This is a genomic window from Citrobacter sp. S46_ASV_140, assembly GCF_018919545.1.
GTDB lineage: Bacteria > Pseudomonadota > Gammaproteobacteria > Enterobacterales > Enterobacteriaceae > Citrobacter > Citrobacter braakii.
Map to the genome: position 1 here is coordinate 1 of NZ_JAHLRC010000002.1, position 57,500 is coordinate 57,500.

55 protein-coding genes (1 of these 55 running past the window's edge) are annotated in these 57,500 nt (G+C 53.8%); 15 read left to right on the forward strand and 40 right to left on the reverse strand.

Annotated features, from left to right (window positions below):
* Positions 1-159: 159 nt before the first annotated feature.
* From cysK to crr, 4 genes are all read left to right on the forward strand, one after another.
* Positions 160-1,131, forward strand: coding sequence for a cysteine synthase A (cysK, locus tag KQJ19_RS01150; RefSeq protein ID WP_005121957.1), 972 nt, complete (start codon positions 160-162; stop codon positions 1,129-1,131).
* 383 nt (positions 1,132-1,514) lie between these two features.
* Complete coding sequence (gene ptsH / locus KQJ19_RS01155; RefSeq protein ID WP_002913505.1) at positions 1,515-1,772, forward strand: phosphocarrier protein Hpr; 258 nt, start codon at positions 1,515-1,517, stop codon at positions 1,770-1,772.
* A gap of 45 nt (positions 1,773-1,817) precedes the next feature.
* Positions 1,818-3,545 (forward strand): phosphoenolpyruvate-protein phosphotransferase PtsI, encoded by a 1,728-nt coding sequence (gene ptsI / locus KQJ19_RS01160; protein ID WP_016153925.1) that lies wholly within the window; start codon positions 1,818-1,820, stop codon positions 3,543-3,545.
* 40 nt (positions 3,546-3,585) lie between these two features.
* Positions 3,586-4,095 (forward strand): PTS glucose transporter subunit IIA, encoded by a 510-nt coding sequence (gene crr / locus KQJ19_RS01165; RefSeq protein ID WP_000522253.1) that lies wholly within the window; start codon positions 3,586-3,588, stop codon positions 4,093-4,095.
* Between the two features lie 76 nt (positions 4,096-4,171).
* Here crr and KQJ19_RS01170 read toward each other — a convergent pair whose 3' ends face one another.
* Both KQJ19_RS01170 and pdxK read right to left on the reverse strand, forming a co-directional pair.
* Positions 4,172-4,411 carry a cytoplasmic protein gene (locus KQJ19_RS01170; protein ID WP_216403260.1) on the reverse strand — a complete coding sequence of 80 codons (240 nt, stop codon included), beginning with the start codon at positions 4,409-4,411 and terminating at the stop codon, positions 4,172-4,174.
* Positions 4,408-5,274 (reverse strand): pyridoxine/pyridoxal/pyridoxamine kinase, encoded by an 867-nt coding sequence (gene pdxK / locus KQJ19_RS01175; protein ID WP_016153927.1) that lies wholly within the window; start codon positions 5,272-5,274, stop codon positions 4,408-4,410. Before pdxK ends, KQJ19_RS01170 begins: the two co-directional genes overlap by 4 nt.
* A gap of 82 nt (positions 5,275-5,356) precedes the next feature.
* Here pdxK and ptsJ point away from each other — a divergent pair, with 82 nt between their 5' ends.
* The gene (gene ptsJ / locus KQJ19_RS01180; protein WP_216403262.1) at positions 5,357-6,649 is read left to right on the forward strand and encodes a transcriptional regulator PtsJ; all 1,293 of its coding nucleotides are present in this window, start codon (positions 5,357-5,359) and stop codon (positions 6,647-6,649) included.
* A 13-nt stretch (positions 6,650-6,662) separates the two neighbouring features.
* Positions 6,663-7,379, forward strand: coding sequence for a type 1 glutamine amidotransferase (locus KQJ19_RS01185; protein ID WP_216403264.1), 717 nt, complete (start codon positions 6,663-6,665; stop codon positions 7,377-7,379).
* Positions 7,380-7,470: 91 nt separating this feature from the next.
* Here the strand turns inward: KQJ19_RS01185 and cysM are convergent, their stop codons facing one another.
* The 7 genes from cysM to KQJ19_RS01220 all read right to left on the reverse strand — a co-directional run bounded on the left by cysM (position 7,471) and on the right by KQJ19_RS01220 (position 14,092).
* On the reverse strand, positions 7,471-8,382 hold the full coding sequence (gene cysM, locus KQJ19_RS01190) for a cysteine synthase CysM (protein WP_016153930.1): 912 nt from the start codon (positions 8,380-8,382) through the stop codon (positions 7,471-7,473).
* Positions 8,383-8,500: 118 nt separating this feature from the next.
* Positions 8,501-9,598: a sulfate/thiosulfate ABC transporter ATP-binding protein CysA gene (gene cysA, locus KQJ19_RS01195; RefSeq protein WP_016153931.1), complete on the reverse strand. Its 1,098-nt coding sequence runs from the start codon at positions 9,596-9,598 to the stop codon at positions 8,501-8,503.
* The gene (cysW, locus tag KQJ19_RS01200) at positions 9,588-10,463 is read right to left on the reverse strand and encodes a sulfate/thiosulfate ABC transporter permease CysW (protein ID WP_216403266.1); all 876 of its coding nucleotides are present in this window, start codon (positions 10,461-10,463) and stop codon (positions 9,588-9,590) included. The genes cysA and cysW overlap by 11 nt, the downstream gene beginning before the upstream one ends.
* Positions 10,463-11,296 (reverse strand): sulfate/thiosulfate ABC transporter permease CysT, encoded by an 834-nt coding sequence (cysT, locus tag KQJ19_RS01205; RefSeq protein WP_003038061.1) that lies wholly within the window; start codon positions 11,294-11,296, stop codon positions 10,463-10,465. The genes cysW and cysT overlap by 1 nt, the downstream gene beginning before the upstream one ends.
* Positions 11,297-12,313 carry a sulfate ABC transporter substrate-binding protein gene (locus KQJ19_RS01210; RefSeq protein ID WP_216403268.1) on the reverse strand — a complete coding sequence of 339 codons (1,017 nt, stop codon included), beginning with the start codon at positions 12,311-12,313 and terminating at the stop codon, positions 11,297-11,299.
* Between the two features lie 156 nt (positions 12,314-12,469).
* The gene (gene ucpA / locus KQJ19_RS01215; RefSeq protein WP_016153934.1) at positions 12,470-13,261 is read right to left on the reverse strand and encodes an SDR family oxidoreductase UcpA; all 792 of its coding nucleotides are present in this window, start codon (positions 13,259-13,261) and stop codon (positions 12,470-12,472) included.
* Positions 13,262-13,435: 174 nt separating this feature from the next.
* Positions 13,436-14,092 (reverse strand): FCD domain-containing protein, encoded by a 657-nt coding sequence (locus KQJ19_RS01220; RefSeq protein WP_016153935.1) that lies wholly within the window; start codon positions 14,090-14,092, stop codon positions 13,436-13,438.
* Between the two features lie 144 nt (positions 14,093-14,236).
* Here KQJ19_RS01220 and KQJ19_RS01225 point away from each other — a divergent pair, with 144 nt between their 5' ends.
* Positions 14,237-15,553, forward strand: a complete 1,317-nt coding sequence (locus tag KQJ19_RS01225; RefSeq protein ID WP_016153936.1) for an anaerobic C4-dicarboxylate transporter family protein — start codon at positions 14,237-14,239, stop codon at positions 15,551-15,553.
* Between the two features lie 121 nt (positions 15,554-15,674).
* Here KQJ19_RS01225 and KQJ19_RS01230 read toward each other — a convergent pair whose 3' ends face one another.
* From KQJ19_RS01230 to KQJ19_RS01255, 6 genes are all read right to left on the reverse strand, one after another.
* A complete protein-coding gene (locus tag KQJ19_RS01230; RefSeq protein ID WP_016153937.1) occupies positions 15,675-16,991 on the reverse strand; it encodes an anaerobic C4-dicarboxylate transporter family protein in 1,317 nt (438 codons plus the stop codon).
* 62 nt (positions 16,992-17,053) lie between these two features.
* Positions 17,054-18,430: an argininosuccinate lyase gene (gene argH / locus KQJ19_RS01235; protein ID WP_141875476.1), complete on the reverse strand. Its 1,377-nt coding sequence runs from the start codon at positions 18,428-18,430 to the stop codon at positions 17,054-17,056.
* 456 nt (positions 18,431-18,886) lie between these two features.
* Positions 18,887-19,786: a porphyrinogen peroxidase gene (gene yfeX, locus KQJ19_RS01240; protein ID WP_016153939.1), complete on the reverse strand. Its 900-nt coding sequence runs from the start codon at positions 19,784-19,786 to the stop codon at positions 18,887-18,889.
* A gap of 94 nt (positions 19,787-19,880) precedes the next feature.
* Positions 19,881-20,456: an RpoE-regulated lipoprotein gene (locus tag KQJ19_RS01245; RefSeq protein WP_016153940.1), complete on the reverse strand. Its 576-nt coding sequence runs from the start codon at positions 20,454-20,456 to the stop codon at positions 19,881-19,883.
* A gap of 59 nt (positions 20,457-20,515) precedes the next feature.
* Positions 20,516-20,965, reverse strand: coding sequence for a DUF2919 domain-containing protein (locus tag KQJ19_RS01250; protein WP_216403269.1), 450 nt, complete (start codon positions 20,963-20,965; stop codon positions 20,516-20,518).
* Positions 20,952-21,377 carry a GNAT family acetyltransferase gene (locus KQJ19_RS01255; protein WP_047501622.1) on the reverse strand — a complete coding sequence of 142 codons (426 nt, stop codon included), beginning with the start codon at positions 21,375-21,377 and terminating at the stop codon, positions 20,952-20,954. The genes KQJ19_RS01250 and KQJ19_RS01255 overlap by 14 nt, the downstream gene beginning before the upstream one ends.
* A gap of 211 nt (positions 21,378-21,588) precedes the next feature.
* Here KQJ19_RS01255 and amiA point away from each other — a divergent pair, with 211 nt between their 5' ends.
* Both amiA and hemF read left to right on the forward strand, forming a co-directional pair.
* Positions 21,589-22,458: an N-acetylmuramoyl-L-alanine amidase AmiA gene (amiA, locus tag KQJ19_RS01260; RefSeq protein WP_016153942.1), complete on the forward strand. Its 870-nt coding sequence runs from the start codon at positions 21,589-21,591 to the stop codon at positions 22,456-22,458.
* A 2-nt stretch (positions 22,459-22,460) separates the two neighbouring features.
* Positions 22,461-23,360, forward strand: a complete 900-nt coding sequence (hemF, locus tag KQJ19_RS01265) for an oxygen-dependent coproporphyrinogen oxidase (protein WP_216403270.1) — start codon at positions 22,461-22,463, stop codon at positions 23,358-23,360.
* A 67-nt stretch (positions 23,361-23,427) separates the two neighbouring features.
* Here hemF and eutR read toward each other — a convergent pair whose 3' ends face one another.
* From eutR to maeB, 18 genes are all read right to left on the reverse strand, one after another.
* Positions 23,428-24,480: an HTH-type transcriptional regulator EutR gene (gene eutR / locus KQJ19_RS01270; protein ID WP_019077354.1), complete on the reverse strand. Its 1,053-nt coding sequence runs from the start codon at positions 24,478-24,480 to the stop codon at positions 23,428-23,430.
* Positions 24,481-24,528: 48 nt separating this feature from the next.
* A complete protein-coding gene (eutK, locus tag KQJ19_RS01275) occupies positions 24,529-25,059 on the reverse strand; it encodes an ethanolamine utilization microcompartment protein EutK (protein ID WP_016157100.1) in 531 nt (176 codons plus the stop codon).
* A gap of 11 nt (positions 25,060-25,070) precedes the next feature.
* Positions 25,071-25,730 (reverse strand): ethanolamine utilization microcompartment protein EutL, encoded by a 660-nt coding sequence (gene eutL / locus KQJ19_RS01280; protein ID WP_016153946.1) that lies wholly within the window; start codon positions 25,728-25,730, stop codon positions 25,071-25,073.
* 9 nt (positions 25,731-25,739) lie between these two features.
* Positions 25,740-26,636, reverse strand: a complete 897-nt coding sequence (gene eutC / locus KQJ19_RS01285) for an ethanolamine ammonia-lyase subunit EutC (RefSeq protein WP_016153947.1) — start codon at positions 26,634-26,636, stop codon at positions 25,740-25,742.
* Between the two features lie 20 nt (positions 26,637-26,656).
* The gene (gene eutB / locus KQJ19_RS01290) at positions 26,657-28,018 is read right to left on the reverse strand and encodes an ethanolamine ammonia-lyase subunit alpha (RefSeq protein WP_003038029.1); all 1,362 of its coding nucleotides are present in this window, start codon (positions 28,016-28,018) and stop codon (positions 26,657-26,659) included.
* 11 nt (positions 28,019-28,029) lie between these two features.
* Positions 28,030-29,433, reverse strand: a complete 1,404-nt coding sequence (gene eutA / locus KQJ19_RS01295; RefSeq protein ID WP_016153949.1) for an ethanolamine ammonia-lyase reactivating factor EutA — start codon at positions 29,431-29,433, stop codon at positions 28,030-28,032.
* A complete protein-coding gene (gene eutH, locus KQJ19_RS01300) occupies positions 29,430-30,662 on the reverse strand; it encodes an ethanolamine utilization protein EutH (RefSeq protein ID WP_016153950.1) in 1,233 nt (410 codons plus the stop codon). Before eutH ends, eutA begins: the two co-directional genes overlap by 4 nt.
* A gap of 27 nt (positions 30,663-30,689) precedes the next feature.
* Positions 30,690-31,877: an ethanolamine utilization ethanol dehydrogenase EutG gene (gene eutG, locus KQJ19_RS01305; protein WP_016153951.1), complete on the reverse strand. Its 1,188-nt coding sequence runs from the start codon at positions 31,875-31,877 to the stop codon at positions 30,690-30,692.
* Complete coding sequence (eutJ, locus tag KQJ19_RS01310; protein ID WP_016153952.1) at positions 31,867-32,706, reverse strand: ethanolamine utilization protein EutJ; 840 nt, start codon at positions 32,704-32,706, stop codon at positions 31,867-31,869. The genes eutG and eutJ overlap by 11 nt, the downstream gene beginning before the upstream one ends.
* Before the next feature lie 12 nt (positions 32,707-32,718).
* Positions 32,719-34,122 carry an aldehyde dehydrogenase family protein gene (locus tag KQJ19_RS01315; RefSeq protein ID WP_016153953.1) on the reverse strand — a complete coding sequence of 468 codons (1,404 nt, stop codon included), beginning with the start codon at positions 34,120-34,122 and terminating at the stop codon, positions 32,719-32,721.
* An 11-nt stretch (positions 34,123-34,133) separates the two neighbouring features.
* Positions 34,134-34,421 (reverse strand): ethanolamine utilization microcompartment protein EutN, encoded by a 288-nt coding sequence (gene eutN / locus KQJ19_RS01320; protein ID WP_016153954.1) that lies wholly within the window; start codon positions 34,419-34,421, stop codon positions 34,134-34,136.
* Between the two features lie 114 nt (positions 34,422-34,535).
* Entirely contained in the window at positions 34,536-34,829 is a 294-nt protein-coding gene (gene eutM, locus KQJ19_RS01325; protein ID WP_003835054.1) for an ethanolamine utilization microcompartment protein EutM, read from the reverse strand.
* Between the two features lie 36 nt (positions 34,830-34,865).
* Positions 34,866-35,882, reverse strand: a complete 1,017-nt coding sequence (pta, locus tag KQJ19_RS01330; RefSeq protein ID WP_016153955.1) for a phosphate acetyltransferase — start codon at positions 35,880-35,882, stop codon at positions 34,866-34,868.
* A complete protein-coding gene (gene eutT, locus KQJ19_RS01335) occupies positions 35,879-36,682 on the reverse strand; it encodes an ethanolamine utilization cob(I)yrinic acid a,c-diamide adenosyltransferase EutT (protein ID WP_019077358.1) in 804 nt (267 codons plus the stop codon). Before eutT ends, pta begins: the two co-directional genes overlap by 4 nt.
* Before the next feature lie 9 nt (positions 36,683-36,691).
* The gene (eutQ, locus tag KQJ19_RS01340; RefSeq protein WP_181221344.1) at positions 36,692-37,396 is read right to left on the reverse strand and encodes an ethanolamine utilization acetate kinase EutQ; all 705 of its coding nucleotides are present in this window, start codon (positions 37,394-37,396) and stop codon (positions 36,692-36,694) included.
* Positions 37,374-37,853, reverse strand: a complete 480-nt coding sequence (gene eutP / locus KQJ19_RS01345; RefSeq protein WP_016153958.1) for an ethanolamine utilization acetate kinase EutP — start codon at positions 37,851-37,853, stop codon at positions 37,374-37,376. The genes eutQ and eutP overlap by 23 nt, the downstream gene beginning before the upstream one ends.
* Positions 37,854-37,865: 12 nt before the next feature.
* Positions 37,866-38,201, reverse strand: a complete 336-nt coding sequence (eutS, locus tag KQJ19_RS01350) for an ethanolamine utilization microcompartment protein EutS (RefSeq protein WP_003037995.1) — start codon at positions 38,199-38,201, stop codon at positions 37,866-37,868.
* A 160-nt stretch (positions 38,202-38,361) separates the two neighbouring features.
* Positions 38,362-40,641 (reverse strand): NADP-dependent oxaloacetate-decarboxylating malate dehydrogenase, encoded by a 2,280-nt coding sequence (gene maeB, locus KQJ19_RS01355; protein WP_016153959.1) that lies wholly within the window; start codon positions 40,639-40,641, stop codon positions 38,362-38,364.
* Positions 40,642-40,921: 280 nt separating this feature from the next.
* Here maeB and tkt point away from each other — a divergent pair, with 280 nt between their 5' ends.
* Complete coding sequence (gene tkt / locus KQJ19_RS01360) at positions 40,922-42,916, forward strand: transketolase (protein WP_216403271.1); 1,995 nt, start codon at positions 40,922-40,924, stop codon at positions 42,914-42,916.
* Here tkt and KQJ19_RS01365 read toward each other — a convergent pair.
* The 3 genes from KQJ19_RS01365 to aegA all read right to left on the reverse strand — a co-directional run bounded on the left by KQJ19_RS01365 (position 42,906) and on the right by aegA (position 46,785).
* Positions 42,906-43,949, reverse strand: coding sequence for a DUF1176 domain-containing protein (locus KQJ19_RS01365; RefSeq protein WP_141875481.1), 1,044 nt, complete (start codon positions 43,947-43,949; stop codon positions 42,906-42,908). The genes tkt and KQJ19_RS01365 overlap by 11 nt on opposite strands.
* A 123-nt stretch (positions 43,950-44,072) precedes the next feature.
* On the reverse strand, positions 44,073-44,648 hold the full coding sequence (gene nudK / locus KQJ19_RS01370) for a GDP-mannose pyrophosphatase NudK (RefSeq protein ID WP_049282280.1): 576 nt from the start codon (positions 44,646-44,648) through the stop codon (positions 44,073-44,075).
* Between the two features lie 157 nt (positions 44,649-44,805).
* Complete coding sequence (gene aegA / locus KQJ19_RS01375) at positions 44,806-46,785, reverse strand: formate-dependent uric acid utilization protein AegA (RefSeq protein ID WP_049282281.1); 1,980 nt, start codon at positions 46,783-46,785, stop codon at positions 44,806-44,808.
* A 263-nt stretch (positions 46,786-47,048) separates the two neighbouring features.
* Between aegA and narQ the strand changes: the two genes are divergently transcribed.
* Both narQ and acrD read left to right on the forward strand, forming a co-directional pair.
* Positions 47,049-48,746 (forward strand): nitrate/nitrite two-component system sensor histidine kinase NarQ, encoded by a 1,698-nt coding sequence (gene narQ, locus KQJ19_RS01380; protein ID WP_016157109.1) that lies wholly within the window; start codon positions 47,049-47,051, stop codon positions 48,744-48,746.
* Positions 48,747-48,930: 184 nt separating this feature from the next.
* The gene (gene acrD / locus KQJ19_RS01385) at positions 48,931-52,044 is read left to right on the forward strand and encodes a multidrug efflux RND transporter permease AcrD (RefSeq protein WP_047501604.1); all 3,114 of its coding nucleotides are present in this window, start codon (positions 48,931-48,933) and stop codon (positions 52,042-52,044) included.
* Between the two features lie 75 nt (positions 52,045-52,119).
* On the opposite strand, the gene ypfM is transcribed toward acrD, so the two are convergent.
* A complete protein-coding gene (gene ypfM, locus KQJ19_RS01390) occupies positions 52,120-52,179 on the reverse strand; it encodes a protein YpfM (RefSeq protein WP_001386977.1) in 60 nt (19 codons plus the stop codon).
* A gap of 390 nt (positions 52,180-52,569) precedes the next feature.
* On the opposite strand from ypfM, the gene KQJ19_RS01395 reads away from it, so the two are divergent.
* Genes KQJ19_RS01395 through KQJ19_RS01405 form a run of 3 tightly spaced genes read left to right on the forward strand, consistent with a single transcriptional unit; the run spans position 52,570 to position 54,285 of the window.
* On the forward strand, positions 52,570-52,926 hold the full coding sequence (locus KQJ19_RS01395) for an ArsC family reductase (RefSeq protein WP_016153966.1): 357 nt from the start codon (positions 52,570-52,572) through the stop codon (positions 52,924-52,926).
* A gap of 3 nt (positions 52,927-52,929) precedes the next feature.
* Positions 52,930-54,057: a succinyl-diaminopimelate desuccinylase gene (gene dapE, locus KQJ19_RS01400; RefSeq protein ID WP_016153967.1), complete on the forward strand. Its 1,128-nt coding sequence runs from the start codon at positions 52,930-52,932 to the stop codon at positions 54,055-54,057.
* Between the two features lie 27 nt (positions 54,058-54,084).
* Positions 54,085-54,285, forward strand: a complete 201-nt coding sequence (locus tag KQJ19_RS01405; protein WP_003835080.1) for a YpfN family protein — start codon at positions 54,085-54,087, stop codon at positions 54,283-54,285.
* A gap of 48 nt (positions 54,286-54,333) precedes the next feature.
* Here the strand turns inward: KQJ19_RS01405 and ypfH are convergent, their stop codons facing one another.
* From ypfH to KQJ19_RS01420, 3 genes are all read right to left on the reverse strand, one after another.
* Positions 54,334-55,032 carry an esterase gene (gene ypfH / locus KQJ19_RS01410; RefSeq protein WP_016153968.1) on the reverse strand — a complete coding sequence of 233 codons (699 nt, stop codon included), beginning with the start codon at positions 55,030-55,032 and terminating at the stop codon, positions 54,334-54,336.
* 73 nt (positions 55,033-55,105) lie between these two features.
* Positions 55,106-57,121, reverse strand: coding sequence for a GNAT family N-acetyltransferase (locus tag KQJ19_RS01415; RefSeq protein WP_216403272.1), 2,016 nt, complete (start codon positions 57,119-57,121; stop codon positions 55,106-55,108).
* Between the two features lie 15 nt (positions 57,122-57,136).
* On the reverse strand, positions 57,137-57,500 hold the final stretch of the coding sequence (locus KQJ19_RS01420; RefSeq protein ID WP_016153970.1) for a neutral zinc metallopeptidase. It continues 503 nt past the right edge of the window; the window shows 364 of its 867 coding nt (coding positions 504-867); its start codon lies beyond the right edge, outside the window; its stop codon occupies positions 57,137-57,139.

Below are 57,500 nucleotides of genomic sequence, written 5' to 3' on the forward strand. Positions count from 1 at the left end.
AAAATGTGTAAAAGCGGGCTGGCTTATACCCGCTCTTATTCCATACTGCTACGCATTATTTCTCATCAGCATATAGATATGCGAATTCCTTACTTCCCCATACTTTCTCAACAGGTATGCTGAAGCGGTATCCCAATTTCATACAGTTAAGGACAGGCCATGAGTAAGATTTTTGAAGATAACTCGCTGACTATCGGTCATACGCCGCTGGTTCGACTGAACCGTATCGGTAACGGACGCATTCTGGCGAAGGTGGAATCACGCAACCCAAGCTTTAGCGTCAAATGCCGTATCGGTGCCAATATGATTTGGGATGCCGAAAAACGTGGTGTACTGAAACCTGGCGTTGAGCTGGTAGAACCGACCAGCGGCAACACGGGGATTGCGCTGGCCTACGTTGCCGCCGCCCGTGGTTACAAACTGACTCTGACCATGCCGGAAACCATGAGCATTGAGCGCCGCAAGCTCTTAAAAGCCCTGGGCGCGAACCTGGTGCTGACTGAAGGCGCAAAAGGTATGAAGGGCGCAATTCAGAAAGCGGAAGAAATCGTAGCCAGCGATCCGGAAAAATTCCTGCTGCTGCAGCAGTTCAGCAACCCGGCGAACCCGGAAATTCACGAAAAAACCACCGGCCCGGAAATCTGGGAAGATACCGATGGCCAGGTTGATGTCTTTATTTCCGGTGTCGGCACCGGCGGTACGCTAACTGGCGTGACCCGTTACATTAAAGGCACTAAAGGCAAAACCGATCTGATTACCGTCGCGGTAGAACCTACTGACTCCCCTGTTATCGCCCAGGCATTGGCGGGTGAAGAACTCAAACCTGGCCCGCATAAAATTCAGGGTATTGGCGCGGGCTTCATTCCTGGCAACCTTGATCTGAAGCTTATCGATAAAGTCGTTGCCATCACCAATGATGAAGCTATTTCTACCGCGCGCCGCCTGATGGAAGAAGAAGGTATTCTGGCAGGGATCTCTTCTGGCGCAGCCGTGGCTGCCGCGCTTAAGCTCCAGGAAGATGAATCCTTTACCAATAAGAATATTGTGGTTATCCTACCGTCATCGGGTGAGCGTTATCTGAGCACTGCACTGTTTGCCGATCTCTTCACAGAGAAAGAACTGCAACAGTAATGCCAGCATGTTAAAAACGCGTAAAAAAGCACCCTTTGGGGTGCTTTTTTGTGGCCTGCTTCAAATTTTCAACTCTCCTGGCATTGATTCAACCCGCCGGAACTGGTATTTAACCAAACTAATTATTTTGATGCGCGAAATTAATCGTTACAGGAAAAGCGCTAGCTGAATCGATTTTATGATTTGGTTCAACTCTTCCTTTCGCGGCATAATGTTTAATGACGAACGAAACGTCAGCGGCAAGAAGTTGCCAGCAACGGATTGCACCGAACTCCTTTTGTGTCGCGTCCAGTTTACGCCGATGCTAACAATACAGGCTAAAGTTGAACCGCCAGGCTAGACTTTAGTTCCACAACACTAAACCTATAAGTTGGGGAAATATAATGTTCCAGCAAGAAGTTACCATTACCGCTCCGAACGGTCTGCATACTCGCCCTGCTGCTCAGTTTGTTAAAGAAGCAAAAGGCTTTACTTCTGAAATTACTGTGACTTCCAACGGCAAAAGCGCTAGCGCCAAAAGCCTGTTTAAACTGCAGACTCTGGGCCTGACTCAGGGTACCGTTGTCACCCTGTCCGCAGAAGGTGAAGACGAGCAGAAAGCAGTTGAGCATCTGGTTAAACTGATGGCTGAACTCGAGTAAGTTCAACGAGTTCTTTTAAATATCAGTCACAAGTAAGGTAGGGTTATGATTTCAGGCATTTTAGCATCCCCGGGTATCGCTTTCGGTAAAGCATTGCTGCTGAAAGAAGACGAGATCGTCATTGACCGGAAAAAAATTTCTGCCGACAAGGTTGATCAGGAAGTTGAACGTTTTCTGAGCGGTCGTGCCAAGGCATCTGCGCAACTGGAAGCGATCAAAACCAAAGCTGGTGAAACGTTCGGTGAAGAAAAAGAAGCCATCTTTGAAGGGCATATCATGCTGCTCGAAGATGAGGAGCTGGAGCAGGAAATCATAGCCCTGATTAAAGATAAGCACATGACGGCTGATGCAGCTGCGCATGAAGTTATCGAAGGTCAGGCCACAGCCCTTGAAGAGCTGGATGATGAATACCTGAAAGAACGTGCGGCTGACGTACGTGACATCGGTAAACGCCTGCTGCGTAACATCCTGGGTCTGGCTATTATCGACCTGAGCGCTATTCAGGAAGAAGTTATCCTGGTAGCCGCAGACCTGACCCCGTCAGAAACCGCACAGCTGAACCTGAACAAGGTGCTGGGTTTCATCACCGACGCGGGCGGACGGACTTCCCATACTTCTATCATGGCGCGTTCTCTGGAACTGCCAGCCATCGTAGGTACGGGTAGCGTCACCTCTCAGGTTAAAAACGACGACTATCTGATTCTGGATGCCGTAAACAACCAGGTTTACGTCAATCCGACCAATGAAGTTATTGAGCAACTGCGCGCCGTTCAGGAGCAGGTTGCTACCGAAAAAGCGGAACTCGCTAAGCTGAAAGATCTCCCGGCTATCACGCTGGACGGACATCAGGTAGAAGTTTGCGCCAACATCGGTACCGTTCGTGACGTTGAAGGCGCTGAGCGTAATGGCGCCGAGGGTGTTGGTCTGTACCGCACCGAATTCCTGTTCATGGACCGTGAATCGCTGCCGACTGAAGAAGAACAGTTTGCTGCGTATAAAGCCGTTGCTGAAGCCTGTGGCTCTCAGGCGGTGATCGTCCGTACCATGGACATCGGCGGCGATAAAGAGCTGCCGTACATGAACTTCCCGAAAGAAGAGAACCCGTTCCTGGGCTGGCGTGCCGTACGTATCGCCATGGATCGTAAAGAGATCCTGCGGGATCAGGTTCGCGCTATCCTGCGCGCCTCTGCTTTCGGCAAACTGCGCATCATGTTCCCAATGATCATCTCTGTTGAAGAAGTGCGCGCACTACGCAAAGAGATCGAAATCTACAAACAGGAACTGCGCGACGAAGGTAAAGCATTTGACGAAAGCATTGAGATTGGCGTGATGGTGGAAACACCGGCAGCGGCAACAATTGCGCGTCATTTAGCCAAAGAAGTTGATTTCTTTAGTATCGGCACCAATGATTTAACGCAGTACACCCTGGCAGTTGACCGTGGTAATGATATGATTTCACACCTTTACCAACCGATGTCGCCATCTGTGCTGACGCTGATCAAGCAAGTTATTGATGCTTCTCATGCGGAAGGCAAATGGACTGGCATGTGTGGTGAGCTTGCAGGCGACGAACGTGCTACACTTCTGTTGCTGGGGATGGGTCTGGACGAATTCTCTATGAGCGCCATTTCTATCCCGCGCATTAAGAAGATTATCCGTAACACGAACTTCGAAGATGCGAAGGTGTTAGCAGAGCAGGCTCTTGCTCAACCGACAACGGACGAGTTAATGACGCTGGTTAACAAGTTCATTGAAGAAAAAACAATCTGCTAATCCACGAGATGCGGCCCAATTTACTGCTTAGGAGAAGATCATGGGTTTGTTCGATAAACTGAAATCTCTGGTTTCTGATGATAAGAAAGACACCGGAACTATTGAGATTGTTGCTCCGCTCTCTGGCGAGATCGTCAACATCGAAGACGTGCCGGATGTAGTTTTTGCTGAAAAAATCGTTGGTGATGGCATCGCTATCAAACCAACCGGTAACAAAATGGTCGCCCCTGTTGATGGCACCATCGGCAAAATCTTTGAAACCAACCACGCTTTCTCTATCGAATCCGACAGCGGCATTGAGCTGTTTGTTCACTTCGGTATTGATACCGTTGAACTGAAAGGCGAAGGCTTTAAGCGCATCGCTGAAGAAGGTCAGCGCGTTAAAGTGGGCGACCCGGTTATTGAATTCGATCTGCCGCTGCTGGAAGAAAAAGCCAAGTCTACCCTGACTCCGGTTGTTATCTCCAACATGGACGAAATCAAAGAGCTGATCAAACTGTCCGGTAGCGTGACAGTGGGTGAAACTCCGGTTATCCGCATCAAGAAGTAATTCTTGCTGCAGAGAAGAATGGCGCCTGATGGCGCCATTTTTTTATCTGGCAGACCTCAAAATCTGCCGGATAACGCTAAATTTGTGAGATGACCGGTCGGTAACACGCCTCGCGCATCAGGATTTTCATCCCTTCCGGCCCGCTTTCCAGCATCCGTCGCTCCGAATCCGCCACTAACAGTTCACAATTGTAGCCACCCGCGATGCCAAACATGGCCCGCGCCACACAGATATCTTCCAGCGCCGTTGCCCCGCTGGTGTCAAAATGTCCAACCATACGCCCATTCTGGCGAACCACCAGCCGGTAACTCTTCATCGCGCCTCCCCTGCCGGTGGCAGAATTAACTCATCACAACCGCACAGATTGGTCCATTTCATCACTTCCAGTACGCGCTGTGCTGCATCGTGCGTCGCGGTTGTCAGCGCTTTACCCAGCACAATACCGCTCACCAGTTCAGCACAAAACAGATCGCCAGTTCCCTTCAGATCCGTTTTAACCCGTGGATGAGCGAACACCTCAACCGTTTCAGCCGTCACTACCGCCACGTTAATAATATCTTCGCTATCCCCCGGCGCGCTGGTGATCACCACCCATTTCAGCGTTTCGGTAAGCAGCGATTGCGCCGCCGTGATGGCTTCATCAAGCGTACGACACGGCTTTCCGCTCAGCATTTGCAGTTCAAACACGTTCGGCGTCAGTCCCTGAGCCAGCGGTAGCAGGTGCTGACGGTAGGCCTGCGGAATTTCAGCTTTTACATACATACCGCTGTCCGTATCGCCAATCACCGGGTCGACCAAAATGCACACTGTCGGATGCGTAGCCCGCACCGTTTCCAGCCACTGTGCTAACAGAGCGATTTGCTCTGCACTGCCCATATAGCCTGTAGTCACCGCCTTCAGCTCGCGTAAAGCATCACGCTCATTCAAGGCGCGGAGATACCCGCTAAACCAGTCGGCCGGAATAACGCCGCCGTAAAATGTTTCATAATGCGGGGTATTACTGAACAGCACCGTAGGCACTGCCGTCACGCGTAATCCCTGCGCTTTAATGGCCGGAACGGCGATGCTGTTGCCTACGCTGCCATAAACCACCTGTGACTGGACGGCGACGATATCGGTCTGTAACGCCCGATGCTTGTCGCCGAAGAGCACTGACTGAATATCACTCCCCTGCTCCATAAATTTCTCCTCTCGCTGGACAGCGGGCTTACGCCTCACTATTATCGTCATATGCTAAAATTCATTTTGTCATAGGTCAATAATGATCGACGGAAAAACCGCTAACGAAATTTTTGACAGTATTCGTCAACATGTCGCTACAGGCACGTTGGCGGCAGGAGAAACGTTGCCGCCGGTGCGTGAACTGGCAACAGCATTGAACGTTAACCGTAATACTGTCGCGGCGGCTTATAAACGCCTGGTCACCTCCGGGCTGGCACAAAGCCAGGGACGTAACGGCACGGTAATCAAGGGGATTTCAGCCCCCGTTGCGCTGGAAGGCGGCAATCCGGATACCGCGCTTATCGATCTTTCCGGCGGTAATCCAGCCCCCGCGCGTCTTCCCGACCTCAGCCGTTATTTCGCGCAAATAAATAAGAATCCTCGTTTGTACGGTGATGCCGCTGTATCACCCGGCCTTAAGGCGTGGGCCGCGCAATGGATGCAAGATGCGATGCCAGCCACGGGAGAAATTGATATCACCAGCGGCGCCATTGATGCCATTGAGCGCCTACTGTGCGCCCATTTACTGCCTGGCGACAGCGTTGTGGTAGAAGATCCATGCTTTTTGAGCAGCATCAACATGCTACGTTATGCCGGATTCTCCGCCAGTCCGGTCAACGTTGACAGCGAAGGCATGCAGCCAGACATGCTGGAAATCGCGCTACAGAAAGGTGCGCGGGCGGTGATTCTGACGCCGCGCGCCCATAATCCGACAGGATGCAGTCTGAGCGCATCCCGCGCGACGCAATTGCAGGAAATCCTGGCCCGCTATCCGCAGACGCTGGTGATCGTCGACGACCACTTTGCGCTGCTGTCCGCATGCCGTTGGTATCCGGTGATTGCGAAGGAAACCACGCACTGGGCGATTGTTCGCTCAATGTCGAAAACTTTAGGCCCGGATTTACGCCTGGCCATCGTCGCCAGCGATCCACTCACTTCCGCGAAACTGCGTTTACGGCTCAACGCCGGCAGTCAGTGGGTCAGCCATCTGCTGCAGGATCTGGCCTGCGCCTGCCTGAGTGACGAGACATATCAACACACGCTGGCGCAAACTCAGCAGTTTTACGCCGCCCAGCAGCAAAAGCTGGCAGCGGCTCTGCGGCTTCATGGCATTACGCTGCCCGACAGCGACGGTCTTAATCTGTGGCTGCCGCTAGAAGATAACAGCCAGGCGATCGCTTTTGCGCTGGCAAAGTCCGGCTGGCTGGTACGTGAAGGCGAAGTGTTTGGCGTCAATACGCCTACGCATGGCTTGCGCATTACACTGTCAACATTAGCAGACAGCGACATTGATAAGCTGGCGACTGATATCCATCAGGCGCTAAAGCGCTAACAGGAGAGGAAAAGTGCGAGTTCATTTTGTTATTCATGAGTCTTTCGAATCTGCTGGCGCGTACCTGCCGTGGGCCGAATCACGCGGCTATACTATCAGTTGGTCGCGCGTTTACGCCGGAGAAACTGTTCCCGCTAATGCCGATGGCTTCGATATGCTGGTGGTATTTGGTGGGCCGCAGTCACCCCGCACCACGCTCGCAGAGTGCCCATACTTTGACTCTCAGGCAGAGCAACATCTGATAAACCAGGCGATTGCGGCACGTAAAATCGTGGTGGGGATCTGTTTGGGGTCGCAGTTAATCGGCGAAGCACTGGGCGCGAAGGTGTGCCAAAGCCCGGAAAAAGAGATTGGTCACTATCCGATCGCCCTGACCGAGGCAGGCCAACAGCATCCGTTGTTCAGCCATTTCGGCTCACCGCTCAACGTGGGTCACTGGCACAATGACATGCCGGGATTAACCGACCTGGCGACAATTCTTGCCACAAGCGAGGGATGTCCGCGACAAATCGTGCAATACGGTAATTTCGTCTATGGTTTTCAGTGCCATATGGAGTTTACCGCCGAGGCGGTCGAAGGATTAATTCAGCACTCTGAGCAAGAACTGGCCGAAGCGAAAGGGAAACGCTTTATTCGCGCTGTTGAAGAGATGCGCACCTGGGATTACCAGCAGATGAATGAGACGCTGTGGCAATTCCTTGATAAGTTGGTAGAAAAACGTAACGATTGAACAGTGCGGGCCGGAGAAGACGCTTTGCGTCGTCATCCGGCGATCCTGCCGTACGGTTGCCTGCTAGCGCTACGCTTATCAGGCCGACAAATTAAATACCTAATCCCTGGCTGAAATGCTCTTCGCCAAAGACCCCGGTGGAAAGGTAGCGATCGCCGCGATCGCAGATGATCGCCACCACCACCGCCCCCGGTGTCGCGCGCGCCACGCGTAACGCGCCCGCAACCGCACCGCCAGAACTCACCCCGCAAAAAATCCCTTCGCGAACGGCCAGTTCACGCATGGTGTTTTCCGCATCGTTCTGATGAATATCCAGCACCTCATCCACCAGCGAGGCGTTGAAAATGCCCGGCATATATTCCGCTGGCCAGCGACGAATGCCCGGAATACTACTGCCTTCTTCCGGCTGCAGGCCAACGATGGTGACGGGTTTGTCCTGTTCACGCAGAAAACGCGATACGCCGGTAATGGTGCCTGTCGTCCCCATGCTGGAGACAAAATGGGTAATACGTCCTGACGTCTGCTGCCAGATTTCGGGTCCGGTAGTCGTGTAGTGCGCATACGGGTTATCAGGATTATTAAACTGATCAAGAAGTTTACCTTCTCCGCGCTGCGCCATCTCAAGGGCTAAATCACGCGCCCCTTCCATCCCCTGCTCTTTGGTCACCAGAACCAGTTCAGCCCCGTAAGCACGCATCGCCGCACGTCGCTCCTGGCTCATGTTGTCTGGCATCAGGAGCTTCATGCGGTAGCCTTTCAGCGCGGCAATCATCGCCAGCGCAATCCCCGTATTACCGCTGGTGGCCTCAATCAGCACGTCGCCTGGCTGAATTTCCCCGCGCTTTTCCGCTTCAACGATCATCGACAACGCCGCGCGGTCTTTCACTGAACCTGCGGGATTATTGCCTTCCAGCTTGACCCAAATTTCACTGCCGTTATCCGCCGTCAGACGTTGTAATTTTACCAGAGGCGTATTGCCAATTGTTTGTTCTAATGTGTTCACGTTTTCAGCTCAATAAAATGCCGGATGGCGCTGCGCTTACCCGGCTTACAGGTCATGCACCACCCGTTAAGCCCGGTAAGCGCAGCGCCACCGGATGATAACTATACGAATTAACCTATCAGGCACTTTGCGCCAGGGCAAGTTCCTCTTCACGCGTTTCAATACGCTGGTCGCCATTATACAAACGCGCATTTTGCAGCCCAACAAACAGACGTTCGCCGCGGTTCGGGGAATCATCGCCCTGCATAATCACCGTCAGCGGTTCGTTATACCACCCCAAGGGTTGCACAACTAATTGGGTGTAGTGTCCTTTCGGGCTGGCTTCCAGCACCTGTACCGGCAACGGCGAATCCAGACTGGTACGACGGCTGACGTCCACTTCCCACGGACGCAGGAACAGATCTACCGGACCCTGATAGCCAGGCGTATAGCCCAACGGCCAGCGATGTGCGCCCACGTGGAATTGTCCACCGCGAATCGTCCCTTGCAGGCGGTTAACTTCACCCATAAATTCCAGGACAAAACGGGTAGCCGGTTCGCGCCATACCTGATCGGGCGCATCGGCCTGCTCGATATGACCCTGGCTCATTACCACCACGCGGTCTGCGACTTCCGTCGCTTCTTCCTGATCGTGGGTAACAAACACGCTGGTGAACTTCAGCTCTTCATGCAACTGACGCAGCCAGCGACGCAGTTCTTTACGCACCTGAGCATCGAGCGCGCCAAACGGCTCGTCGAGCAACAAGATCTGCGGCTCTACCGCCAGCGCACGCGCCAACGCCACGCGCTGCTTTTGCCCCCCGGAAAGCTGTGCCGGGAAACGGTCCGCCAGATGAGCCAGTTGAACCATCTCCAGCAGTTTGGTCACTTTTGCTTTGATCGTCGCCGCATTAGGGCGCTCCCGCCGTGGCAGAACAGTCAGACCAAAAGCGATATTGTCGAAAACAGTCATATGACGAAACAGCGCATAGTGCTGAAACACGAACCCCACCTTACGGTCGCGGGCGTGCAAACGACTGACGTCAGTGCCGTGGAAACGGATATGCCCACTGGACTGATGCTCCAGCCCGGCGATGATGCGCAGCAGCGTGGTTTTGCCCGATCCGGAAGGCCCCAACAGAGCGACCATCTGACCTGAAGGAATATCCAGCGAGATATCGTTCAGCACCTGGGTGCGACCAAAAGACTTCTTAATATTGGCAATCTCAATGCTCATGATTTTCCTCCTGCTGCGCGCGTTTCTCCTGGTTTTCCAGGCGCCATTGCAACATGCTCTTCAAAAACAGGGTAATAATCGCCATCAGCGTTAATAGCGCCGCGGCGGTAAAGGAGCCGACTGTGTTGTAGTCCTGCTCCAGTAATTCAATCTGTAACGGCAAAGACAAGGTTTCACCGCGAATCGAGCCAGAAACCACCGATACCGCACCGAACTCGCCAATCGCACGGGCGTTGGTCAGCACCACGCCGTACAGCAATGCCCAACGGATATTCGGCAGCGTAACGCGACGGAACATTTGCCAGCCGGATGCGCCAAGCAGAACCGCCGCCTCATCTTCATGGCTGCCCTGGCTTAACATCACCGGCACCAGTTCGCGCACCACAAACGGACAGGTCACGAACACCGTCACCAGCACCATTCCCGGCCAGGCAAACATAATTTGCAGGTTGTGTTCATCCAGCCATCCGCCAAGCGGGCCGTTAGAGCCGTAAAACAGCAGATAGACCAGGCCAGCGACCACTGGTGAAACGGCAAATGGAATATCCAGTAATGTGAGCAACAACTGGCGTCCAGGGAAGTTAAAGCGGGTCACCAGCCAGGCCAGTAACACGCCAAACACCAGGTTCACCGGCACCGCAATCAGCGCAATCAGCACCGTCAGCCAGATGGCGTGCAGCATGTCCGGATCAGCCAGGTTGTGTAATACCGGCATCAACCCCTTGCTGAACGCCTGCACGAAGATGTAAATCATCGGCACCAGCAAAATAAAGGCGGATACCAGCATGCCCGAGCCGATCAGAAACCATTTCCCCCAGTTGATGCGGGGTGCGCCATAACGTTTCAATTGGGTAATGTCTGCCATCAGTGACCTACCACGCGTCGACCAAAGCGACTTTGCAGGGTGTTAATTGAAAACAGCAGCAGCAACGAAGCCCCGAGGATCACAGATGCAATCGCGCTGGCGGCCGGGTAGTCAAACTCCTGCAAACGAACAAAAATCATCAGCGAGGTCACTTCCGTTTTCCATGCGATGTTTCCGGCGATAAAGATAACCGCGCCAAACTCACCGAGGCTGCGGGTAAACGAGAGCGCAACGCCCGCGACTAGCGCGGGAGACAGCTCCGGCAGTACCACTTTACGAAAGCTCTGCCAGCGCGTAGCGCCGAGCGTTTCCGCCGCTTCTTCATACTCCGGACCTAACTCTTCCAGCACCGGCTGCACGGTACGCACCACGAATGGAATGCTGGTAAAAGCCATCGCCACCGCAATGCCAAGCCAGGTGTAAGTCACTTTAATATCCAGCTTCGCCAGCCACTCGCCGTAGAAACCGTTGACCGAAAACAGCGATGCCAGCGTCAGACCTGCTACCGCCGTAGGCAGCGCAAACGGCAGATCCATCAGCGCATCCAGCAGCGTACGGCCCGGAAAGCGATAGCGGGTTAAGATCCACGCCATCAGCAAACCAAACACGCCGTTAAAAATCGACGCCACAAACGCCGACAGCAGCGTCACTTTATAAGCCGCCACCACCTGCGGGTTGGTAATCACATCCCAGTATTGCGCCCAGCTCATTTGCGCCAATTGCATCACCAGCGCGCTAAGCGGCAGCAGCAAAATCAGGCAGACAAACAGTAAGCTGGTGCCCAAACTTAAGGTAAAGCCGGGCAGCACGCGTCGGGAAGAAACAGCAAACATTTACTTACGCCCCGCCGCCAACAGTTTGTCCAACTCACCGCCGCTGACAAAGTGCGTTTTCATTACCTCAGGCCACGAGCCAAACCTGTCTTCCACGCGGAAAAGTTCGGTCTGCGGGAATTTATCCTGCAGTTTGTCCATCACCTGCGGATTATTCACGCGGTAGTAGAAATCGGTAATGATGGCTTGCGCCTGCGGGCTGTACAGCCAGTTCAGGTACGCTTTTGCCGCTTTTTCAGTACCGTTAGCCTGCACATTTTTATCTACCCAGGCCACCGGGAACTCCGCCAGAATGTTGACCTTCGGCACCACCACTTCGAAGCCCTGGTCTTCATACTGTTTACGGATGTTGTTCACTTCTGATTCAAAGGTGATCAGCACATCGCCCAGGCCGCGTTCCACGAATGTGGTGGTTGCCCCGCGACCGCCGGTATCAAACACTTCCACGTTTTTCAGAAACTGGGTCATGAACTGTTCAGTTTTGGCTTTATCCCCACCATCCGCTTTATCTGCCGCACCCCACGCAGCCAGATAGGTATAACGCGCGTTACCGGAGGTTTTCGGATTCGGGAAAATCAGTTTCACGTCCGGGCGAACCAGGTCGTTCCATTCGTGGATATTCTTCGGGTTACCCTTACGCACCAAAAACGCCATGGTGGAATAGAATGGCGAACTGTTATTCGGCAGACGACTTTGCCAGTCGGCTGGGATCAGCTTGCCTTTGTCATGCAGGATCTGCACATCGGTCACCTGGTTATAGGTCACCACATCGGCTTTCAGCCCCTGCAGAATCGCCAGCGCCTGTTTTGATGACCCGGCATGAGATTGTTTAATCGTCAGTTTGTCACCGCCGTTATCCTTCGCCCATTGCTGTTCAAACGGCGGGTTAAGGGCGGCAAACAGCTCGCGAGAGACATCGTATGAACTGTTCAGCAGGTCCGTTGCCTGCGCCTGACCCACCAGCAACAGCATTGCTGCCAGCGTCAGGGTTCTTTTTTTCAGTAAGTTAACGGCCATTGCGCACCCTTATAAATTTAATGACTTTCTTATGGTCATCATATTTATAACCAGTGCTAAAGGAGTAACGGTTTTATATACCGTTTGATGATTTGAAAGTTGAAAAGAGAATAAGGGTACCTCCTCCCCAGCGCACGGGGAGGAGACCGGCATCAATCAGACGCCGACGCTAACGCTTTCAGGCAGGGTGCTGCCGCCATCAATCACGTTTTGCGTGCCAGTCAAGTAACTGGACTCATCCGACGCCAGGAATGCCGCCAGTTCACCAACCTCAAGTGGGCAGGCCAAGCGGCGCATCGGGATCGCTTTTGCCATTTCGACTAATACGGATTCAGGATCCTCCGGATTAGACTGACGAGCGATATTTTCCGCCATCGGCGTACGAACGTAGCCCGGGCAAATAGCATTAACGCGAATGCCGGACTGCGCGTATTCCACCGCCAGAGATTTGGTCAAACCGATGATTGCGGCTTTCGACAGCGCGTAGGCCGTTTCGCCCGGATCGGCAACCATATCGCCGGTCACAGAGGACATCATTACGATGCGCCCGTCTTTGCGCGCAATCATCTCCGGCAGAACGGCTTTCGTCACGTTCCAGACGCCTTTAATGTTGATATCAATGTGGAAATCGCGATCTTCATCGCTCATATCAAGGAAGTTGCCGAGGCGACATACGCCCGCATTGTTGACCAGAATATCGATTTTGCCTTCAATCTTCTTCGCGCGTTTTACCGCTTCCGTGACCGACGCAAAATCTCTGACGTCAGCGTGTACGGCGGTGCAACGGTGCCCGCGCCCAGCCAACTCATCCGCCAGTTTTTCAATCTCATCGGAGATATCCAGCAGGATTAGGTTCGCGCCATGGCGGGCAAATGTTCTGGCGATCCCTTCGCCAATACCCTGAGATGCGCCCGTAATCAATGCTGTTTTGCCCGTGAGTTTTCCCATTTCAATATTCTCCTTTTGAATATGAAGCATTCGCTTCATTCACGCAGAAGATACAGCAATAACAAATAAGTGCTGAGGAATAGCTCACTAAATCAGGTTAATCTCAGGTAAAAAAAATCCCCGGCGTTGCGGGGACCCAACGGTAAACATGCTCTGACCAGATTAACAGAAGACTTACAGCCGTTTTTCCAGCAAATGTGCTCTCATCAACTCCGATGCCATCTGCGCATCCCCTTTTTTAATATGAAGCAGTATTTCCCTCTGTTTTGCCGCCGTATCAAGAAAATACTGACGATCGTTCGCAGGTAACGACTCCCTTGTTTTCTCAAAATAAGTAATGAGGACATCAGAGAAAACCTGCAGCACCCGGTTGCCACTCGCCTGTAGCAAGAGCAAATGAAAATCTCTATCGTGACGATCGGCCACCTGGGGGTTATCCGCATTCTCTTCAATAAGCCTTAGCTCATTTTCAAGTTTGGAGAGCATCGCCGGAAAAATTCTACGCGTTGCCAGAGGGATAATCGCGCACTCAATCAGGATCCTTGCCTCTGTAAATTCTGTGATATCAAACCCAGACAAATCAAACTGCATTAACAACTGGTGATTTATGTTGTGCTGTTCCAAATTCTTCAAGACGCTGCCACGACGAGGAGATCGTTCCAACATTCCCATCTGTACCAGTGTGCTAAGCGCCTGACGAACTTTATATCTTGATGTATTAAAACGAACGGCAAGCTCAGTTTCAGTTTCAATGCGACCATCAGCATTGCGGTTAGCATCATCAAGCAGATAATTTTTAATACTTTCAAACAGTTCGTTTTTGTTATCCATAAACACTCTCGGATTAAAGTGCTGCAAAACTGATGAGTATAAATAATCTAATAAGTTAGATTGCTTAATATACTGTTATGGTAAGATTATAGCCCCTATTATTCAAATTATACCAAGCCATTTGTTAATAAAAAGGAATTAATTATGGTGTTATTCGTAACTCAGTTTGCGATAGTACTTATATGTATCGGTATAGGTGGGCGTTTTGGTGGGATTGGCCTGGGGGCTGCTGGCGGGTTAGGACTCGCTATCCTGACTTTTGGTTTTGGACTCCCTCCCGACTCACCTCCTTTCACTGTTATTTCTATTATCCTTGCGGTTATCACTTGCATCACAATCCTCCAGGCGGCTGGCGGGCTTGATTTATTCGTTACGATGGCAGAACGGATCCTCAGAAAGTGGCCGGGCGCGATCACTTTCCTCGGCCCCGCAGTCGCTTACCTTTTTACTGCTATCTGCGGAACAGGATATGTTGCCTTTTCGGTTTATCCAGTCATTGCTGAAATTGCAGCAGATGCCAGAGTACGGCCAGAGAGAGCCATGTCGATGTCAGTAATCGCTGCCAATTTTGGGCTTATTGCCAGCCCGGTCAGTGCGGTCGTTACAGGGACAATTGCTGTCCTTGCTGGATTACATGTCTCTGCTTTAGATATCTTGTTAGTCACCGTTCCCGGAACGTTCCTTGGCTGCGTTGTCGGCTGCCTGTTCGTCTTTAAAAGAGGTCATGAGCTTAAAAATGATCCGGAATTCCAACGCAGGGTTGCTGAAGGTGAGTTTGAATCAGTAAAAGCTGAAGAGCGAACAGCCAATATAGTGACAAAAGAGGCGAAGAGAGGATTGCTGATTTTCCTTACCGGTATCATTCTGGTCGTACTTATGGGTTCAATTCCTGAATTACGTCCTGAGTGGAATAACGGTACCGGAATGGAGCGTATGAGTATCCCTACCACGCTGCAAATAGTTATGCTGACAACAGCATGTATTATTATGATGGTATGTCGAATTTCTCCGTCAAAACTCGATTCAGGTTCTGTTTTTAAAGCTGGTCTTGTGGGTGTTGTCGCCATATTTGGTCTGTCATGGATGATGAACTCCTTTTTTGAGGCATGGCACGAATTATTTAACACGGCTTTCCACGGTTTTCAGAATCCAGTCTTGTTCGGCATTATTGTTTTTGGTCTTTCAGCCGTAATTTATAGCCCCGCAGCGACTGCTGTAGCGCTACTCCCCGCTGGCGTGTTAATGGGATATCCGGCAGAAACCCTGGTCGCCCTGCTCCCGCTGACTTGTGGATCATTCATTATTCCAGGGGGGGCACAGATTGGCTGTGTGGCGTTTGATCGTACCGGGACAACTCGAATTGGCAAGTATGTGGTTAATCACAGCTACATGCTACCTGGTCTTGTCACCGTTGTAGCATCAACTCTTTTTTGCTTCCTTTTTTCCAAAATGCTGATGTAGTGAGAGAGCAATTTAATTGTGGTAAACCTTTTCTTCATGGCATCCCCCCCGAATGAATTCAGAGAGGATGCCTGTTACTCACTTCTGAATAGCGCCACTGCAATTTTCCATAGAATGTACTTTACAGAACAACCTGAGCAATGAGATAAGCAAAAATTACCTGAGAGATAACCATCACAAAGCCCGGACGAATATAGCTATGGTTGACAACAAAGCGTCCAATCTTTGTGGTACCTGTTCGATCAAATGCAACACAGCCGATTTGATTTGCTCCAGGTATAATAAAGTCACCACAGGTACAAGCAAAAATAGCGATAAGAAACGGGGCGGGAATACCTAAAGTAACACCGAGTGGCATGATGGCAGCTACCGTCGCCGCCGGGCTCATAATGACCAGCGAGAACAAGAATACAACCACACCAAATAGCATTGGTGCATCATTGACAATGCCACCAAAAACCTTAATCAGTTCTGGCTGATAGGCATCAAAAAACGTCGCCGTCATCCATGAAACACCGAGTATTGCTACCACTCCCATCAAACCTGCACGGAAGACTGAGCCGCTATTCAAGGTACTACTTGGTACTTTACTGACAATCATAATAAACAAAGCGGCTGTCAACATGACCATCTGAATAACCATTGGGGTTGACAGTCTTTTTCCATCCCAGGAAGGGAGTAACTCAGTAAAAGAACCTAAAATAAGTACCAGTACCACACCAATCGCAAAGATAACGACACCTTTTTTAGCGCCAGCTGAAGCAACAAATTCTTTTTTCTGCTCTGTATGCATGAACTCATATTCGCCAGCAGCAACTCTCCTCTGGAATTCCGGATCATCCTCCAGCTCTTTTCCGCGTTTATAAACTGAAAAGCTGGTAACAATAGCTGCCATAAAGAATGATGGGAGAGCAATCGTCAGTATTTGCCCAAGGCTAATCCCGGCATATTCATGCAGAATAGCCAGCATCCCCGCGGTTGCCGCACTCATCGGACTGGCAGCAACCGCGACACTGGCCGCAATAACCGTTGCGGACAACGCTCGCTCCGGACGGACCTTTGCTTCAGCAGCAACTTCAGCGACAACCGGATACAAAGAGAAAGCAACGTAAGTAGTCCCACAGAATAGCGTAAATATGGAAGTTAATATGGGGGCAACAAAAGTAATTGCCTGTGGTTTTTTACGGAGTAATTTTTCAGCCACGCGCACCAGATAATCAAGCCCACCAGCGGCCTGTAATACGCTGACAGCGCCAATCACACAAATAATAATTAGCATTGCAGTAATAGATGGTGCGGAGGGTTTTAGTCCAAAACCCAGAACTAATATTGCAACACCAAGTCCTCCACCAGCACCCAGCCCCATTCCGCCATAACGTCCGCCTATACCAATACAGGCGAGTACAATAAATAATTGTATAAAAAATAAAGCATCCATTTTTCACCTCAAAGCGTCTCCCGGATATTGCATCCGGGAGATATTAATTACTATGCTCGGGATTAGTTTAAATATGATTTAGCAATTTCGATCTGTTTTTTAACAGCATCAGTCCCTGTACCACCATAAGACATTCTTGATTTAATACATGCTTCGAGAGATATACTCTCATAAATATCATTTTCGATTTTATCATCAAATGAGTGGAATTCATCCAGAGTAAGCTCTTCCAACATTTTTCTATGTTTTATACAGTAATTAACAGCACTGCCAACAATATGGTGAGCTTCTCTAAAAGGAATGCCTTTACGAACCAGGTAGTCAGCCATATCGGTTGCGTTTGAAAATCCTCTTGCCGCTGCGCTACGAGTATTATCTGAAAGAATAACCATTTTTTCGAGCATCGGCGCCATAATTTTCAGACTGGTCTGTAAGGTATCCATAGAGTCATAGACCTGCTCTTTATCCTCACTCATATCAGTATTATAGGCCAGAGGGATACCTTTCATAATGGTCAACATCGCCATTAGATTTCCGTACATACGCCCCCCTTTACCGCGCATTTTTTCAGCCACGTCGGGGTTTTTCTTCTGTGGCATGATGCTGGAACCGGTACAGAAATCATCTGAAAGCTCAATAAATTTAAAATCCTGACTTGAGAATAAAACCAGTTCTTCTGACAAACGGGTAAGATGCATAAAGCACATAGCAGCGGCGGCAGTGAATTCAACCATATGGTCACGATCGCTGACAGAATCAATACTGTTTTCAGTCGGTTTGTCAAAGCCAAGCTCTTTAGCCGTGAAATCACGATCAATGGGGAAAGTAGTACCGGCAAGGGCTGCTGAACCTAAAGGGCATTCCCCCATGCGTTGATAAAGGTCTGCAAAACGAGTCCAGTCACGGCGTAACATCCAATAATATGCCATTATCCAGTGCGACAGCAGAATAGGCTGACCGGTCTGTAAATGAGTATAGCCAGGCATGATCGCATTAATGTTATTTTCAGCCTTGCTGATAATAACTTTTTGTAGATGAACGATATCCTGCTGAATTTCACGAATAGTCGATCTCATGTGCATTTTCGAATCGACAGTCGTCTGGTCATTACGACTGCGGCCGGTATGTAGCTTCCCGCCTACAGGACCAATTATTTCTGTCATACGTCTTTCTATCGCCATATGAATATCTTCATCAACGGTATCAAAAACGAATTGCCCGTCCTCAATCTCTTTATTAACTTGCCTTAACCCGCCAATAATCGCATTCGCTTCATCCTGCGTGATAATCCCCTGACGGCCCAGCATAGTGGCGTGAGCAATACTCCCCTGAATATCAAAAGGGCAGAGACGTTGTTCCAGCATAATTGTCGCATTATAAGATTCGACCAGTTTATTTGTAGGCATATCAAAACGCCCACCCCATAATTTTGTAGACATAAAACCTCCAATGACCCTTTGTTGCAAAATGGTTAAATATAAATTCCGTTATTTTTCGGTCATTTTCAGATTACAAGACAGTCATTTTAATTGTCAACAAATGAAGGCATTAAATCAATTTATAGCGAAATTAATTACACTTATTATTTATTTTGTTTTCATAAATTGCATTAAAAAACCTGATCTTCCTCACATTTAAATTGTGATTTAATTCAGATATATTCAGAATTTTTAAAGTAATAAATTGGTATTAATAGTTTATTAATTCCAAATAATTCCATTTAATACCGTTGTCATAACCGAGAAACTGGCAGGTAAATAATAATGAACGTGGGAGGTGATTTTTCAGGATGAGCGTCAACGCGAGTGCATCATCAGCATGGCGGACGTTGGGTGATTCGGGGGAGAGCTATATTGTGCCAGATGGCGGCATCAGCGCCATCTGGCATCAAAAAATTACAGGGCCAGCAAACGATCCAGCGATGGCGCGAAATAATAGCCGCCGGTCACCGGTTTAGTGAAACGCAGCATCGCATCGCGCTTGCCGTCAGTGTCGCCAAACATGCTCAGCAGTTGCTGCTCGATGTTGTGCAAACGGGCGCAATAGGCACAGAAATAGAGGCCGTGCGTACCGCTGGCGGTGCCGTATGGCAGGCTCTGGCGCACAATTTTCAGTCCTTTACCGTCTTCTTTGAGATCGACGCGGCTCAGGTGAGAAGTAACCGGACGGTCATCACCGTCGATCTCTTCGTTGGCTTCCTTGGTACGCCCAATCATCATTTCCTGGTCATGAATGCTCATGCGGTTAAGCTGCTTCAGGTTATGTTCCCAACGCTGCACAAACACATAGCTGCCACCAGCATCCACGCCATCTTTAATAACCGCGACTTCACGGCGCGTTTCAACGCCTGCCGGGTTTTCCGTTCCGTCAACAAAGCCGCTGAGATCGCGCTCTTCAACCCAACGGAAACCGTGGATCTCTTCTTTGACTTCAATACAGTCGCCAAACGCTTCCATTGCCGCCTGTGCAACGGAGAAATTCACGTCATGACGCAAAGAGAGAATATGAATCAACACATCATACTGGGTGGCTGGGGCAAGACCTTTACCGTAAGGGATAAAGTCTTTTAACTCTTCTGCGCCAACGCCGCCGCTCAGTGTACGCCAGGTGTTATTGCCAAAAGCAACAACCGCGCCCAGATGCGCATCCGGGAACTTCGCTTCAAAGGTCGCCAGCTTATCGGCGAAGGTTTTGCTGGCCCCACGCAGGGCCTCAACGTCGCCTTTAACATTGGCTTCAATCCAAATCGCCGCACGGCAATGTTCTGGCAAAATGCCACTCTGAACCTGAGACATTGTTCCTCCTGAAAAAAAAGATGCCACGACATCGTGGCATTGATGGGCGCTATTCTACCTGTTTTTTTAACAAGCCGATTTGTTCAGACGCAAATTAACGCCGCCAGATAATTTTGCTTACTTTCCATGCTTTCAACGTATCGTCAGACGGCATTAAGCCCTCAGGCCCGCTCCACTCACCGGAAAAGACGTAGCTAATATGTTGACTTCCTTCAGCTTTGCATTCAACGCCCGCGCTGTCATCGCCAGTCGCCTTCTGACAATTACCAAAGGCTTTAGTGTAAAGGTCGCTAAACGGTGTACCGATTTCGACACCCGCAGAAGAGGGAATATCGCTGTCGACTACATCAATACGGCTAATCGTTCCCTGATTGCCATTGATGACCATTGCCAGCTTGTCATCTTTCATCGCTTCATAAAAGCGCACCACATTACCGTTATCGGTCTTCATCCCGCTACGCAGGCGGTAATCACCGTCCAGCGCATCAGCAATGGTTTTTTCATCCAGCGGCGTAGCGCCAGTTAACGCTCCGACGCCCTGCTCAGTGACCTGCGTTGAAGAACCAAACCAGTTCCACGGATTGGCGGCAGACCAGTTCACCGATGACAACGTTGAACACCCGGTCAATAGCAGCGGCATCGCGCATAAAGTCAAACGCAGTGATTTCATTTCACTTCCTTCCTTATTTATCAACGTTGCTTGGAGTCCGGTTTCGCCAAAAAGTGCCGTTATTCTTTCTCGAGGGAAAAACAGGCGCGCAGACGTTGATTAGTTAACAGCCAGATCAGCGCAACGACATCCGCCACCAGCAGCGCCAGCCCGACGCCGTTGACCGGATCGCCTGCCAGCCACATCACCGGCTGCCAGCACAGCAGCACCAGTTGAGCGAGGATCAGTAACCCGCGCAGCCAGCGCCATAACACAGGAAACGCAAAGCGTCGCCCGCTGAGTAAAAATGCCAATACCGCAGGAACGCCGGAAAGCAAACCCAGCCAGAAAGCGTCGTGATCGGGATAAAACAGATTCAGCAGCGCGTTGCCCTGCTCACGGGAAGAACCGGCAATCACAAACAGAACCCAGGTGCGCGCCTGCAGCAGCAGCACGCACCAGAAGAGAAAAGGCAGGCGCAGACGCCCATGAGCGTCATAGTCGGCCGGATGAAACTCAGTACTCTTCATCTTCGATCAAACGCTTGCCCAGATTGAGTACATCCGCATGTTCATAGCCCAGACGTTCATACATACCCTGTACGACGTCATTATCGTCACGCACCATGATTTGAATCTTCGGACAACCGCGGGCAATGAGCTTTTTCTCCAGCCGGTTGAGCAGCGCATTGGCAATGCCGCGACCGCGAAACTCAGGATGTACGCCCAGGTAATAGGCCGAGCCGCGATGCCCGTCATATCCTCCCATCACCGTACCGACCACCTCGCCATTCACTTCAGCGACCAGGAACAAGCTGACGTCATGATTGAGTTTACGCTCAATGTCCATTTCAGGGTCGTTCCATGGACGCAGCAAATCACAGCGCTCCCAGAGGGTGATCACCTCTTCGAAATCTTCCTGGCGAAAAACGCGTATTTCCATGGTATTGGTTACCTTTTCAGGACGTTAAAAAGCGATTATGGCGCGAACGGCTGATTTAGCCAATATCTGACGCGAAGCGGCGGAAAAAATGGCATAATACGGAATTGTCACGTATTGAAATGAAAAGTAAAACAATTCTTATCCCGATCCGTCGCAACGGACAACGCGATACGATATAACGTTTAGAACCTTTTTTTACAACTCAGGCCGTATGAGCACTTTTAAACCACTAAAAACACTCACATCGCGCCGCCAGGTGTTGAAAGCCGGGCTGGCCGCCCTAACGCTGTCAGGCATGTCGCAAGCCATCGCTAAAGAAGAAGCGCTTAAGACCAGCAATGGACACAGCAAACCGAAAGCGAAAAAAGCCGGCGCTAAGCGCGTTGTTGTCCTTGATCCGGGTCACGGAGGGATTGATACCGGCGCAATTGGTCGCAATGGGTCGAAGGAAAAGCACGTGGTACTGGCGATTGCCAAAAACGTGCGCTCGATTCTACGCAACCAGGGGATTGATGCGCGCCTGACGCGCTCCGGCGATACATTTATTCCGCTTTACGATCGCGTCGAGATCGCACATAAGCATGGCGCGGACCTGTTCATGTCGATCCACGCCGATGGTTTTACCAATCCGAGCGCTGCAGGTGCGTCGGTCTTTGCGTTGTCCAATCGCGGTGCCAGTAGCGCCATGGCGAAGTATCTGTCCGATCGTGAAAACCGGGCCGATGAAGTGGCCGGGAAGAAGACCACCGATAAAGACCATTTGCTGCAGCAGGTGCTGTTCGATCTGGTGCAAACGGATACCATTAAAAACAGCCTGACGTTAGGCTCGCATATTCTCAAGAAGATCAAGCCGGTACATCGTCTTCACAGTCGCAGCACGGAACAAGCCGCCTTCGTGGTGCTAAAATCACCATCAATTCCGTCGGTACTGGTCGAAACCTCGTTCATTACCAACCCGGAAGAAGAACGTCTGCTGGGCACGGCGGCATTTCGCCAGAAAATCGCCACCGCTATCGCCAATGGCATCATCAGCTATTTCCACTGGTTTGATAACCAGAAAGCACACTCGAAGAAACGTTAACCATGAAGCCCGATGCACAGCGCGTAAAACAGTTCCTGCTCAGCCTGCAAGATGATATTTGCCAGCAGTTATCCGCCGTAGACGGCGCCGAGTTTGTTGAGGATAACTGGCAGCGTGAAGCAGGCGGCGGCGGGCGCAGCCGGGTGCTACGTAACGGCGGTATTTTCGAGCAAGCGGGCGTCAACTTCTCCCACGTTCACGGCGAGGCAATGCCGGCCTCGGCTACCGCACATCGCCCCGAGCTTGCGGGACGCAGCTTTGAGGCCATGGGCGTCTCGCTGGTGGTACATCCGCAGAATCCCTACATTCCGACCAGTCACGCCAACGTGCGATTTTTTATCGCGGAAAAACCGGGCACTGACCCGGTCTGGTGGTTTGGCGGCGGCTTTGACTTAACGCCCTACTACGGCTTTGATGAGGATGCGGTTCACTGGCACCGCACGGCGCGAGATCTGTGCCAGCCGTTCGGCGAAGACGTTTATCCCCGTTACAAGAAGTGGTGCGATGACTACTTCTTCCTCAAGCATCGCAACGAACAGCGCGGCATTGGCGGGCTGTTTTTCGATGATTTGAATACGCCGGATTTCGACCACAGCTTCGCCTTTATGCAGGCGGTAGGTCAAGGCTTTACCGAAGCGTATCTGCCCATCGTTGAGCGCCGCAAAGCAATGAGCTGGGGCGAACGTGAACGCAATTTTCAGCTTTACCGTCGCGGACGCTATGTGGAATTTAACCTGGTGTGGGATCGCGGCACGTTATTCGGTCTGCAGACCGGCGGCCGTACGGAATCGATTCTGATGTCGATGCCGCCGCTGGTGCGCTGGGAGTATGACTGGCAGCCGGAAGCGAACAGCCCGGAAGCCGCCCTTAGCGAGTTTATTCAGGTTCGCGACTGGGTGTAACCCCAGACAATACCAGCCCCCAGGCCGGATAAAACGCATTTGCGTCGCATCCGGCACATTCATCGCATCATGCCCACTGGCGCATGCGCTGATGCAGCGTCAATGAAGGTTTTTCCGCAAACAGCTGCTGGTAGTCGGTGGCAAACTGCCCTAAATGCCAGAATCCCCACTGCATGGCGGCGTCTTTCACCGTCGTACTCTGCGACCACGGGCTTATCAGCTCGCGACGTACGGCGTTCAGGCGAATGCGTTTTAACCAGGCATTCGGACCGATACCAAGGATCGCGTGAAAGGCGTTTTGCAACGTCCGGCGGCTGACGTGCAGTTGATTACACAGATCGAGCACGGTCAGCGGTTCTGACATATTTTCCAGCACATATTCACGCGCACGCGACAGCAGGCGACGATAGCTCTGATGGCTGATGCTCTCAGCCGTGATAATCGGCTGCGCTTCTTCCAGCATAGTGCCCATCGCCAGCAGCAGGTTATCGCCCAGCACTTTGCGTACCGCAGGTTGATGGAGGTTTTCCGGATTTTCGCTAAACGTCGCCAGCGCCTGCTGCACAAAGCCCCATAACGCGGCTTTGTGTTGTTCTTTCACTTCCAGCGCCGACTGGTTGCGCAGCATATGCAGCACTCTTTCCGGGTTATGCAGGAAGTTGGCCTGACGGGCAATCGCCTCTTCCGAAATGACGACGCCCAGAATGGTGTAATCATCCGGCGTACTCAGTTCAAACTCTGTCCCGCCAGGGCGGGTGGCAATTTCAGCGTTCCCCAGACACTGGGTGCCAATAAATCCCTGTTCGCCGCGCGTGGCCGGAATACCAAACCAGAAAGAGTTCGGCCAGACAAGACACGACTGACGCAACGCCAGTCCGGTGTATTCACGGAACACCTGAATATCATCGAGCAGGATTTCCGTGAACTCGCCATGAAATTTTCCCGGATGTAACTGGTCGTAGATCTGCTGCCATGCGGTAATCGTCAGCGCATGCTCATACACATCCGTTGTTCGCCGCTGGTGAACGTTGTCCACCTCCACTTTCGGCGTAAGTTTAACGTCTTCGGGTAATGCTTCATGATAAAGATGGTGCAGGTTTGCAGTACGGTTCTTTTTCATGATCTTTTAAGCCGGAAGCTTCAACGAAGCCCCCGGCCCTCCGACAGGTTAATTTTTTAAGCGATAGCGACTACTGCGTTTACGCAACGCTCCGTCAGAAAAGAGCTGTTCCAGCGCCTTTCTGGCTTCATCAAGTGACCAGCCAAAGTGGGCAGCCACTTCCCCTGCCGTCATTCCTTGACGGACCGATGCCAACAGCGTCAGAAGTTGATCAGAGGATTCAGGCGTCAACGGGGCGTCCTGCGTCTTCTGCGTTTTTACATCTGTTTTCACTTCTGGCTTCTGTTCTGGTTTCTTCGGCTGGCGCTTAAAACCGCCGATCAGCCACTGGGTATCATCGTCCGGTCGGCCGATTTCCTTACGGCTGATAACACGGCCTGTACGCGCAGCAGCGGCGCTGCCGGCATCCAGCGCTGCGCGGCACGCCGCCAGATCGCCTTCCACCACCAGCGTCAACCGGCCAGGATCGAGCACTTCGTGGCTAAGCAGGCGCACGTTCGCGGCTTTCAGCATGGCATCCGCCGCATCCACGGCAGCGACCATGCCATCCACTTCCAGTAATCCCAGTGCATTGATCATCACAACCTCTCTTACGCGCGCTGGATTGGGTTACGGGCAATATCCAGAACGGCATCGGCAAAGGCGTTACATGCAGCTTTACAAGCGGCCTGGCTACCGGTCATAAACGCAGCCGAATAGTTGGTTTCTGACGGCGGCGGAACGTAGGTCACCAGTTGTACATCGGCCGATTTCAGCGCAGCATCAATACCAAATGTCGCTTCCAGCGGCGGCGCCACCAGATACGCCATCGGATCGCCAAGCCGGCATCCTGCGGTCGCCGAGAGATACGAGCCGGTACGCGAAACCACATGCGCCAGGAAGGCGGTATCTTCTGCGTCATTCGCCCACTGAAACGCCGCGCCGCTTTCAATATTGGCTACCATCGCGTCCAGACCTGCGCGAACTTCTGCCGGGTTGGGTCCACCGAGCATAATCAGCACTTCACCCGAAGTTGGAGAGGGACTGTGCGCCGCGCCGGCATACAGCGAGCGGCCATAAACCACTTCCACCATTGCCTGTTTTGTCGCTTCGTCTGCGGCAATATACGCCACGTCATCAGAATCTGCTGTGATGAGTCCGAGGCTACGTATATGTGGCGGTAATTTAAGTTCACGGGCAAAACCGTCATTTACCGAGGCAATCACGCGCATTGCGGTGACTGAAGGTCTAATCAAATCTAATGCTGGCATGATGCCTCCTTAACGGGTCATATTGATGCCGGATGCTTTTTGCTCCAGCATGCGCTTGGCCAAATCCACAATGACCGCCGCCGCTTCAACCGGTGGCGTACCGCCCTGGTGAATGTTCGAGATACAGGTACGGTCAGCTTCAACGGTCGTCGCCACACGCGGCGAATAGACGGCGTAGCAAGAAAGGCTTTCCGACTGGCCCAGGCCCGGACGTTCCCCAACCAGCAGGATCACCGCTTTCGCGCCCAGCAGTTCGCCGATCTGATCTTCGATTTTCACGCGACCATAGCGAACAAAGAACGGCGTCCCGACCTTCAATCCGGCCTGTTTTAATCCAGACAACAGCGGCGGCAGAATCTCTTCGTAGTTAGCGGTGATAGCGTCCGTAGACAGGCCATCAGAGATAATCACCTGCACATCCGGGTTCATTACACACTGTGATTTCAGCGCTTCAATGGCTTCCGCACTCAGACGACGCCCCAGATCCGGACGCGTCAGATACAGGTTTTTGTCACTGATTTCCGAGCGCACTTCCAGCAGCCCCTGGGCTTTTACCCACTCTTCCGGCACTTCTTTCAATACCGTATCTTTCGAACGCGAGTGGTCGGCCAGGAAGCGCAGCAGCGCCTGGGTACGCGGACGTGGACCGGCTCGACCGGTACATACACGCGCCGCAGTGCTGCGACGCAGTTCAGTCAACACCTCTGCGCGGTGTGGATTCTCAACGCCAATCCACGCTTTAGCCTCGGCTGAGCCTAAATCCATCGCACAGCTTTCACCGGTCGGCGCGGCGCACTGGGTGGTGCTGCATTGCGCTTGTACTGCCGGCGCTTGAGCCTGCGGCTGCGACTCACCCATTGACGCCATCACGCTGCGTACAATTTCTTCAATCTGTTTTTGATCCATCGTGTGTCATCCCCGCGTCATCAGAAGAACAGTGACGGATCGCCCGCCCGTTTGGTCAGGCGACCGTTTGCCATAATGCCCATGGTTTCCAGCCAGCGTTCAAACTCCGGCGACGGACGCAGGTTCAGCAGCTGGCGCACGGTCGCGGTGTCGTGGAAGGCGGTGGTCTGATAGTTGAGCATGATGTCGTCACCGAGCGGCATGCCCATGATGTAGTTGCAGCCAGCGGTGGCGAGCAGAATCATCAGGTTTTCGTTGAGGTTCTGGTCAGCATCAGCATGGTTGGTATAGCAGCAGTCGCAGCCCATTGAGATGCCGCTCAGCTTGCCCATAAAGTGATCTTCCAGACCCGCGCGAATAATCTGACGGTCGTTGTAGAGATACTCCGGCCCGATAAAGCCGACAACGGTGTTCACCAGGAACGGATCGTAGTGACGCGCCAGACCGTAGTTACGTGCTTCCATCGTCACCTGATCGGCACCGAAGTTAGCGCCAGCAGAAAGCGCAGACCCTTGTCCGGTTTCGAAGTACAGGCAGTTTTCCCCAGCGATACGGTTAAACTCAGCGCCCACTGCACGCGCTTCATCCAGCATGGCCAGCTCAACGCCAAACTCTTTTAAGCCTTTCTCGCTGCCGCAGATACTCTGGAAAATCAGCCCGCCCGGCGCGCCGCGACGAATGGCTTCGATCTGGGTAGTAACGTGCGCCAGGACGCAGCCCTGGGTCGGGATATTGAATTTGTCGATGACGCCGTACACGGTATCAAGTACGCGGCTTAAGTTTTCCACGTCATCGGTTACCGGGTTAACGCCAATCACCGCATCGCCCGCCCCGAAGGACAGCCCTTCGTAGATTTGTGCCGCAATACTCTGCACGTCATCACGGGTGTCGTTCGGCTGTAAACGACAGCTGAAGGTGCCCGGCAGACCAATGGTGGTGTTGGCCTTTTTGATCACCGGCATTTTCTTACCGCCGTAGATCAGGTCCGCGTTAGAGCAGATTTTTGCAACCGCTGCGACCACTTCCGACGTTAATCCTTTGCGCGTAAACGCAATGTCATCAACGGAGGTTTCATCGCTCAGCACGTACTCGCGCAGCTCGCTGATACTCCAGTTTTTGATGCGGTTATAGGCCGTTTCGTTGACGTCGTCCTGAATCAGACGCGTCACGCAGTCCTCTTCATAGGAAATCACCGGGTTGTTGCGGATATCCGCTACCGTCATTTCCGACAGCACCTGTTTGGCCGCCACTCGCTCTTGCGAACTGGTTGCAGCTACCCCTGCCAGCACATCCCCCGAACGCAGTTCGTTGGCTTTTGCCAGCACCTCTTTAACATCCTTAAACTGATAAACATTGCCGAACAATGTGGTCTTTAGTTTCATAAGTCGTTCCCTCAGGAAGGAAATGCGAGTGATTTCACCGTCACCGGCACAACCGATCCGCCAAAAAGAGGCGTACCAATGTCGATATAGTCCCCCGCCCGGACAACCACCTCATCGATGACTGCCAGCGGGTGTTGCTGTAACTGTGGGCGTAACAGCATGCCCAGGGCTTTACCAAAATCCTGCTCGGCTACCACCAGCAGGGGATGCGGATTCGGATGGCGCGCGACAAAGGCCAGTAGCGCATCAATAACCGTTAACAGCGCGGCGTAGCGCACCGGCAGCGAACCGGGCAGCGCCAGCACGTAAGCGTCTGTTTGCGGGTCCAGATCGAGCTGCATCAGCGCTTGTTGCCAGGCGGCCACCAAATCAGCCTCATCAACCGGAATCGCCACCGGCAGATTGCGCAGCGGAAGCGCCACACCTTCCAGCCAGATGGTGCTGCCCGAAAGCGACAGCGTATGCGCACCGGCGCCAATCACCGTGGCGCGCACGGTTTGCGCCGGGAATTGCACGTTCATCTCACGCAGACGCGGATGTTCATGCAGCGCCGTCGCTAACAGCGGCCCAATATCGGAAAAACAGAATGGATCGGCAGGCTGGTTGCGGTAGCACTCGCCCACCCCGCCGGACAACGTAATCACTTCCGGCTTCACACCCGTCGGCAACAGACCGGTTTGCATCAGCGCCTGCGCCAGCGGTGACAGCGTGCCGTCAATCACCTCAACGATCAGCGCCGCCATCCGTCGGGCCACCTGAACAAGCTGCGCCGCATTGAGGGTCCGGGCGTCGGTGCCTGGACCAAATACGTCATCAACAATCATCTGTCCTGGCTGATGCGCATGCACCACCCGCCCCTGACCGTCCGTTTCCAGCAGCCGTCCGCCGACGTTCAGGCAGGCCGAACCGCTGACTTTTCCGGCATCGAACAGGACGTAGTTCGACGTCCCGCCACCGATGTCGATATTCAGTACGCGGCACAACTTCTGCTCTGACAGGGTTTGAGCCCCTGCGCCGTGACCGGCAATCACTGATTCCAGATGCGGACCGGCGCTGGCAACCACGAAGTCCCCCAGCGACTGAGAGAGCGTCATCACCGCTGGTCGCGCGTTGCGGGTTTTGGCACTTTCTCCGGTAATGATGATCGCGCCGGAATCGACGGTCTCAGGCGCAATCCCCGCCGCCTGATACTGGGCGAGGATCAGCGCCTTAAGTTCGGCCTCTTTCAACCCGCCCTGCTTATCAACGGGGGTAAAGAACACCGGGCTTTGCCAGCTAATTTCGCGTTTGATGAATTCGTAACGCGGCACCTGCGACACTGCCGCACGGTTGACCAGCTCAAGGCGCGAGAAGATCACCTGAGTGGTGGTGGTGCCGATATCGATACCGACGCTGAGTAGCTGGCGAGTATTCACGATTGCGCCTCCGGGTTGGTTTCTGCTGGTGCCGGAACATCTTCGTCTTTCGGTACCAACAGCATAGCCACACCAATCGCCGTCACGCCGCCAATTAGCTTGCCGACAATCATTGGGAAGATCATCGCGTTCATGTTGGCCGCGGCGAAACCTAAGTGGTCACCCAGTGCGAAGGCTGCGGAGACCGCAAAAGCGCAGTTGATCACTTTGCCGCGGGTATCCATATTCTTCATCATGCCGAACATTGGGATGTTGTTCGCCAGCGTCGCCACCATGCCCGCAGCCGCGATATTATTGATTTTTAAAAGGTTACCAACGCTCATCAGTGGCTTTTCAAACCAGCGGGTCAGCAGCAGTACCATTGGGTACGCACCCAGCAGCACGCAGGAGATAGAACCGATAACTTCGATGGCGCGCATCACTTCACCCGGCTTGTCACCTGGTGCCATGAAGATAGGATCAAGACCCGGAATCAGTTCCCAGCCGAGCAGGAATTTGATCACCGCTGCCGCCAGACCGATGGTGATCAGCGCCACCAGGAATTTCGCGAAGATCTGGAAGCCGTTGATCATTTTTTCCGGGATGAATTTCAGTCCCAGCGCCACCAGCACGGCAACGATCAGCACCGGGATCATGTTCATCAGGATCAGCGCGAAGGTGAACTCCACCGGCTGCCCGTTGATTTCGACACCGGAGTACATCGCGATCAAACCACCCGCAATACAGCCAATCGGAATGGTGACGATCCCAGCCAGCACGCCCAGCGCCAGATAACGACGGTCGGACGGCTCAATAATCCCCAGCGCAACCGGAATAGAGAAGACCAGCGTCGGCCCCATCATCGCCCCGAGGATCAGGCCAGAGTACAGCCACGCCGCAACGTCGCCGCCCGCCAGTTCCTTCGCCAGGAAGAAGCCGCCCATATCGCACGCCAGCAGCGTTCCGGCAAACATCGACGGGTTAGCACCTAACATTTCGTACAGTGGAATAATCACCGGCCCGAGCACATGCGCCAGTACCGGTGCCAGCGCGGTCATACCGACCATCGCCAGACCCAGCGCACCCATCGCCATAAAACCTTCTTCAAACTGGCCGCCCGATCCCTCAATACTCTTCCCGAACTTACCGAGGAACCGTGCCGAACCGCCGAACTGCGACAGGATCCTGTCCACGGCGGCAATCAGCATAAAGAACATCATGATGTACATGATGATTTCGTTAATTCCCATAACCTTCACTCCCTGTCATATGTGTATTTATTGTGCCGCCGCATACAACGCGATAATGTCGGCCTGCGTGGCGGTGCGTGGGTTACTGCGAATACAAATATCCTCCAGCGCGGCGTGAGCCCATGCGCTGTAATGCTCGGGCTTTGCCCCAACGTCAGAGAGTCGTTTGGTCTGGCCCACTTCGCTAATCAGCTCACTGACGGCGTTGATGGCATCGCGATCGTCCGACTTCTTGTTGGTTAACGCCCGTCCGATATGGCTGAAACGCTCACGACACACCATGCGGTTGAAACCCATTACTGTGGGCAGCAACATGGCGTTAGCCTGTCCATGTGGGATGTGCAGCGTCGCACCCGGCTGGTGCGCCATCGCGTGACACAGGCCCAGCCCCGCGCTGGAAAACGCCATCCCGGCCATACAGGAAGCCAGTAGCATGCTTTCTCGCGCCGCCAGATCCTGACCATAGCCAACGGCCTTCGGCAGCGATTTACCTATCATCGCAATCGCGCCAATCGCCAGACTGTCGGTAAACGGCGTCGCGTTCAGAGCGCTATACGCTTCAACGGCATGCGTCAGCGCATCGATCCCGGTCATCGCCGTTACGTGTGCTGGCACACCTTCCGTCAGCGCGGCGTCAAGAATCGCCACATCCGGCATCAGGGTTGCGTGGGCCAGCACTTTTTTAAGCCCGGTCGCAGCGTCGATAATCACCGTGACATTAGTGGTTTCTGAACCCGTTCCGGCGGTAGTCGGTACGGCAATCAGCGGCAGACGCGGGCGTAACGCGCTGCTCTCATCCATGTCTGCCAGCGTCTGGGTGGGATTGGTCACCAGCAACGCCACGGCTTTTGCGGCATCCAATACGGAACCGCCACCAAAGGCCACTACGCCATCGCACTTCGATTCACGCAGTTGCGCGACCGCCGCGCAGACGTCCGTAATGCACGGTTCGCCCACCGGACATGGCCACAGCGTCATCGCCACGCCTTTCATCGCCAGGCTGCGTTCCAGTGCGGCGGTCATCCCCGCCTGGTGCAGGAAACTGTCGACCATGACGAACATATGCGTCAGGCCGCGCGTTTGTGCTTCCTGTCCGCAGGTACTGAGCGCTCCCAGTCCACACAACGTAACCGGTGGAACGCTAAACGTTTTTACGCGTTGCAGATTCAGGGTATCGAATGCCTGAAAGAGCGCGGTCTGCAATTCAGCTTGCATAGATTCCTTCCGCTTTTTCTTTTCCGCTATTTGCAATCGCCAGCGGGGTCATAAACAGGCTGTGCTGGGGTAAATGCACCTGCAGTTCCGGGAAACGCTTACGAAACAGTTCATCAACGCCCGGCTGCATACAGGAACCACCGGCCAGCCATAAATCAGCCACGCCCTGTCCGGCAATATGGTGAGCCACAATTTCCGCCATTTTTTCGTAGACCGGCTTAACCACCGGCCAAATTTCTTTACCGTTGCTGCGTTTGTACTGCTCCGCCTCTTCCAACTGGATGCGACGGTTCCCGGCAAGCGTCAGAGAAATGTGGTGCCCGCCGGTCGCTTCATCGGCGGAGTAAGTCACCTTGCCTCGCTTCACAATCGCAATCCCGGTGGTACCGCCACCGATATCCACCACGCCAGCGTTATCAAGCTGCAACAGGTCCGCCACCGCGGTCGGTTCGTCGAGCACATGACTGACTTCAAGCCCGGCAGATTCCAGCACGTTGATCGAGATTCGTGGGTCAGTTCCCGGTGGAAACGAGGTTGCCGCGTGGGTAAAGCGGCAACCCAACTGTTGTTCGAGCGTATCGAGATGGCGACGAACGATGGTCACCGCACCGAAGAAATCCCAGACGATGCCATCGCGCACGACGTCGGCCCAGTCCAGGCAAACCGCAACCGGCTGTCCGTCACTGTCGACAACCATCGACACCACATCACACGTCCCCAAATCCACGCCCAGCCACAGCGGTGAATCGCTCTTTACGGGCGTCTGGTTACATAGCGTTGCCGCTTTTAGCAATCTGGGTGTCAGCCAACGTTGTTCGTCGTGCGCCATGTCGTTTACTCCTTATACAATTCTGAAGGCATCCACCAACACACAGCGACGCAGACGCACAAACGTGCGTGCGCTGGTCACCCCTTCCCCGGTTGGCGTGGTAATGGTCATCGTGGTCCAGCCTTCGCCACCGAGTCCAAGACCGGCAATGCACGGTCCGTTCTTAACGAAAATGCTGGTATCAATGGCGTTGGCCATGCGGTTCATGTTGTCGATATTGCGCGAGTGCATCGCCGCCGTATGGTGACAGCCGCCTTCAAGCTTGACCGCCAGTTCAATGGCCTCATCGACGTTGGCGACCCGCACGACCGGCAGAACCGGCATCATCAGTTCGGTTACGGCAAACGGATGAGTCGCAGAGGTTTCGACGAACAACAGCCGGGTTTGCTCCGGTACGTTCAGACCAATCGCCGCAGCGATTTTTCCTGCGTCGCGGCCAACCCAGTCACGACTGACCGTGCCTTTACCGCGTTCATCGACATTTTTCAGCAGCACCGGTTGCAGCTGTTCGGCCTGAGCTGTGGTCAGCTTGACTGCATGCTGGCTTTCCATCAGACGCATCAGCTCATCAGCGACGCTATCGACCACGATCAGCACTTTTTCGTCGGCGCAGATAATGTTGTTGTCAAACGAAGCGCCTTTGACGATCGACTGGGCTGCGCGTGCCAGATCAGCCGTTTCATCAACCACCACCGGCGGATTTCCCGCACCGGCGGCAATCAGACGTTTGTTGGTGTGCTTACGCGCGGCATCCACTACGGCTTCACCGCCGGTCACCACCAGCAGGCCGATGCCTGGGTACTTAAACAGACGCTGGGCGGTTTCAATATCCGGATTGGCCACGGTAACCAGCAGGTTTGCCGGTCCGCCTGCTGCAACTACCGCCTGGTTAAGCAGAGTGATAGCGCGCTGAGACACGCCCTTGGCAGCCGGATGCGGTGCGAAGACCACGCTGTTGCCAGCCGCAATCAGGCTGATGGCGTTGTTAATAACGGTCGCAGCCGGGTTGGTGGACGGTGTCACCGAGGCCACCACGCCCCACGGCGCGTTTTCAATCAGCGTCAGGCCGTTATCACCGGTCAGAACCTGTGGAGACAGGCATTCCACGCCCGGCGTGGCGCGTGCCTGCGCCACGTTTTTGGCAAATTTATCTTCAACGCGTCCCATGCCGGTTTCTGTGACGGCAAGTTCCGCTAATTCTCGGGCATGTTTTTCGCCCGCCTCACGTAGAGCCGTGATAGCCAGTTGGCGCATGGCAACGCTTTTCAGCCCTTGCTGGGCCAGTTTTGCTGCCGCCACTGCGTCATCCAGGGAGGCAAAAACGCCCATTTCTTGAACGGCACTGACGGGTTGGCTGCTGTCTTTCATTTTCAGCAGCACCGCTTTCACGACCTGTTCAATATCCTGTTGATTCATGATTTTCTGCCTTATTTATGGAAGATCACCTGACCACCTGCCACCACTTCATCAACAATGCCAATCACGCACAGATCGACAGGTGATGATTCGTTACGGTGCGCCTGACGGGCTGAGCTTCCGCTGACCAGCAGCACCCACTCTCCGGTTCCCGCCCCAATGCTGTCGATAGCAACAGCACATTGCCCGTCGGGATTTCCGCAGGCATCAATCATTTCCACCATCAGCAACTTGTCGTGCGCGAGCCCCTGATGGCGTACGGTACAAACAATTTGTCCTGTGACGATTGCCAGTTTCATACGCGCCTCCGTGGCATATTTCAGGTAAAACCTCCCCCTACCCTCCGCAGAAGGTAATGTGAAAAGGAGAGAGGGTGACGCCAGCAATGAAGTCTGTGGCGTCACGTGGACGACTTACATGTCGTTGCTGTCGCCTTTAAAGCTGATCGGGAACACTTCTTCCAGATCGCCATGCGGACGCGGGATCACGTGTACGGAAACCAGCTCACCAATACGCTGTGCAGCAGCAGCACCAGCATCCGTTGCGGCTTTACATGCCGCTACGTCGCCACGGACCATTGCAGTAACCAGACCGCCGCCGATCTGCTTCACGCCGACCAGTTTCACGCGTGCCGCTTTAACCATTGCGTCAGAAGCCTCAATCAGTGCAACCAGGCCCCGGGTTTCAATCATTCCTAATGCTTCCATTGTGTTTTCCTCTCATTAAGGGGTCCAGAACGGGACCTAAACAACCAGTGTGTGTGAGGCGTTTTCACGACTCATGTCAGTCTGACGCGGCACTGCTGCCACCAACGCCAGTTCGATAATTTCCTGTACGCTACAGCCGCGAGAGAGGTCATGAAGCGGTGCGGCAAGCCCTTGGATCAACGGACCTACGGCACGATACCCTCCCAGACGCTGGGCGATTTTGTAGCCAATATTGCCTGCCTCCAGCGATGGGAAGACCATCACATTGGCATTGCCCTTTAACGGACTGGCGGGCGCTTTTTGCGCGGCGACATCCGGAACAAAGGCGGCATCAAATTGCAGTTCCCCATCCACGGTAAGCTGCGGGGCACGCTCACGAACGATCTCCGTAGCCTGCTGCACGTTAGCGACGTTGGGATGACGAGCGCTGCCTTGACTTGAAAACGACAGCATGGCCACGCGCGGTTCTTCACCGGTGATCGCCTGCCATGTCTGCGCGCTGGCAATCGCAATATCCGCCAGTTGTGCGGCTGTGGGCTGCGGCACGACGCTGCAATCGGCAAACCCTAATGCCGGCCCGAGGTACTGCGGCAGCATCAGGAAAATTGACGACAGCGTTTTACAGCCTGGCTGTAACCCAATAATGCGTAACCCAGCGCGCAGCACGTTTGCTGTCGACGACAAATTGCCCGCAATACAGACGTCAGCTTTACCCGCGCTAACCATGGCGGCGGCGAACATCAGCGGATCGTTGAGTTTTTCCAGCGCATCTGCAGGCGTTTTATCTCCCGCGCGGGCCAGCCAGCGCAGCGCAAACTCTTCACGCATGGACTGGTTGCTTTGCGGGTCGATAACCTGAATGCCATCCATCGCCACCCGATGGCTGAGGGCAAACTGGCGCAGCGCAAACGGACTGGCGACGAGAACAGGATGTGCCAGACCGTGCTGATGCAGGTAATTTGCCGCTTTCAACACCCGAACATCCAGCGCATCCGGGAACACCACCCGTGCAGGTGAGCGCTGGGCGAGTTGACGAGCACGTTCAATGATCATTGCTTCTCCCCCAGTCGCTGTTGAATTTGGCTAACCGTCAGTGGATGCTTCGCTACGCTCAGAATCATCATCACGTAGACCGTACTGGAAAGGCGATTGAGCGCCTGCATGATGTCCGGTCGCATCACGTCAAAACTACGGGTGATGAATACCTGGGCCGCCACCGTCTCCGTTTCACGGACTTTGGTACGCAGCAGATTAAGCAACGCGCAATCACGGCCATGACTGGCTTCAGGCACCAGATGGTCGTGGTCCAGATAGCGCAGCGGCTGATGCGAAAGCCGGTGTAAATCTTCGTCGCTTAACCCGACGATAGCTTGTGCTGCCAGCGGCTCGTCGATAGCGTCGGCGCGCATAATGTTGCCCAGACGCGAACGGATATCCGCCAGCCACGGCTGCCACGGTTCCGCCAGCTCTATTTGCAACCACACGGCCAGGGCGATGGTGCTGTCCAGCGCGGCGCGAAATCCCAGGCGCGGGTCACTTTTAGCGACCATCTTGTCCGCTGTCAGATGCGTCAGCGTGTCTGCTTTCTTCACCACCGGTTGATGACACAGTTCGCAACTGGCCTGTGGATGCGTATCGCTGCTGGTTAAACCATGCACCTGCTGCGGCTGCTGTTCTTCGTCATCAATAAACAGGCTGCCCTGCTCGTCGATATACTTAATGCGCAGATGTCGGCTTTCCAGTAATTCCCGGGCAGATGGCGTCAGGCGAGCATCAGCGGGGAGATGAATTTCAGCCCCTTCGCTGAGCGTATGATTCGCTCTGAGCCATGCTTCGGTAATGAAATCCTTCATACATCCGCCTTAGCAGGACTGCCAGTTCGCAGGCCAGGCCACATACAGAAATTTCACCGTCGATGGCGTACCAAATTCGATGCTGGAGCCTTTCGGGATAAACATCACGTCCCCGGCTTTAGCAATCATGGTTTCGCCTTCGTGGCGAACGTGCAGCTCGCCTTCCAGAATCATGTCGATTTCGTCGTAGTTCAGCGTCCATGGGAAAAAAGCGTTATCCCACTGCATGAACCCGGCGGCCATGCTGCTACCGTCCTGGTCGGTCACCAGATCGGTTAAACCCACGCAGTGCGGCTGTGCGCCGTCAAAACGACCAAACTTCACGCTGCTGCCGTCGATGACTTTGACGCCGCCTTTGCCGGTCACCGAGGTAAAGCTCGGCTGCATTCCGCCCTGCTCCAGCGACTGTTTCTCCTTCATGACTTTGTCCATCAGTTGGGCGACCAGGCTTTCGGTAAACTGCCCTTCCGGTAACTGCGCAATGATGGTTTCGCGAATGCGCTGGCTTTCCGTTTTGCCATCATCCACCGCAACCGGTGCGGCAGCAGCAGCGGTTGGCGCGGATTCATCGCATTCACTGATGGTGACGCCCAGCAGCTCCGCAACTTCGCGCGCCTCCGGGGTGATGATGCTGGCGCGCAGAACAACCGACATTTCCTGTTCGCCGCGTGCGTGGGCCGCACGAATATCGTTAGCTGTGATGAGTTTTTTCACCTGCCCTTTCCTCCTTTTGGCTGAGCTCAGTCAGATAATCCACCAGGTGCTGCACGCTGCGCGGGTCATGGCTGTTGAGTTCGAAAATCGGCTCCTGGAACCCTATCCCGCGAAGTAGTTGTCGCGTTGCGGCGACGTCGGCATCCGGCATGTCCGTTTTGCTGATAACGGCGATTTGTCGTTTACTGGCGCCGATATCCAACAGCCCGGCAGGTAAGCGACTTTCTTTATCATTTGCCGCGTGTATATAAATCAACGTATCAACATCCTGCAGCGTGGTAATTAAGGCGTGATACCAGCGCGGATGGCTAAAATATTCTCCTGGCGTGTCGATATCGCCATTTTCATTAAACTCCACGGCCTGTGTTTTTCTGGCGAGGGAATAATTTCCCTGTAGCGCATTAAAGAGCGTTGTTTTCCCCGCCCCCACCGTACCGACAAACGCAATACGTTTCATCGCCGCCTCTGATTAACTTTTTGTCAGGTTGCACAAAGTGAAATTTAATAACCGACCCAGACCGCTTACCGTCTGTAATAACGCTTCTTCTACCGCGCCTACCGAGCCGTAGATGACCAGCGCACCGCTGAATCGATCGAGAAAGCCGATATGTACATCTGCCGCCTTCATAGCTAAGTCACCGGCAATCATCGCGGTTTCGCCTGGCGTCAGCGTCATGATGCCGATGGCGCCCGCTTCGGGAACGCCGATCTTTTTCGCCAGTTCCTCACCAGGGTGCGCAATGAGATGCGCCAGCGTAACCTGTTTCCCCGGCACAAATTCCTGAATAATGCGTTCTTTTTCCATTGCTCACCGCCTCCGCTAAAACTGCCCTCATCGTGGCAATTTTTTGTCAGAGTAAATAACAAAATTCGGCAACCATGTTTAAAAGGTGAAGTGGATCACTAAGAAAGGGGAAATAAAAAGGCGCGGGAGAAACCCGCGCCGGAAATAAATTAAAGTGAAATTACAGCGGTTGAGTTTGGGCTTCTACGACCGCCAGCGCCACCATATTAACGATACGACGAACAGAAGCGATCGGCGTTAATACGTGAACCGGTTTCGCAACCCCCATCAGCACCGGGCCGACCGTTACGCCTTCAGAGCTGGAAACGCGTAGTAAGTTGTAACTAATACGGGCAGCTTCCATATTCGGCATCACCAGAATATTCGCTGAGCCTTTCAGCGGACTGTCCGGCATGCGGTCATGACGGATGCTTTCCACCAGCGCGGCATCGCCGTGCATTTCGCCATCAATCATCAACTCTGGCGCACGCGCCTTAATCAGCTCCAGCGCTTCGCGCATTTTGCTGGCCGACGGACAGTTAGATGAACCAAAGTTGGAGTGCGACAGCAGCGCCACCTTCGGTTCGATACCAAAGCGACGCACGGTTTCTGCCGCCATCACGGCGATTTCCGCCAGTTGCTCCGGCGTAGGATCGTCGTTAACGTAGGTATCGGCGATAAAGGTGTTACCGCTTGGCAGCAGCAAGGCGTTCATCGCCCCGGCAGTATGCACGCCATCGCGGTGACCAAACACCTCTTTCACCACGCTGAAGTGCTCATGGTAGTCGCCAATCGTACCGCAGATCATTGCATCCGCTTCGCCGCGCTGCACCATGATCGCGCCGATCACCGTGGTGTTGGCAATTACCGCACGCTGCGCCTGCTCCTGGGTAATACCACGACGTTTCATAATCTGGTAGTACTCGCTCCAGTACTCTTTAAAGCGCGGATCGGATTCATTGTTGACGATCTCAAAATCGACGCCTGCTTTGATCTGCAGACCCAGTTTCTGGATACGCATTTCGATAACGCTCGGACGACCGATCAGGATCGGTTTCGCCAGACCTAAAGTGATCAGCTCCTGCGTGGCATGCAGTACACGCGCCTCTTCCCCTTCAGTCAGCACCACGCGCTTCGGCGCTTTGCGTGCCAGAGAGAAAATCGGTTTCATGAACAGGTTGGTTTTGTAGACGAATTCGGTCAGCTTATCGATGTAAGCATCAAAGTCGGCAATCGGACGCGTTGCCACACCGGAATCCATCGCCGCCTTCGCCACCGCAGGGGCGATTTTGACGATCAGACGCGGGTCGAACGGTTTCGGAATAATGTATTCCGGCCCGAAGCTCAGGTCCTGGTCGCCATAGGCGGAGGCCACCACTTCGCTCTGCTCGGCGTGCGCCAGCTCAGCAATGGCGTGTACCGCGGCCAGTTTCATCTCTTCGTTGATGGCAGTAGCGCCGACGTCCAGCGCGCCGCGGAAGATGAACGGGAAGCACAGGACGTTATTAACCTGGTTCGGGTAGTCGGAACGGCCGGTGCAAATGATGGCGTCAGAACGCACCTCTTTCGCCAGCGGCGGCAGGATTTCCGGTTCCGGGTTGGCGAGGGCCAGGATCATTGGCGCACGCGCCATCTTCTTAACCATTTCCTGCGTCAGCACTTTCGGGCCAGAGCAACCGAGGAAAATGTCTGCGCCGTCAATGACATCATCCAGCGTACGCTTACCGTCATCCACCACTGCGTAAGCCGCTTTGGTTTCCGCCATGTTTGGTTCACGATCTTTGTAAATCACCCCTTTGGAGTCGCAGACCACAATGTTGTGTTTCTGCATCCCCAGCGCCACCAGCAGGTTCATACAGGCAATCGCCGCCGCACCTGCGCCGGACACCACCATGCGCACATCAGAGATATTTTTCTCAACCACCCGCAGACCGTTAAGGATTGCGGCAGTACTGATGATTGCCGTACCGTGCTGGTCATCGTGGAATACCGGAATATTCATGCGCTCACGGAGTTTTTGCTCAATGTAGAAGCACTCCGGCGCTTTGATATCTTCGAGGTTAATGCCGCCAAACGTTGGTTCAAGCGCCGCTACCACGTTGATAAATTTATCCGGATCGAGTTCATCAACTTCGATGTCGAACACGTCAATCCCGGCGAATTTCTTAAACAGAACGCCTTTACCTTCCATCACTGGTTTACCGGCCAGCGCGCCAATATTACCCAGACCCAGAACCGCAGTACCGTTGGAAATAACCGCAACCAGGTTGCCGCGTGCGGTGTATTTGTAGGCTGCCAGCGGGTCTTTTTCAATTTCAAGACACGGTGCAGCCACGCCCGGCGAGTAGGCCAACGCGAGGTCGCGCTGGGTTGCCAGAGGCTTGGTCGGAGAAACCTGGATTTTACCGGGTACCGGAAATTCGTGGAAATCGAGGGCGCTTTGTTTTAACTGGTCATCCATCTTGTTGTTCCTTTCACGTATCTATCAAAAAAGTGGCGCGGGTAACCATTCTACTGAGCCGCACATTATCACCTCAGTCAACGGCACAAACTTTGAAGGTCCCCATACTCTCACCATTCAAAGAAAGAATTTGTTATCAATTTATAACATCTATGTTACCTGCTTAAGCCAGCAATACCATGCTTGTCTGCTATGCTTTTTGCTGACAACGCCCACAATTATCTCAAAAGTGTGAATCACAACACGCATCTAACACTTTACTTTTCAAGGAGTATTTCCTATGCCCCGTAAAGAGCTTGCCAATGCCATTCGTGCGCTAAGTATGGATGCCGTCCAAAAAGCTAACTCTGGCCACCCTGGAGCACCAATGGGGATGGCCGATATCGCCGAAGTACTGTGGAACGATTTCCTGCGCCATAACCCGTCCGATCCCACCTGGTACGATCGTGACCGGTTTATTTTGTCCAATGGCCACGCCTCAATGCTGCTTTACAGCCTGTTGCATCTTTCCGGCTACAACCTGCCGCTCGAAGAGTTAAAGAACTTCCGCCAGCTCCATTCGAAGACGCCAGGACACCCGGAAATTGGCTATACGCCGGGCGTGGAGACCACCACCGGACCGTTGGGTCAGGGTTTAGCCAACGCTGTCGGAATGGCGATTGCAGAACGCACGCTGGCGGCGCAGTTTAACCAGCCAGACCACGAGATTGTTAATCACTATACCTGGGTCTTTATGGGCGACGGCTGTCTGATGGAGGGCATTTCTCACGAAGTGTGCTCACTGGCGGGCACCCTGGGACTTGGCAAACTCATCGGCTTTTACGATCACAACGGCATCTCAATTGATGGCGAAACCGACGGCTGGTTTACCGACGATACCGCGAAACGCTTTGAGGCCTATCACTGGCATGTAGTGCACGAGATTGACGGCCATGACCCTGAGGCGGTGAAAAAAGCGATTCAGGAAGCAAAGGCCGTTACCGATAAACCGTCGCTGATTATCTGCCGCACGGTGATTGGTTTTGGTTCACCGAATAAAGCCGGGAAAGAGGAAGCGCACGGCGCTGCGCTGGGTGAAGAAGAAGTGGCGCTGACCCGACAGAAGTTGGGGTGGCATCATCCTGCCTTTGAAATCCCCAAAGAGATTTACCGGGCGTGGGACGCTCGTGAAAAAGGCGAGAAAGCCCAACAGAGCTGGAATGAGAAATTCGCCGCTTATCGACATGCACATCCGGACCTGGCGGCAGAGTTTACCCGCCGGATGAGCGGTGGACTGCCGGAAGAGTGGGAAGAAACGACCCAGAAATATATCACCGAGCTGCAGGCCAATCCGGCCAAAATCGCCACCCGTAAGGCTTCGCAAAATACCCTGAACGCTTACGGGCCGATACTGCCTGAGCTGCTTGGCGGTTCGGCGGATCTGGCGCCCAGCAACCTGACCATCTGGAAAGGCTCCACTTCTCTTAAAGAGGATCATGCAGGAAACTACATCCACTACGGCGTGCGGGAATTTGGCATGACCGCGATTGCCAACGGTATCGCTCACCACGGGGGCTTCGTACCGTACACCGCAACGTTCCTGATGTTTGTCGAATATGCCCGTAATGCCGCACGCATGGCGGCGCTGATGAAAGCCCGACAAATCATGGTTTATACCCACGACTCGATTGGCCTTGGGGAAGATGGTCCCACGCACCAGGCCGTCGAACAGCTCGCCAGCCTGCGTCTGACGCCTAATTTCAGCACCTGGCGACCCTGCGATCAGGTTGAAGCGGCGGTAGGCTGGAAGCTGGCGGTCGAACGCCATGACGGGCCAACGGCGCTGATCCTCTCGCGGCAAAATCTGGCGCAGGTTGAGCGGACGCCTGAGCAAGTGCAGCAGATTGCCCGCGGCGGCTATGTGCTGAAGGATGGCGGCGGTAAGCCGGATGTTATCCTGATTGCTACCGGTTCAGAAATGGAAATCACACTGCTGGCGGCGGAAAAACTGACCGGTGAAGGTCGTAACGTGCGGGTGGTTTCTCTGCCCTCAACCGATATCTTCGACGCCCAGGATGAAGCGTATCGGGAATCGGTCCTCCCCTCAAACGTCAGCGCGCGCGTGGCGGTAGAAGCAGGAATTGCCGACTACTGGTACAAATATGTTGGGCTGAAAGGGGCGATTGTCGGTATGACGGGTTATGGGGAGTCGGCTCCGGCAGACAAGCTGTTCCCGTTCTTCGGCTTTACGGTGGATAACATTGTCGACAAAGCGCATAAGGTGCTTAACGTGTGATCCACAGCGTGGGCCAGGCATCTGGCCCATGCCAGTTATCGCAGCTTGGCTCTTGGGCATAGCGCACCAGACGAAAACGCTGACCGTCGTAGCGCCAGCGAGTCTGGATACCGCAATCTGCCAACCCTCGTCCTTTAGCGAGGGTTACCAGCTCGCGCGACTTCTCATCAAACGTGGCGTTGGTCAGCTCCATATCGCGGCTTTCCGCATCCGTTTTAAAAGGCAGGCTTAGCCGTACCGCCCGTGACGTCAACGGGGTAGTACGTGAAACCACCCACGCCAGATCGATGGTGTTATATGCCCCGGCTTCACAGCCGATCATCAGCAGCGCTTTATCATCCGTTAAGGCCGTGACGCGCATCTCGCGACGCAGCGGATCGATCGAACAGCGAATACCGTTGATCCGCCAGTTACCGTAATCCAGCAATTCACTGCGCTCTTGTTGCGTGAGAGGCGTTGGCGTTGGGTTAATCACAGCCACGCCTTTTAAAGCGGGAGCGGGAGGAACGCTGAGCGGAGGCTCGTCGCCTTTTTCGATCCATGCGGTTTCGCTGCCGACCCGTTTTTGCTGGGCGTCGATAAAAAGCAGCGCGGCTTTTAGCCCGACCAGGGACAGGTTTTGCGCCCCTTTTTGCAGGGTTATCGCCTTCGCGTCCTGTACGGTTGTTAAAAATGCGCTGATGGTGGCCGGATCATCGGTCATCAGTTGCCAGGGGGTAATACGCCAGTGTTCGCCGCGAAGCGGGAGCGACGCGCCATCCAGTAGCAGACGTGGCGCAATATCGCTCTCTTTGGCTGTAGGCGATTCCAGCCCACCCAGTTCAATACGCAACACGGCGTCGGTATGTGCCCCGGCACTGCGGCTCAAGGTCATGACCAGGCCGTGATGTTCTCCGGTATTGCGCGCCACGCAAAAGTTTTGGTTATTGCACGTCACCTGCCAGTCAGAAAACGTCTGTTGCGCGGGCGCGGCCCACAGCAAACGGACGGGTAACAACCCGAGCAGGAAAAGTAAAATAACGCGATAGCGCATGGACGGTACAACCCCGAAGTCAAAACACACAGCCTAAGCGGTATCTTCCTTGCGCGACTGATGTGGCTCAATAAGAATCGTCGGATTGGCCGAAAATTTGTAAAGAAATATAAATCCCGCGCATTAGTCCATGAGATGCGACGACTGCAAATAGTTCAGCAATAGCACCGTCTTACCGTCACGGATTTCACCCGTTTTAATCATTTCCAGCGCCTGGGTGAACGGCAGCTCCAGAACCTCAATATCTTCATCTTCCACCCCTCCGCCCGCATTTGCCCGCTGGCTGTCGCTGTATTGTGCAATAAAGAAATGAATTATCTCCGTCACGCCGCCCGGCGACATATAGAGCTCAAACAGCTTACGCACTTCCCCCACTTCAAAGCCGGTCTCTTCAATGGCCTCTTTCCGAATGCACGCTTCCGGTTCGTCGTTATCCAGCAGCCCGGCGCAGGTTTCAATCAGTTGACCGCTTTCATTACCATTGACCCAGGTGGCGATGCGAAACTGGCGGATGAGCACCACCGTTTTCTTCTCTGGGTTATACAGCAGGATAGTGGCGCCGTTGCCGCGATCGTAAACCTCGCGTTTGTGACGAATCACCTCTCCATTGCTACGGGTCAGGTCATAGGTGATATTGCGCAGGATGAAGTAGTTATCGGAAAGGACTTTATCTTTGATGAGGGTAATTTTTTGCGACATACCGGCTCCACAGCAAGAAGTGAGAAATAATACTACGCCGTGAAACCGGGTTTGTCTTGGTGCAATGTCGGCCTGATAAGCGAAGCACCATCAGGCAATTATGCGGCACAGAGCCGGATAGCAACGCTAACGCGCCTTATCCGGCCTTCTTAGCGACTTAGTGAGATTTGACTGATTTTATGCCCAGCCAGTCGACGATCCCCTGGGCGGCATGCCGTCCTTCCGCCATGGCCGTAACCACCAGATCCGCACCGCGTACCGCATCACCACCGGCGAAGATTTTCGGGTTACTGGTTTGATAACGGTATGCGCTTTCAACATTGGCGGCTATGCGCCCCCAGTTATCGACCTTAACCCCATGCGTCTCCAGCCACGGCATGCCATGTGGGTGAAAACCAAACGCCATGATCACCGCATCTGCGGGCATGACAAACTCACTCCCGGCGAGGGGAACCGGGCGACGACGCCCCTGCGCGTCCGGCTCGCCAAGCTGGGTACGTAAAAAACGCACGCCGCTGACTCGGCCATCATCATGCAACACCAGCTCAACCGGCTGGACGTTAAACTCGAAGTTCGCCCCCTCTTCCCGGGCGTTCTTCACCTCTTTTTTCGAACCGGGCATGTTGGCTTCATCACGACGATAAGCGCAGGTCACCTGGCGTGCGCCATGACGCAGCGCGGTACGCACGCAGTCCATTGCCGTATCGCCTCCGCCCAGTACAACCACGTTCAGTCCGGCGGTATCGATGAACGGCTCTTCAGGCAGTTCATCCAGCCCCATCACCTGCTTGGTGTTGGCAATCAGGAACGGTAACGCGTCATAAACGCCAGGCGCGTCTTCATTCGGCAGATCCGCCTTCATGGAACGATAGGTTCCTACGCCCACGAACACGGCATCGTAATCCTCCAGCAGCGCCGACAGCGCCACATCCTTACCCACTTCACAGTTAAGTTCGAAATGAATACCCATGGCGCTGAAGATTTCACGGCGGCGGGCCAGCAGCGATTTGTCCAGCTTGAAGGCCGGAATGCCGAACGTCAGCAAACCGCCGATTTCAGGGTGGCGATCGTATACGGTGGCGCTGACTCCGCTGCGCGCCAGCACATCCGCGCAGGCCAGACCCGCCGGACCCGCGCCGATGATAGCAACGCGCTTATCCACTTTCTGCACGTGGCTTAAGTCCGGTCGCCATCCTTTGCTCAGGGCCCGATCAGAGATGTAACGCTCAATATTTCCGATAGTGACCGCCCCATGCTCGCTACGCACCGTACATGCCCCTTCGCAAAGTCGGTCCTGCGGACATACGCGCCCGGTCACTTCCGGCAGGCAGTTGGTCTGGTGAGAAAGCTCAACCGCCGCGTCGATATTCCCGGCTTTGACCAGTTCAATCCACTGCGGAATATGGTTATGCAATGGGCAGGTCCATTCGCAAATACTGTGGTCGCCGCATTTCAGGCAGCGGGACGCTTCCCGTTCCGCTTGCGCCGTACGAAACGGCAGATAGATCTCCTCAAAGCTGGTTTTACGGGCCTCAATTGCCAGCTTATCCGGCTCACCACGCGCAGGCGTCGCCTGCATTTGCTCACGTTTGGTAATTGCATGCGAAACGAAATCGGTGGCGTTGGCATGCCAGGGCTGGCTTTCCAGACTGGCGGTGCGTAGCCTGCGCGCTTTTGACAGACCAGTAAGCGAATTTTCCGTCACCAGTTGTAACGCCTGCGCCGGACAGTTCTCTACGCAGGCGGGTCCCTGTTCGCGTCCCTGACACAAATCGCATTTGTGCGCAGTGGCTTTCACCTTCCCTTTAGCGACAGGAGTGAGTACGATCTGCATCGTGCCGAAAGGACAAGCAACGACGCACGATTTACAGCCAATACACTTTTTCGGGTTCACCTGAACGCTGTCGTTATCATGGCTGATTGCCCCGTTCGGGCAACTTCTGGCGCAGGGCGCATCTTCACAGTGATGGCAGGTTACCGCACTGCGCTGCTGCTGATGCTTGATGACGGTAATTCGGGGCTGGAAATGCCGTTGACTCAGGACATGCTGCTCGCCATTGTGAGCCATGACGCAGGCGACCTCACAGGCATGGCATCCCAGGCACTGCTGGCTATTAACCATAATAAAACGATTCATGGCTTCCTTCTTTTTTGGTTGCAAAAACCTTATTCTTTATATGAGTGTTGTTATTAACCGACACGGAAGGAAGCGGCAATGTTCATTTGCCCAGGAAGCACAACTATTTATCCAGAACCTGTGGCAGATCAATTTATTTCATCGCATATGAAATTGCGTTTCAGTTACCATCCAGTTTCATGGCGTTTTATTAACATTTATCAAATACACCGCATCGTTCGGGCTGTTTTAAGGCGCGACGTGTATTGTGTGAGGATGCACAAGTGACGGTAAAGCGTCCGGTCTCGGCCAGTCTGGCTAAAGCTTTTTTCTACATAGTGCTGTTGTCGATTCTCTCAACGGGTATTGCGCTGCTCACGCTGACCAGCAGCTTACGAGATGCCGAAGCCATCAACGTGGCTGGCTCATTGCGCATGCAAAGTTACCGTCTGGGTTACGATCTGCAAAGCCAAAGTCCGCAGCTTAACGCTCACCGCCAGCTTTTCCAGCAGGCGCTAAACTCGCCAGCACTACAGAACCTGAACGCGTGGTACGTGCCTCAAGCGGTAAAAAGTCGCTATGGACGTCTACATGCAAACTGGCTGGAAATGAACGCCCGTCTGATCGATGGCGATTTAAATTGGTACCAGAGCAATATCAATAACTATGTCGATCAAATCGATCTCTTCGTGCTGGCGCTGCAACATTATGCTGAACGCAAAGTGATGCTGGTTTTTGGTATTTCACTGGCGGGCGGGATCGGCATTTTCACCCTCGTTTTCTTTACCTTACGGCGTATTCGCCAGCAGGTGGTGCGTCCGCTGAATAAGCTGGTGGTGGCCAGCCAGCACATTGAACACGGTCAGTTTGACATCCCGTCGCTGGATACTGATTTGCCCAACGAACTCGGGTTGTTGGGCAAGACCTTCAGCCAGATGTCGAGTGAATTACACAAGCTGTACCGCTCACTAGAAGCGTCTGTCGCTGAGAAGACCCACGATCTCCACGAAGCTAATCGTCGTCTGGAAGTGTTGTATCAGTGCTCTCAGGCGTTAAATACCAGTCAGATTGATGTGTACTGCTTCCGCCATATTTTACAGATCGTCCGCGAGCATGACGCCGCCTATTTCCTGGAACTCACCGTCGGAGATAACTGGCGAATTAGCGAAGGCGCAAAAAGCCCCGAGCTGCCGATGCAGATCCTGCCGGTCACCATGCAGGAAACCGTCTACGGTGAACTGCACTGGCAAAGCCCGAACGTCAATGCTTCTACCCCGCTGCTTAACAGCGTCTCCTCGATGCTGGGTCGCGGGTTGTACTTCAACCAGGCGCAAAAACATTTTCAGCAGCTGTTGTTAATGGAGGAACGGGCGACGATTGCGCGCGAGCTGCACGACTCGCTGGCGCAAGTGCTCTCTTATTTACGCATTCAGCTCACGCTGCTGAAGCGTTCGATTCCCGAAGATAACGCCCCAGCGCAAAGCATTATGGCGGATTTCTCTCAGGCGCTGAACGATGCCTACCGCCAGCTACGCGAACTGCTCACCACCTTCCGCCTGACTTTACAGCAGGCCGATCTCCCCTCCGCCCTGCATGAAATGCTGGAAACGCTGCAAAATCAGACCTCAGCTAAACTGACGCTTGATTGCCGGTTACCGACCCTGGCGCTGGACGCGCAAATGCAGGTGCATCTGCTGCAGATCGTCCGTGAAGCGGTGCTGAACGCGATTAAACATGCCAGCGCAACCGAAATTGCCGTCAGTTGCGTGACCGCGCCGGATGGTAATCACACGGTTTATATTCGCGATAACGGCATCGGCATTGGCGAGCCGCATGAGCCTTCGGGGCACTATGGATTAAATATTATGCGCGAGCGGGCGGAAAGGCTGAGCGGCACGCTGACTTTCTCTCAACCCTCCGGAGGGGGAACGCTGGTGAGCATCAGTTTTCGTTCGGCAGAATCCGACGGTGAGCTAACGTAAAGAACCGCAAAGCGCCGTCGGTTCTCGATCCAGGCCTGACGGCGTTGGCACGAAAGGTAAGCTGTAAACGGGCATGATAATTTACATTATCTTCTTTTTTTCTCCACGTTTGCCCCGTACCTTGCCGCTAAAGTGAAGCAATTCACACCCATAACGATACGCAGAAACACGAGGTCCCCTTTTAATGGCGAATTTTTTCATCGATCGCCCCATTTTTGCCTGGGTGTTAGCAATCCTGTTGTGCCTGACAGGAGCCCTGGCTATTTTTTCGCTGCCCGTTGAGCAATATCCCGATCTGGCACCGCCAAACGTGCGGGTAACCGCGAACTACCCTGGCGCGTCCGCACAAACCCTGGAAAATACCGTCACCCAGGTTATCGAGCAGAACATGACTGGTCTCGATAATCTGATGTACATGTCGTCGCAGAGCAGCGGGACAGGCCAGGCGTCGGTTACGCTGAGCTTCCTCGCGGGAACCGATCCTGATGAAGCCGTCCAGCAGGTGCAAAACCAGCTGCAATCGGCAATGCGTAAGCTGCCGCAGGCGGTACAGAATCAAGGGGTCACGGTGCGCAAGACCGGTGACACCAATATTCTGACCATCGCCTTCGTCTCCACCGATGGCTCAATGGATAAGCAGGACATCGCCGACTACGTCGCCAGTAATATCCAGGATCCGCTCAGTCGTATAAACGGCGTGGGCGATATTGACGCCTACGGTTCACAATATTCCATGCGTATCTGGCTCGACCCGGTCAAACTTAACAGCTTCCAGATGACCGCCAAAGATGTGACCGATGCTATCGAGTCACAAAATGCGCAGATTGCCGTCGGGCAACTTGGCGGCACGCCTTCGGTGGACAAACAAGCGCTGAATGCGACGATCAACGCCCAGTCGCTGCTACAGACTCCGGATGAATTTCGCGCGATTACGCTACGCGTCAATCAGGACGGCTCAGAAGTTAAACTGGGTGATGTGGCGATGGTCGAAATGGGTGCGGAAAAGTATGACTATCTCAGCCGCTTCAACGGCCACCCGGCTTCTGGTCTGGGGGTAAAACTGGCCTCCGGCGCCAATGAAATGGCAACGGCGGAGCTGGTTATCGACCGCCTGAACGAGCTCTCACAGTATTTTCCGCACGGGCTGGAATACAAGGTGGCGTATGAAACTACCTCCTTTGTCAAAGCCTCAATCATCGACGTGGTGAAAACACTGCTGGAAGCGATCGCGCTGGTATTCCTTGTCATGTACCTGTTCCTGCAAAACTTCCGCGCCACGCTGATTCCTACAATCGCCGTTCCCGTCGTCCTGATGGGTACTTTTTCCGTGCTCTACGCCTTTGGCTACAGCGTTAACACCCTGACGATGTTTGCGATGGTGCTGGCGATCGGCCTGCTGGTCGATGATGCCATTGTGGTGGTGGAAAACGTCGAGCGTATTATGAGTGAGGAAGGCCTCTCACCGCGGGAAGCGACGCGGAAATCGATGGGGCAAATCCAGGGCGCGCTGGTCGGTATCGCCATGGTGCTGTCGGCGGTGTTTATCCCGATGGCCTTCTTCGGCGGCACTACCGGGGCTATTTACCGCCAGTTCTCGATTACCATCGTCTCCGCAATGGTTCTTTCAGTTCTGGTGGCGATGATCCTCACCCCTGCCCTGTGCGCCACTCTGCTCAAACCGCTACATAAAGGCGAGCATCACGGGCAAACCGGTTTCTTTGGCTGGTTTAACCGGATGTTTAACCGCAACGCCGAACGCTACGAAAAAGGCGTCGCCAGGATCCTGCACCGCAGCCTGCGCTGGATACTGATTTACGGCCTGCTGCTCGGCGGTATGGTTTTCCTGTTCCTGCGCCTGCCAACCTCCTTCCTGCCGCTCGAAGACCGCGGCATGTTTACCACCTCGATACAGTTGCCCAGCGGCTCGACCCAGCAGCAAACATTGAAAGTAGTTGAGGAAGTGGAGAAGTATTACTTCACCCATGAGAAAGACAACATTACGTCGGTCTTTTCCACGGTCGGTTCTGGCCCTGGCGGGAACGGTCAAAACGTGGCGCGGATGTTTGTCCGCTTAAAAGACTGGGATGATCGCGACACCACCACCGGAACCTCTTTCGCCATCATCGAGCGCGCGACTAAAGCCTTTAATAAGATTAAGGAAGCCCGCGTCTTCGCCAGCAGTCCTCCGGCGATTAGCGGTCTCGGGAGCTCTGCCGGTTTCGATATGGAGCTGCAAGATCACGCCGGTGCGGGCCATGATGCGTTAATGGCCGCGCGCGACAAGCTGATTGAGCTGGCCGGGAAAGACGCGTCTCTGACCCGTGTTCGTCATAATGGTCTGGACGACAGCCCGCAGTTGCAAATTGATATCGATCAGCGCAAAGCCCAGGCGCTGGGCGTTTCCATTGATGACATCAACGACACCTTGCAAACGGCCTGGGGCTCCAGCTACGTCAATGACTTTATGGACCGGGGTCGTGTGAAGAAGGTTTACGTGCAGGCGGCGGCAAAATATCGCATGCTCCCGGACGACATCAATCTGTGGTACGTCCGCAATAATAGCGGCGGCATGGTGCCTTTCTCGGCCTTTGCCACGTCGCGCTGGGAAACGGGTTCACCACGTCTGGAACGCTATAACGGCTACTCCGCCGTCGAGATTGTTGGCGAAGCCGCCCCAGGCGTCAGTACCGGTACGGCGATGGACATTATGGAATCGCTGGTCCACCAGTTGCCGACCGGATTCGGCCTCGAATGGACCGCGATGTCTTACCAGGAACGGCTGTCGGGCTCTCAGGCGCCAGCCCTGTACGCCATTTCTTTGCTGGTGGTGTTCCTGTGTCTGGCGGCCCTGTACGAAAGCTGGTCGGTTCCCTTCTCCGTCATGCTGGTTGTTCCGCTGGGGGTCATTGGCGCGCTGCTCGCTACCTGGATGCGCGGTCTGGAAAACGACGTGTACTTTCAGGTCGGGTTACTCACCGTTATCGGGCTTTCGGCGAAGAACGCAATATTGATTGTTGAATTCGCCAATGAGATGAACGAGAAAGGTCACGACTTGCTCGACGCCACGCTGCATGCCTGTCGCCAACGCTTACGCCCAATTCTGATGACGTCACTGGCGTTTATCTTTGGGGTGTTGCCGATGACCATCAGCAGTGGCGCAGGTTCCGGCGGTCAGCATGCGGTAGGGACTGGCGTAATGGGCGGGATGATTTCAGCCACAGTCCTTGCGATTTACTTCGTTCCTCTGTTCTTTGTGCTGGTACGCAGACGTTTCCCGTTGAAGCCACGCCCAGAATAATCGGACACAAAAAAGGCGACTTACGTTGAGTCGCCTTTTATTATCCTTTGCAGGATATGAATTTCTTCCAGAAAATTATTTACGAAGCATCACTTCGATAAAGTCTTTCCAGTTCCCCAGTTCACGTTCAATCATAACAACCTCTCTTATTATTATGGGCATTCTACGAAATCATCATCATAAAAAGAAGATCATTTAACCAATGGTTGCGATTACATCCTCCATGTGTTCGGGGGTATATGTAATCACTATGCGCTAACCCCATAAATTTTATGTGACTTACTGCAATATTTTGAAATATTCATACATCATCTACGACTTTGGCAATTCTGATGGAAAAACAGGCTGATGCAAACAGGCAAAATCTGATTTTCAGTTCCCCGTGAATTTTGGAACTTTCAGGAATCATTATTCACCATTCAACAACAATGTTATATTTTTCTATAACGGTTCGATGACAATATGTATTATTCATGTTTATAGAACACGAGAATAAATATTCAAATTACGTCAATAAGGATTCAAATGATCACCCTCTACGGCATTAAGAATTGCGATACGATTAAAAAAGCCAGACGCTGGCTGGAAGACAATGGGGTCGACTACCGCTTCCATGATTATCGCGTCGACGGCCTGGACAACGCGTTATTACACGCCTTTATCAGCGAATTAGGTTGGGAGGCGCTGCTCAATACACGTGGAACCACCTGGCGCAAACTGGATGAAGCCACACGTAACCAAATCACCGATGCGTCCTCTGCTGCTGCATTGATGATTGAAATGCCTGCAATTATCAAACGCCCATTGCTCTGCGCGCCGGGTAAGCCTATGCTGCTTGGCTTTAGTGAATCCAGTTATACGCAGTTTTTTAATGAGGTATAGTCTATGTCGTGCCCGGTTATTGAGCTGACACAGCAGCTTATTCGCCGTCCTTCCCTGAGCCCGGATGATGCCGGGTGCCAGGCGTTAATGATTGAACGCCTGCGCGCGGTAGGTTTTACCGTTGAGCGTATGGATTTTGGTGACACACAGAATTTTTGGGCATGGCGCGGCAAAGGTGAGACTCTGGCATTTGCCGGTCACACTGACGTAGTGCCTGTCGGCGATGTCGATCGTTGGATTAATCCACCGTTCGAACCGACTATTCGCGATGGCATGTTGTTCGGGCGTGGCGCAGCCGATATGAAAGGCTCACTGGCGGCAATGGTCGTGGCCGCAGAACGTTTTGTCGCCCAGCATCCGAACCATCAGGGTCGTCTGGCGTTTTTGATAACCTCTGACGAAGAGGCCAGCGCCCAAAACGGCACCGTAAAAGTGGTTGAAGCACTTATGGCGCGCAATGAACGACTGGATTATTGTCTGGTTGGCGAGCCGTCCAGCACGGAAATCGTTGGCGACGTGGTGAAAAATGGGCGTCGTGGTTCACTGACCTGCAATCTGACCATTCACGGCGTGCAGGGCCACGTAGCCTACCCGCATCTGGCCGATAACCCGGTACACCGCGCGGCGCCAATGCTTAATGAACTGGTGGCGATTGAGTGGGATCAGGGCAACGAATTCTTCCCGGCGACCAGCATGCAGATTGCCAATATTCAGGCAGGAACCGGCAGCAACAATGTTATTCCCGGCGAACTGTTTATCCAGTTCAACTTCCGTTTCAGCACCGAATTAAACGATGAAATGATTAAGTCCCGGGTGCTGGAACTGCTGGAGAAACATCAGTTGCGTTATACCGTCGACTGGTGGCTTTCCGGTCAGCCGTTCCTGACCGCACGCGGTAAACTGGTGGATGCGGTGGTGAACGCCATTGAGCACTATAATGAGATTAAACCGCAGTTACTGACTACAGGCGGGACGTCCGACGGGCGTTTTATTGCCCGCATGGGGGCACAGGTAGTAGAACTGGGGCCGGTCAACGCGACCATTCATAAAATTAATGAATGTGTTAATGCCGCCGACCTGCAACTGCTTGCCCGTATGTATCAACGTATCATGGAGCAACTCGTCGCCTGATGAGTGTTCCTGTAAGAGGAAATGAGCATGGACTGGCTGGCAAAATACTGGTGGATTCTAGTGTTGGTGTTTCTGGTAGGCGTATTGCTGAACGTGATTAAAGATCTCAAGCGCGTCGACCACAAGAAATTTCTTGCCAATAAGCCGGAGCTTCCCCCGCATCGTGATTTTAACGATAAATGGGATGACGACGACGATTGGCCAAACAAGGATCAACCGAAGAAATAAGCCAACGTAGGCCGAATGGCGGTTTCACATCGCCATCCGGCCTGCGGGTTAAATCATCTCAATCACATCATCATCGTGAGGCTTACCGCCGCTCAGCGCTTCATCAAAGTAGTGCTTCGGTACGGTAAAACGCAGGTGGTCGAGCGCAAACTGCATACTGCGTTCATCAATGGCGTGCCCCAGATTTTCGACGATATCCAGCGTCACATCCCCACCGGCGCGTATTAACGCCTCCTGCGCGGCAACGGCATGAGATAACTCAATCACCCGGTCTTCACCGCCGTGAATCAAATGCACCGTCGTCGCGGTGGTTGCAACCTCCGGCAACGTGGCATAGCGACCATTAAAGGCGATGACCCGCGACGCCAGCCCTGGCTCAGCTTTAATACTCTCAAGCGACATAATCGAGCCCTGAGAAAAACCAATCAGCGCGGTCGCCTGGGGCGAAACGCCGCTTTGCTTCTGCCAGTAGCGAACGGTTTCGATAAAGACCGGCATAATCGCGTCAATACGCGCCTGGCGGTTCTCTTCCGTTACCCCCTGTACCGAAAACCACTGACGCCCGGAAGTCGTACCATAAGGCTCTGCCCCGCCAATGCTGACGATTAGCGCATCCGGAAACAGCGGCGCAAACCAGGAGCCAATTTCGCCCATGGCAACCGGGTTATCGCCGACGCCATGAAACAGCAACAAGAGCTGTTGAGCGGGTTTATCGGGACTTTGAACAACAAAATGGTCATGTTTCATGGCGATCTCCTTAACTGATGAGAATCATTCTACGCCGCTTAACCGCAATGACCATGCCAGGAAATTGAAGAAGTTAGTGAAAAAATTGCCATTGCATAATGCGATTATGTAGCCGTTGTTCACGCTCAGCATCCAGCTGTTTTAAGGCCTGCGCCGCCTCGGCGCGCTGAACTGCCAACAGCGCTTTGCGACCCGATATTTTCAACTGTTGGCACAATTCAGCATCGCTGCGTTGAGCCTGTATACGCCCGCGTAATGCCGGAAGAGGCAACTCGCTGTGCTCAAGCAAACGACTCAGACAACCTAATGATGTCAGTAATGGTCGATGCGCGAAGGCAAACCCAGCCAGCTCACCCCAGTCATCCTCATTAAGCGTAGTCTCTTTCAGTGGTACCAGCGGAATGCGCTCTGCGTTCCACTGCGCAAGAATCTCCGCATCCCGTCGCAGGCGCTGGTGCGCCCGCCAGGCAAGGCATTTTCCCGCTTCGCTGATGGGCAGCACCGCCATAGCGGTATAACAGCCGCTGCTGGCTTCCCGATGATTGCCCATCCGTACCAGGACAAAACCGCAACGCTGCCAGAAACGCCATAATTCAGCCGTATAACCAAAGCTGACGGACAGATAGTCGCACTGCGTGCAATAGTGCCGGGCCTGCAGAATCAGCTGTTGCCCAATACCTTCCCTTTGACGCGCGGGATGAACCGCAATTCGACTGACCCGCCGCCCGACAAGCGTCGCCGCCAATGGGTCTCCGCCGTGCGCCGCCAGTGACTGCGCAACCAGATTTCCTCTTGGTCGGCGATATCCGGCCCAGACGGCCTGGCTTAATTCTGCGGATAATCCCCCCTCGTCGACCAGCCAGACGGCTCCCGCCACCGAGTCAGCAGCCGAAGCCTGAAGAAAATGCTGACCCGGCGCGTCCATCATTCGCCGCAGATCCAGTGGCGAGGTGCGATAATGCGCACCGGAAAGTAGCTGATATACCGCTAACGGCAGCGCCGGGTTTGTCTGCCATGAGAGTTGATCAAATGCCGAGAAGTTAAGCTCCCCCAAGGGGGCATGCGCAAAGGTTTCGTCGTCAAACACCAGCGCATCGCTGACGATTTTCTCCAGCGGACATCCCTGCGCCCAGCGCACGGGTTGTTGCAACTCATAGCGTCGAAGATGGGGAAAGTGGGCGCAGAATTTCAGCAAAAAGCCTCTGCCGGTTCCCTCGTAGCCCTGTACGGTGGTGGTTAACAGCGTACGAGGGAAACGCGCAACCAGTTGGTGTAGCAGCGGCGCGGGGATCGCGGCGGCTTCATCCACAACCAGCCAGTCTGCGGTTGCAGAACTGCTTAACAGCGCATCGGGGGCCATAAAGCAGTATCGCTCTGCGGCAAATTGCGCCAGCACATCCGTTGCCGCTTTAGCAGGCGCGGTGACAATCGCGGTCCCGTTGATACGTGCTATCAATTGCCCTGCCAGAGCCGATTTACCCCGGCCACGTGCAGCTGTGACCGCAGCCACGCCGGGAGGCATATCCAGCAACTGGGTTAAAATCATCGCCTGTTCAGGCTGAGGGTCACCGGTTGCCGCGTGCCAGACTGCACGAACAGGAAAACGCGGGCTGGAAACTGCGTGATGCTGCTGCCAGTGCAGAGCCTGTCCGTCACGGGAAATCACCCGTTTGACATGTTCAACAAAGTGCGGCGTTGGGATAGGTTCAGCACAGTCGCTCCAGCGCAGTGAATCCACGTCCGGATGCGTGTGCCAGGTATGCCAGGGGGGAGTCAGCAAAACCAGCCAGCTCCCGGCGATCAGCGTTCCGCTTAAGGCGGCAAACGCCGCAGCGTCAAATCCCTGCCCGGCGTCAAAAACCGCATGACGAAACTCGCGGCCTAATAACGTTTGCAGCGCCTGTGGCGTACAGTTTGGCTCAGCAGGGGCGGGGGCGCCCACCCATAACCAGTCGCCGGGTAACGTGTCGCGTAGCGCTAATGCCCGCTCCTGACACCAGTTCCCCTCGCCACTGATAATCAGCAGACGACGGATCCCTTCGTGGGCCATCTGTTCGGTTAACGCGCTCAGCGCCGTATTATCAGACATCCCTGCCTCAGTAGCTTAAATGCCTTTACCAAAAGTATTACATTGTCCCGGATCGCCGCTGTCAAAACCGCGTTTGAACCAGCTAAGCCGCTGCTCAGAAGTGCCGTGGGTAAAGCTGTCTGGCACAACGCGTCCTTGTCCCTGCTGCTGCAGGCGATCGTCGCCAATGGCCTGAGCGGCGTTCAGCGCTTCTGCCAGGTCGCCGGACTCCAGCACGCCCTGCTGCTGCATACTGTTGCCCCAGACGCCGGCAAAGCAGTCCGCCTGCAGTTCCATACGTACGGAAAGACGGTTCACTTCAGCCTGTGAGGCATTCTGCTGCATCTGGCGAACTTTCGGTTCAATACCCAGCAGTTTCTGCACGTGGTGACCCACTTCA

Excerpts from the sequence above, each read along its gene's own strand:
- KQJ19_RS01220 (WP_016153935.1), bottom strand. The coding sequence starts at position 14,092 with ATGGATAACAAAAACGAACTGTTTGAAAGTATTAAAAATTATCTGCTT.
- acrD (WP_047501604.1), top strand. The coding sequence starts at position 48,931 with ATGGCGAATTTTTTCATCGATCGCCCCATTTTTGCCTGGGTGTTAGCA.
- KQJ19_RS01225 (WP_016153936.1), top strand. The coding sequence starts at position 14,237 with ATGGTGTTATTCGTAACTCAGTTTGCGATAGTACTTATATGTATCGGT.
- eutG (WP_016153951.1), bottom strand. The coding sequence starts at position 31,877 with ATGCAAGCTGAATTGCAGACCGCGCTCTTTCAGGCATTCGATACCCTG.
- KQJ19_RS01255 (WP_047501622.1), bottom strand. The coding sequence starts at position 21,377 with ATGGAAATACGCGTTTTTCGCCAGGAAGATTTCGAAGAGGTGATCACC.
- cysW (WP_216403266.1), bottom strand. The coding sequence starts at position 10,463 with ATGGCAGACATTACCCAATTGAAACGTTATGGCGCACCCCGCATCAAC.
- KQJ19_RS01170 (WP_216403260.1), bottom strand. The coding sequence starts at position 4,411 with ATGAAGAGTTACCGGCTGGTGGTTCGCCAGAATGGGCGTATGGTTGGA.
- KQJ19_RS01230 (WP_016153937.1), bottom strand. The coding sequence starts at position 16,991 with ATGGATGCTTTATTTTTTATACAATTATTTATTGTACTCGCCTGTATT.
- KQJ19_RS01395 (WP_016153966.1), top strand. The coding sequence starts at position 52,570 with ATGATCACCCTCTACGGCATTAAGAATTGCGATACGATTAAAAAAGCC.
- cysT (WP_003038061.1), bottom strand. The coding sequence starts at position 11,296 with ATGTTTGCTGTTTCTTCCCGACGCGTGCTGCCCGGCTTTACCTTAAGT.
- crr (WP_000522253.1), top strand. The coding sequence starts at position 3,586 with ATGGGTTTGTTCGATAAACTGAAATCTCTGGTTTCTGATGATAAGAAA.
- hemF (WP_216403270.1), top strand. The coding sequence starts at position 22,461 with ATGAAGCCCGATGCACAGCGCGTAAAACAGTTCCTGCTCAGCCTGCAA.
- eutB (WP_003038029.1), bottom strand. The coding sequence starts at position 28,018 with ATGAAACTAAAGACCACATTGTTCGGCAATGTTTATCAGTTTAAGGAT.
- ptsJ (WP_216403262.1), top strand. The coding sequence starts at position 5,357 with ATGATCGACGGAAAAACCGCTAACGAAATTTTTGACAGTATTCGTCAA.
- ptsI (WP_016153925.1), top strand. The coding sequence starts at position 1,818 with ATGATTTCAGGCATTTTAGCATCCCCGGGTATCGCTTTCGGTAAAGCA.
- yfeX (WP_016153939.1), bottom strand. The coding sequence starts at position 19,786 with ATGTCTCAGGTTCAGAGTGGCATTTTGCCAGAACATTGCCGTGCGGCG.
- KQJ19_RS01250 (WP_216403269.1), bottom strand. The coding sequence starts at position 20,965 with ATGAAGAGTACTGAGTTTCATCCGGCCGACTATGACGCTCATGGGCGT.
- eutH (WP_016153950.1), bottom strand. The coding sequence starts at position 30,662 with ATGGGAATTAACGAAATCATCATGTACATCATGATGTTCTTTATGCTG.
- eutJ (WP_016153952.1), bottom strand. The coding sequence starts at position 32,706 with ATGGCGCACGACGAACAACGTTGGCTGACACCCAGATTGCTAAAAGCG.
- dapE (WP_016153967.1), top strand. The coding sequence starts at position 52,930 with ATGTCGTGCCCGGTTATTGAGCTGACACAGCAGCTTATTCGCCGTCCT.
- KQJ19_RS01365 (WP_141875481.1), bottom strand. The coding sequence starts at position 43,949 with ATGCGCTATCGCGTTATTTTACTTTTCCTGCTCGGGTTGTTACCCGTC.
- eutC (WP_016153947.1), bottom strand. The coding sequence starts at position 26,636 with ATGGATCAAAAACAGATTGAAGAAATTGTACGCAGCGTGATGGCGTCA.
- eutK (WP_016157100.1), bottom strand. The coding sequence starts at position 25,059 with ATGATCAATGCACTGGGATTACTGGAAGTGGATGGCATGGTCGCTGCC.
- maeB (WP_016153959.1), bottom strand. The coding sequence starts at position 40,641 with ATGGATGACCAGTTAAAACAAAGCGCCCTCGATTTCCACGAATTTCCG.
- ptsH (WP_002913505.1), top strand. The coding sequence starts at position 1,515 with ATGTTCCAGCAAGAAGTTACCATTACCGCTCCGAACGGTCTGCATACT.
- KQJ19_RS01415 (WP_216403272.1), bottom strand. The coding sequence starts at position 57,121 with ATGTCTGATAATACGGCGCTGAGCGCGTTAACCGAACAGATGGCCCAC.
- eutN (WP_016153954.1), bottom strand. The coding sequence starts at position 34,421 with ATGAAACTGGCAATCGTCACAGGACAAATTGTTTGTACCGTACGCCAT.
- pdxK (WP_016153927.1), bottom strand. The coding sequence starts at position 5,274 with ATGGAGCAGGGGAGTGATATTCAGTCAGTGCTCTTCGGCGACAAGCAT.
- amiA (WP_016153942.1), top strand. The coding sequence starts at position 21,589 with ATGAGCACTTTTAAACCACTAAAAACACTCACATCGCGCCGCCAGGTG.
- tkt (WP_216403271.1), top strand. The coding sequence starts at position 40,922 with ATGCCCCGTAAAGAGCTTGCCAATGCCATTCGTGCGCTAAGTATGGAT.
- aegA (WP_049282281.1), bottom strand. The coding sequence starts at position 46,785 with ATGAATCGTTTTATTATGGTTAATAGCCAGCAGTGCCTGGGATGCCAT.
- eutM (WP_003835054.1), bottom strand. The coding sequence starts at position 34,829 with ATGGAAGCATTAGGAATGATTGAAACCCGGGGCCTGGTTGCACTGATT.
- cysK (WP_005121957.1), top strand. The coding sequence starts at position 160 with ATGAGTAAGATTTTTGAAGATAACTCGCTGACTATCGGTCATACGCCG.
- KQJ19_RS01405 (WP_003835080.1), top strand. The coding sequence starts at position 54,085 with ATGGACTGGCTGGCAAAATACTGGTGGATTCTAGTGTTGGTGTTTCTG.
- eutP (WP_016153958.1), bottom strand. The coding sequence starts at position 37,853 with ATGAAACGTATTGCGTTTGTCGGTACGGTGGGGGCGGGGAAAACAACG.
- eutL (WP_016153946.1), bottom strand. The coding sequence starts at position 25,730 with ATGCCAGCATTAGATTTGATTAGACCTTCAGTCACCGCAATGCGCGTG.
- pta (WP_016153955.1), bottom strand. The coding sequence starts at position 35,882 with ATGATCATTGAACGTGCTCGTCAACTCGCCCAGCGCTCACCTGCACGG.
- eutR (WP_019077354.1), bottom strand. The coding sequence starts at position 24,480 with ATGAAAAAGAACCGTACTGCAAACCTGCACCATCTTTATCATGAAGCA.
- eutT (WP_019077358.1), bottom strand. The coding sequence starts at position 36,682 with ATGAAGGATTTCATTACCGAAGCATGGCTCAGAGCGAATCATACGCTC.
- KQJ19_RS01315 (WP_016153953.1), bottom strand. The coding sequence starts at position 34,122 with ATGAATCAACAGGATATTGAACAGGTCGTGAAAGCGGTGCTGCTGAAA.
- ypfH (WP_016153968.1), bottom strand. The coding sequence starts at position 55,032 with ATGAAACATGACCATTTTGTTGTTCAAAGTCCCGATAAACCCGCTCAA.
- KQJ19_RS01245 (WP_016153940.1), bottom strand. The coding sequence starts at position 20,456 with ATGAAATCACTGCGTTTGACTTTATGCGCGATGCCGCTGCTATTGACC.
- argH (WP_141875476.1), bottom strand. The coding sequence starts at position 18,430 with ATGTCTACAAAATTATGGGGTGGGCGTTTTGATATGCCTACAAATAAA.
- eutS (WP_003037995.1), bottom strand. The coding sequence starts at position 38,201 with ATGGAAAAAGAACGCATTATTCAGGAATTTGTGCCGGGGAAACAGGTT.
- nudK (WP_049282280.1), bottom strand. The coding sequence starts at position 44,648 with ATGTCGCAAAAAATTACCCTCATCAAAGATAAAGTCCTTTCCGATAAC.
- ucpA (WP_016153934.1), bottom strand. The coding sequence starts at position 13,261 with ATGGGAAAACTCACGGGCAAAACAGCATTGATTACGGGCGCATCTCAG.
- KQJ19_RS01210 (WP_216403268.1), bottom strand. The coding sequence starts at position 12,313 with ATGGCCGTTAACTTACTGAAAAAAAGAACCCTGACGCTGGCAGCAATG.
- cysA (WP_016153931.1), bottom strand. The coding sequence starts at position 9,598 with ATGAGCATTGAGATTGCCAATATTAAGAAGTCTTTTGGTCGCACCCAG.